Here is a 57,671-nt window from a genome sequence, read left to right as displayed (position 1 = left end):
CAAAACAATAAACAACTGGCGCAGTTCCCATCCCCCAGTGTATGAACAAGATGGGAACTGCCCTTTTCCATTTGGAATTTTTTACTATAAGAGGAGTGGTAAACTTGAACGCCCGCAACAAAGAATTGTCTAGTGTCTCTTCCATTATCATTGTAGTTTCAGGTATTTTACTTGTCGTCTCCATCTTTTTGCCGTGGTGGAAAATGATTTTTTTTGCACCACAATATCCGGAAGGTCTGAATATCATTGTTTATCCTTATAAACTCGAAGGAGAAATCGATATCGTTAACGGCCTGAACCATTACATCGGAATGGCCAATTTTAGTGAAGAAACCTTTCCCGAATTAACCTATTTGCCTTATATTGTCGGCGGATACGCCTTCCTAACAATAATAACCGCCATTCTCAGGAAAAAATTCTTTCTTTACGGATTAATCTGCTTATATGTTTTAGGTGGTGCATTAGGGGTCTGGGATCTCCGAAAAGCCCTTCGCCAGTTCGGTACGAATCTAAGCCCCACAGCACCCATTAAGATTGATCCGTTTATTCCGCCTATTATTGGGGAAAACACCGTTGCCAATTTTGTAACAAATAGTGTACTTGGACTAGGGGCCTATCTTCTCATTGTCGCTTTTATTCTATTACTCATTCCGTTATGGAAGGATCGAAAGACAAAATGAAAAAAATCTCGCTCCTATTAATCTTTTTCTCTCTTATCTTGATGAGCAATCCAGAGGAATATGTAGCCTCTAATCACCTACAGTCACTTATCGACTCCATGAAAGAAGGAGCAGTATTGAAGTTGGGAAACAAGACGTATGAGGGCAATATCGTCATTAATAAAAGACTTACTATTATTGGTTCAAAACATACGGTCATTAAAGGGGACGGGACCGGCAATGTCATTTCCATCAAAGCACCGGGAGTAAGACTTCGTCATCTTACTGTCATTCATGGTGGCAAGAATCGTAATACAGCTGAAGAGTATGCGGCCATCAAAATTTATACAGATCATAATGTCATTGAACATGTGAAAATCCGTGACTCCTATCATGGTATTTACTTGAGCCAGGCCCATAATAATACGATTCAATACAATGACATTAAAGGGATGGGCAAGGGGGAAATTGCTGCTCAAGGTAACGGACTGCACATTTATTATGCTAACAACAATCTACTTGCCCACAACAAGATCGAGGGCACACGCGATGGCATGTTCTTTGACTATGCGAACCGAAACAAAAGCTATGATAACCATATCAGACATACAAGATATGGCTTGCACTATATGTATTCTGATGAAAATATTTTTAAACGCAATATATTTACTATGAATCAAGGCGGGGCAGCCATCATGAACTCGAATCGCCTAAAACTGAAGGACAACCAATTTCTCATCAATTATGGCAATCAATCTTTTGGGCTTCTACTATTGCAGGCAAATGAAAATAACATTGAAAACAATATGTTTTATATGAACCAGAGAGGCATGTATATTGATCAGTCCACCAAAAATATCATCAAAAACAACAAGATTATTGAAAATGAGATTGGCATTGAGCTTTGGTCCAGTTCCAATGAACAAATTTTTACATCGAATAGAATCTATGAAAATACAATTCCTGCAGCCGTTATCGGCGGTAAAGGAGAAAGCAATTCTTGGAGCAAAGACGGCAAAGGCAATGATTGGGGCACTTTCTTCCCTCTCACTGACCTTGACCAAAACGGTATCGGAGATTTTCCAATAACATACTATTCTTCACTCCATCATCTGTTAGAGAAGCAGGAATTAACCAATCTATTTTTAAAAAGCCCTGCCATTACCATCTATGAAAAAATTAATGCTGCTTTAAATGACAATGAGGTTATGTTCAAAGATCCACATCCACTTGTACAGACAAAAAGGAACCACTCATTCATCCTGGTTGCTGTCCTTAATTTGTTGGCTGTGATTCTCATAAAGGAGAGATATCCATATGCATTACATTTGGAAAGAATGGAAGGAAAACATAAGAGGTAAAGGACTGTGGCTGTCAGTAAGCATTATTATACTGATCTCTCTCATTATCCTGATCCGCTTCGCCACCCATCCCCTTGATCATGGGTTCTATATTCTACTAATCAATTTGTTTGATACAATTGTTTATTTTATTCCGATTTTGTGCTTGTTTATTGGCGCATTCTCAATTTTTCAAGAAAAAGAACAGAAAACCTTAATAATGTTGCTAACAAAAAAAGAACATTACGCCAGTTTTTTAGCAAAAAAAAGTCTTGGGCTTAGTGTGGTCGTTCTTTTGCCGCTTTTAACCTGGTTTTTCTTGTATCTCCTTTTATTGAAATTTCAGTTCCAGCTTGACATTAAAAGTTATCTGATTTTTATTTTAAGCATTCTTTTGATGTCAGTGTTGTTTTTGCAAGTGGGTGCAGCAATCGGCAGCTTTAGTCGCTCAAGGATGCAAATTATCGGCCATACAATTTTTATTTGGTTTTACTTTTTCTTTTTACACGATTTTATACTACTATCTTTATTACCAGATATTACTCATGAAAATGTAAAAGTTTTTTCCACTTTCTACTTTTTAAATCCATTGCAGGCAATACGGATATTTTTAGAAACGGGCATGGAAGTTTATTCGTTTAGCCATATGTCAAGGCTCCTACAGGAATTTATGTGGACAGAACCCTCAGCCTTCCTAGTTGGTAATTTTGTATTCTGGATGGTCGGATCGTTTGCCGGTGCAGTATTCTTTAACAGGAAGGATGTTTATGAGTGATGATTAAAGTGGAAAAGTTAAGTCAATCTTTCGGAAGAAAGCAAGTGTTGAACGCTGTTGACCTTCACATCGACCATCGTGAAATCTGTGCCCTCGTTGGCCGCAATGGAGCCGGAAAATCTACGTTTATCCAAAGCTTGGTTGGACTTTTGCCGGTAAAACAAGGCTCAATTACCATCAATGGGGCGTTCGTTTCTAATAAGACCCATCACTGGAAAAAAGTCATTTCGTATTTGCCAGAAAAATTTATGCTATATCCCAATTTGACTGGATTAGAAAATGTAACTTTTTTTGCTGAGACTATTTCAAAAATAGCTGATACCGAAAGAATGAAGCAGGTGCTCATGACCGTACGTTTATGGGATGACCGTAACATGCAGGTCAAACATTATTCCAAAGGCATGCTTCAACGGCTCGGACTTGCAATCACTCTTTACCAAAATTCAGATATTCTCATTCTCGATGAACCAACGAGCGGGATTGACCCGATGGGCAGAAAAGAAATTTTAGAAGTGTTAAAATCTCTACAAAATAAAACCATTTTACTTTCCTCCCATCACATAGACGAAATAAAACAAATTTGCACTCATGTTGCTTATCTAAATGATGGTAAAATAAAGAAATATAAAGTAGGAGAATTTTTAGATAAGTACTGCCTAGGAGGTATGGAAGTATGAAAAAACGGACGGTGTTGGCTTTACTGCTTGTCATGGCACTCATGACGGCCTGTAGTTCAGGTTCTGAATATCACATTAAAGTGACGAAAGATGTCTATTTCGAAGCTGGAAAAACCTCTACTATTGAGATTAAAGTAACAGAAGATAGGAAAGCGGTAGAAGGGTTAACAATTAAAGCCTTATTATCAATGAAAAATATGGCCCATGGAACAAGTGAGGTCAAATTCACAGATAAAGGAAATGGAATTTACTCCGGTGAGGCGGACTTATCCATGAGCGGAAAATACGAAGCAGTATTTATAGTAGAAAAGAATGGTAAAAAAACTGAAAAAATAATTGAAATAGAAGTGAAGAAGGCGGAAGGTGTAGCCAAAATTAACGGAGAATGGATTACCAAAGAAGAGATCAATTTTTATAAGTTGATTAATCAGCTACAATTGGAAATGAACCGTGAGACAGCCCGAAAAAATTACTCAGGAGAGAAATTGAAAGAAGAATTGGCCTACTTAGATTCCCAAAAAACTAATATTGAAGATCAAAACCAATTGTTAACCCAAATCATCCGCCTTCGTTCCATGGCGGTACTTGCCGAAGAGAAAGGACACACGGCAACAAACGAAGAAGTAGAAGAAGCGATTAAGAAAGTGCGCGGCCAATATTCCCAGTTCGAGTCCGCCTCGAACATGATTAAAGAATATGGAGAAGAAAAATTTTGGGCAACAGAACGTGAACACTATAAAATGATCGTCCTATCTCAAAAAATCCAAAAAGACCTAATCGACAAAATTAAAAAAGAAAACCCTTCCTATGGGGAACAAGAAATCTACTATCAGGCCCAAAAACAATACGAAGAACTCCTCATCTCCCAAGTCAACACCTTAGAAATCGAGATCTTATGATCTTACAAATAAAAGGAAAATGGTACCTAACACCTTTTTCCTTTTTATTGCAAGATGTGTAAATTTATTTTTTGACTTTGGGAATAAACTAGCACACGCCCTTGGCAGTGAGATGACTTTTCTATCCACTTTAGAATCTCCGACTCTACGTGATTTCCTTTCATTCATTTGGAGCGTTTCCGTCCATAAAGCCGCCTGAAAGTAACAAAATCAATAAGAAAAAATGAAACCTCTCAAACGTTAATAATCTAGGCTAATACCTCGCCAATCTTATAAAACTTCTAAAATAGCCTTGCCCACTCCACTTTCGTCATTTGTATCCGTAACCCAATCACAAAGTGACTTAATTCCAGGACTTGCATTCCCCATTGCTACCGCCCGACCGGCTTTTTCGAACATAGATACATCATTGAAATTATCGCCTATTGCCATCGTTTCAGACAGGGAAATATCTCTTGCATTCACAAACGCCTCTAAGGCAATTCCTTTTTGGGCATTTCGATGAGTGATTTCAATATTTTCAACGCCTGATTTCGTCACATTCAGATCTTCTAATTTTTTTAGTGATTCGCTTGCAGCTTTCAATTTGTCCATGTCAAAGGAAAATGCCAGAAACTTATAGATTCGAAATTCATCATTTTTAAAAAGAGTTTCATAATCATCTATAGGATGAACTAAACCATCCCTCCGTCTGGCTTCTGCTTTTTGTCTAACAAATTCAGGATCGGCCTCAGGATTGGCGGTAACAACAATGTCCACAAGTATCGAAACGGCCTTTTCAAGATCGACCGAGTAGGTCCCTTTATCCGTATAGACTTCAAAGTAAATATCCATTTCCTCCAGTTTTGCCGCTACCTCACGAGCCACCTGCTTGCTAATTGGGGTTGCAGAAATTACCTCACCCTCTTTAGAACGCACTTCTGCACCATTGACACAAATAATCGGACAAGTTATTCCCTTTTTGTTAAGGACATAAGTTGCCTCCTGATAAGACCTGCCAGTAGCTACGACAACCTCAACCCCAGCTTTCTGTGCCTTTAAAATAGCCGCTTTATTCTCCTCACTAATTTGCTGCATTGAATTTAATAATGTTCCATCCATATCGGTTGCTATACATTTAATCATGTTGTCACCTTCCGTTCTTTTTTCTATAGTTGCCATTGTATCACGAGTAATTGGAGATTTTCACCAAATCCGTTTCAAACAGATAGATACTTACTACCCTCTCTGACACTAAGCGGAGCCAATTTCTGATGATCTATAAATCGTTGAACCGAGTCTGGATTTGTTTTTGAGTATTCTCTCAATGCCCATCCAATTGCTTTTTGAATAAAAAATTCCTTGCTGTCCGCATTTTGCCGTATGTATTGATAAAGCAGTTCTTCATTCGTATTTTCTTTATATTTTAATTGAAATAAAATAGCGGCACGCCTTAGCCACATATGGTTACTAATTGCCCATCCACTAATGGTTTCTTCAATGACCTCAGGATACTTGCTGGCGATGGCACCGACAGCTTTTGGCCCCAGCACATCCACCGTATCCCACCAGGATTTGCTCATAATAAGCCGTTCGATAAATGGCAAATCCTCCTTAATTAATTTTTTCAGTGATTTTTCAATATAATCTAATGCAGCATATTGAAATTCCCGTTCATCCAGTTTCCACACCTCCATAACAAATTCCTGGTTAAACGGTTCTTTCAATATTCCTGTTTCACGAAAAAAACTGCTTTTCTATTTCCCGTCTTTTTTGAGACTTTATCCCAAAGAACTTAAAATGATTCTTCATATATTTTTCCATATGAAAGGCATTTTGCTCATTGCGATTTTCTTCAAACATTTTTCTTAACGTGAGAATATAAGATTCCACATTAATCTCCTCCAATTTTTGGATACATAAAACTATCGTACCATGTCAAACTAACATTATTCCAATGTAAAGGAGAAGAAAAATGACAAAAAAATATAATAGAGGCAGTCATAATCAAAATTCACCTCGTGCTAGTCAAGCGGAAGCAGAATTTGCCACTGAATTCGTCAGCGGTGACAACAGTAAAGGGAATAAGCATAATAAAGATCAACAAAGTAAAACAAATCCACAAAAATAAAAGTGCCGGGAAATCTATTTTCCCCGGCACTTTTAAGTTAGTGGTCTGCTTTTTCTAGCATTTGGATTTCTTTTGTAATTTCCTCTTGAATCTTTTCGACTACTGAGAAATCCATAGCTGAAACATAGATGGCTTCAAGCTCATCATGAAGTTCTTTAGCTCTGGCTAGATAGCTAGTAGCTTCTAACATTTTATTTTTATATTTATCGGAAATCTTACCTATTATATCGGCAAAAATCTCATCCGTACCAGGCTCAATTAATAATTCATACATATCAATAATTTCATCACCATCACGGCTCGGGAAGTATTCATGTGGGGCAGTACTATCAAAAATGGCAATGCCTAGCTCTCTAAAAATACACATATCCAAGCTGTTAGGATCAAACCCACAATGGTATATTTCCACGTCAATTCCACGCTCTTCAGCAGCGGCAGCCAATTTTTTAAGCATGGTCGACTTTCCAGAGCCTGGGCGTCCCTTTATAAAATAGCGCTTTGGAATCTCTTCTGTTAAGTTTGGGACAAAATCAACCGCACCTTTCGGAGTGGCTGCCCCTAGGAACCGATGACGGACATCTGCTTTCTTATTAAGCTTCATTTTCCCAAAAAATGATTCGATTAACTTATTCGTCAATTGATCCGCTTTTTGAAAATCCATGCTGTTAATATAAATTTTTTCCCAATCATCATGTATATCTAATGCTTCTTTAAAGGTTGCATAAGCATTAGTAAATGCCTCGCTAATTTGGTTAGTCAACTTTTCAATTTCATTTTTGTGAGCAGCGAGAACTTTCGCATCCCATGCTTCTCCCAAATTAATGTATTCTTCTACCGCTCCAGGCATTTTCGGTTCGATAACATGAGGGGCCGTTCCATCTACCACACCCACTTTTAAAGCACGAATAATTACACCATCAATGGATTGATTATCGGAAGAACAATGAAGGAATTCCACATCATAACCTTTTTCAAGCCATTCATAACCAATCTTCTTCATAAGAGAAGATTTTCCCGTCCCTGGTCCACCTTTTAAAATAAATAAGCGCTCTAGTCCTTGAAGGTTGGAGTCGTATAGGCTGTGGAATCCCCTTGCTGTATTACCGCCGGCAAAATAATTTTTCACTTTCCCTGCCATTTTCAACACTCCTTTTAAACAACTGACCTTATAAATCGTATTTCTGAAGGCTAGCTTCACTGGTGATAAATGTAAAGAGGATTAACACTACATCTTATGCTTCTATGAAATATAGGTGAATGCCCAGGGAAAAAAAGGGTTGAATAATAGAAAAGTGGAAGCTCCCTGGTTAGCGGCGTATGACCTGGAGGCTCTCCAACTGAGATATAGGAAACACGATGAGACGGAGCGAATCGATGTTGACTTATCATAGGGCGGAGACCGAAGGGCACTAGACGCTAGGGAGCTGGAACTAGACAGTTCTCAAACTCGAATATACGCTTTCTTATCTTACTCGAAAAGTGGAAGCTCCCTGTTCAGCGGCGTATGACCTCCTCCCAAAAGCTATTGCTTTCGGTCGTACGTTCCAAACATGAAGAAACGGAGGCTATCAATGGGCTATTGAGAAGAATATTTACTTCTATCACAATAAAAATATAAAGAAACGTAAAACGGCCTTAGTCCCATTGTATAAAAGACTAAAGCCGCTAAAATCATTTTTTAATTCTACTGTCTACTTAACACAGGCAGTTCAGCCTCTTGATTAATGACCGCCAAGGTAAGCTTTTCTAATTTGATCGCTTTGCCCCAGCTCCGAAGCTCTTCCAGAAGCAACGATTTTGCCCGTTTCAATTACATACGCACGATCTGCAATGGATAAAGCCATATTAGCGTTTTGCTCCACTAATAAAATCGTCGTGCCAGTTTTATTGATCTCCTCAATAATTTGGAAGATAGTTTTTACTAACAGTGGGGCAAGCCCCATAGAAGGCTCGTCTAGAAGGAGAAGCCTTGGTCGTGCCATTAGCGCTCTACCCATCGCTAGCATCTGTTGCTCACCGCCTGAGAGCGTTCCAGATAATTGCTTTCGGCGTTCGTGAAGACGCGGAAATAGCTGAAACACCTTTTCGAAATCTTCACGAATGCCTTGTTTATCTTTACGTAAATAGGCACCCAATTCGAGATTCTCTTCCACAGACATATTGGCGAAAACACGACGACCTTCAGGCACATGGGAAATTCCTTTTTTTACAATTAATTGCGGAACTTTTCCAGCAAGGTGTTCGTTTTCAAATAAAATCTCGCCGCTTTTCGGCTTTAATAAACCGGAAAGTGTTTTTAATAGTGTGCTTTTTCCGGCACCATTTGCTCCGATCAATGTGACAATTTCCCCTTGATGGATCTCTAGCGAAACTCCCTTCAATGCATGAATATTTCCATAATAAACATTAATATCATTCACCTTTAACATGTTAAGAGACCTCCTCGCCGAGATATGCTTCGATGACTTTTGGATTATTTCTGATTTGCTCGGGGGTTCCCTCTGCTATTAATTGTCCATGGTCAAGCACATAAATGCGTTCACACACACCCATGACGAGATTCATATCATGCTCGATTAATAGAATGGTTAACTCGAACTTTTCCCGAATTAATGCAATCAAATTCATTAAGTCCTCTGTTTCCTGCGGATTCATCCCTGCTGCTGGCTCATCAAGGAGTAATAATTTTGGTTTTGCCGCCAGCGCCCGGGCAATCTCCAGACGTCGCTGCTGCCCATACGGTAAATTTTTCGCCTTTTCATGGCGGACATGATCTAGTTTAAAAATTTTTAAAAACTCAATGGCCTTTTCTTCCATTTCCATTTCTCCTTTAAAGTGAGAAGGGAAACGAAAAATGGAGCTGAGGATAGAATGCTTTGCCAATGAGTGATAGGCTACCTTTACATTATCCAAAACAGTCATATCACTAAATAGTCGGATGTTTTGGAATGTGCGGCTGATCCCTTTCTTCGTAATTTTATAGGGGGCTAGCCCGTTTAATTTTTCGCCAACTAATGAAATGCTACCCTCTGTTGGGACATATACACCGGTTAACAAGTTAAAAAAAGTCGTTTTTCCGGCACCATTCGGACCGATTAAGCCTGCTAATTCTCCTTGCCGGAGCTCAAGGGTGACCCCAGAAACAGCTTTTAGCCCTCCAAATCTGATTCCAGCATTTTCTACTTTAAGCAACGGTTTGCCTGCTGCCATCTTGAGACCCCCCTTTAGCGGCTTTGCTCATTTTTAAGAATGTAGTAATTTCTTTTGTTCCCATCAAGCCTTGTGGACGGAATAACATCATCACAATCAGTACAAGGCTATAAATAACCATTCGCAATTCTGGGTAATTGGCGAGGAATGCCGAGATAATTGTTAATAAAACGGCAGCAATTACCGAGCCAGACATGCTTCCCAATCCACCAAGCACTACCAAAATTAAAATATCAAATGACTTCAAAAAGCCGAAGTTTGTCGGTTGAATAATATAGAAGTTATGAGCGTGAAGTCCACCGGCTACTCCAGCAAAAAAAGCACCAATGACAAACGCCATTACTTTATAATAAGTGGTGTTAATACCCATCGCATCTGCGGCAATTTCATTCTCCCTAATCGAGAGGCACGCCCGTCCATGGGTAGAGTTTGTAAAGTTGACGATGACGATAATCGTGGCAAGAACACAACCAAACAACCACGGCCATGTAATCAAGTGAGACACGGTCATCCCACTGGCGCCGCCCACATATTCAATATTTAAAAATAAAATTCTCATAATTTCTCCAAACCCTAAGGTGGCAATCGCGAGGTAATCACCTCTCAGCCTTAGAGTTGGAATTCCAATAATGATTCCAGCAATCGCGGCAACGACCCCGCCAGCCAATAAAGCCACAGGGAATGGTAAACCTAATTTCATGGTAATAATCGCCGATACATAGGCTCCGACAGCAAGAAACCCAGCATGTCCAATGGAAAACTGTCCGGTAATACCAATCACTAAATGTAGGCTAACGGCAAGAATGATATTAATACCAATTGTGTACAACGTGTTCACATAAAAGGGATTTAGGATTCCCCCATTAATAAGAAATTGCATGACCACAAAAAATATTGCGGCTAAAACGATAGTGAACCAAAAACCTTTTGCCTGTTTAAATACATTCATCGTTCAAGCCACCCCCTAGACTTTTTCCTTAACATTTTTGCCGAATAATCCGGATGGGCGGAAAATTAATATTAAAATCAACACGACGAAGGCGACCCCATCACGCCAGAGTGAGAAGCCTGCAGCACTTACAAGTGATTCAATAACCCCAAGTACTAATCCGCCGACCATCGCACCAGGGATAATGCCAATTCCACCCAAAACGGCCGCAACGAAAGCTTTAAGCCCTGGGATAATCCCCATCAATGGATCAATTTTTGTGTAATACATTCCAAAAACAACACCTGCAGCTCCAGCCAATGCTGATCCGATGGCAAAAGTTGCTGAAATAGTGTTATTTACATTAATCCCCATCAACTTAGCCGCATCCATATCATGAGACACTGCTCGCATCGCCTTACCAATTTTCGTCTTATGAACAATAAATTGTAACAGAATCATAAGAACAATAGATACAGCGAGAATCAACAAAGATTGTCCACTGATTTTAATGCCAAACACTTCAAAACTTTTTATGGAAACTACGTTATTAGGGTAGGCTTCCGGCTGTGCGCCGCGAACATATATCATGCCATATTCAATAAATAACGAAACTCCAATCGCTGTTATCAATGCTGCAATTCTTGTTGCATTCCTTAACGGCTTGTACGCAATCCGTTCAATTAATACGCCAAAAATTGCACATGTAGTCATGGCCAAAAGCAATGATGGGAGAAAACCCAAATCAAGAACAGTAATGGAATAAAAACCAATAAACGCACCGACCATGAACACATCTCCATGGGCAAAGTTTATTAATTTAACAATCCCGTAAACCATTGTGTACCCAAGGGCAATTAACGCATAAATACTGCCTAAGGAAACTCCATTTACTAGCTGTTGTATCAGTTGTTCCATGTCTGCCACTCCCTCCAATGGAGATAGGAAATTTTTCCTAATCCTTAAAAATTGGAATAGGGAACATTATATGCTCCCTATTCATTTTGATCGTTATAAAATTTGTTTGGTATATGTTGATTCCACTTAGCAATTTGCTTTTCGCAGACGGTACGGGAAACCTGCACCAATTCACCTCATACAACATAACCATCAAAATTCATAGCTTTCAATTAAGGGTTAATCTTTGTCTTAAATGTTTGTTCGCCATTCTTGTATTCTAAGATAACAGCAGCTTTAATTGGATTGTGGTCCTTATCAAGCTTCATTTTTCCAGTTACAAGTTCAAGACCATCTGTTTCTGCAAGGGCTTTTTGAATTTTCTTTGGATCACTGCTGCCTGCACGCTTAATAGCATCAGCAAGGAAATAAGCAGAATCATAGCCTAAAGCATTAAATGCATCTGGAGATTTATCCTTGTATTTCGCTTTAAATGCTTTCACAAATTCTTGAACTTTTGGATCTGAGTCTCCGGATGAATAGTGGTTTGTAATGAACGTGTTGTTCAGAGCATCAGCACCAGCCAATTCTACTAGTTTTGGAGAATCCCAACCATCAGCACCCATCATTGGTACAGAAATACCTAGTTCACGTGCCTGTTTTATAATTAGACCCACTTCTTCATAGTAGCCTGGAATAAAGATGAATTCAGGACTTTTCGCTTTTATATTTGTTAATTGGGCACGGAAATCTGTATCCTTCGCTACATATGCTTCTTCAGAGACAATTTGTCCGCCCTCTTTTGTAAATAGCTCTTTGAAGGATTCAGCAAGACCCTTAGAGTAGTCACTTGAGCTGTCAATAAAGATAGCTGCAGTTTTTACTTTTAAATCATTAATCGCAAAATTCGCCGCTACTGTCCCTTGGAATGGATCGATGAAGCAAGTCCGGAAGATGAAATCATTTAATTTTCCATCTTTCACTGTAATATCTGCGGCTGTGCCAGTCGGAGTTACTAATGGAATATTGTTGCTTTGTGCAATTTCAATCTGTGCTTTTGTATTACCACTTGTTGCTGCACCAATTATAGCGACAACCTTGTCCTGGCTGACCAGCTTGGTTGCACCGCTAATCGCTTCTGGTGCTTCTGATTTATTGTCGACAGCTACAAGCTCCAATTTTTTACCATCTATGCCTTCTTTATTGATTTCCTCAAGAGCTAAATCAATTCCTTCCTTAATGGATTGTCCATAAGAAGCAACCCCTCCGGAAAGTTCAAGGTTAGCACCAATTTTTATGGTATCCCCTTTTTCTCCACCACCGCTTGTCCCGGCTGCACCTCCGCAGCCTGTCAATACACCTGCCGCCATCATAAATGACGCAAAAATACTGGCTAATTTTTTCTTTCTACTCATAGCATGACCCCCTGTTTTTAAATTTTCCCAACAATTGTGTTACTCTTCCTAATAAAGATAATATTCTGAAAATATTGTACAAAATAACCTCTCATTCGTCTAGTACCATTTTCTATTATTTTAAAATAATTTAGAAAATATTTTTTTTATAATAAATTAACGGAATAAATGAAAAAGAGATCCCTGAAAATCGGAATCTCCTTGTCCAAAATGTTTTATGCTAATTCTTGTCTTTTCGTTTCTTTTCCCAATAGGAAAACGGCTAATGCCCCGATTAAAATCGAAACACAAAAAATAGTGAAAATAACCGGTACAGAAACTTTCTCCGCTACAAGATAACCAACCAACAATGGGCCAAGCACACCACCTAGTCTTCCGAATGAAGCCGCCATCCCTGAACCAGTTCCTCGAATTATGGTTGGATATTGCTCAGGAGTGTATGCGTAAAGTCCACCCCATGCACCTAAATTAAAGAAGGATAAAAGAATCCCTGATGTCATTAAAAGTGTGGTTGACTCGGCAGTACCAAAGAAATAGGCACTTACAGCCGTACCAATTAAATAGACAACCAACACAAATTTCCTACCCATTTTTTCAATAAACCATGCAGCTGTAAAATAACCCGGCAATTGGGCAAGTGTCATCACTAAAACATACTCAAAGCTCTTAATTAAGCTAAATCCCTTCATAACCATTACACTAGGCAGCCAGAGAAACATCCCATAATAGGAAAAAACGACACAAAACCAAACAATCCATAACATGGCCGTTTGCCGCCCATATTCTTTCGACCAAAGCTTTGTAAGATTTTGAAATATGGTTAACTTTTCTTTGTCTTTAACGGCAGCAAAACGCGGTGAATCTGGTAGTCCTATTCTTAAATACAATGCATACAAAGCAGGGAGAGCGCTAATCAGCAAAGCAGTTTGCCAGCCCCACTCTGGAATCACGAAATAAGAAATAATGGCTGCTATTAGCCATCCTGCTGCCCAAAAGCTTTCTAATAAAACAACTATTTGTCCTCGCTTTTCTACTGGGACACTTTCAGAAACAAGTGTTGAAGCGACTGGCAACTCTCCTCCCAATCCCATTCCTATCAAGAATCTTAGCACTAAAAAGGCTGTTAAAGTTGTTGTGAATGCAGATGCACCACTTCCCAAGGAAAACAATAATAAGGTAATAATAAATACATTTTTTCGACCAATTCTATCCGCAGCAAAACCAAAAACAAGAGCACCGACAGCCATCCCAATTGAATTAATGCTACCAATCCAGCCCATCTGTCCTGGTGTTAAACCCCATTCCACACTTAATGCAGCAATAATAAAAGACAGCATTCCTACATCCATTGCATCAAACATCCAGCCCATACCTGCAATACCAAGTAATTTACGACTGGACACCTCTTTTCCTCCTGAACGGCCTTGCCATTTCCCATTCAAAATACCTTTGACGTTTTCCATATTGACTCCCTTCTATTACAGAGATATTTACATTATTCCCCAAACTATTTATATTAGAATTACTTTAATCAAATTGTATTTTAACACGTGTCTTTACATATGTCATTAACAGAAAAGCGAAAGCGCCCTGGTCAGCGTCGTATGACCTCCTCCCAAAAGCTATCGCTTTCGGTCGTGCGATGTGGATGCTGCCGAAGCCTTCCTTGTGGAACTCTCCAACTGAGATATAGGAAACACGAGGAGCCGTAAGGCGAAGCGATGTTGACTTATCGTAGGGGCGGAGAGTGAAAGGCACTAGACGCTAGGGCGCTGAAGCTAGACAATTATCGAAGTCATATATCCTTTCACTTATCAGAAAAGCGAAAGCGCCCTGCTTAACGGCGTATGACCTCCTCCCAAAAGCTATCGCTTTCGGTCGTGCGATGTGGATGCTGCCGAAGCGTTCCCTGTGGTGGCCTCCAATTGAGATAAAGGAAACACAAGGAACCGTGAGGCGATTTGATGTTGACTTATCGTAGGGCAGAGAGTGAAAGACAATAGGGATTGTGGGAGTAGGGAGAAGAGCGTAGGCGTTACAACGCTAGGATGATGACACTAGACTATTCTTTTAATCTAAAAAGGGGCTGTCCGGAAAGTGGTATTTCAGCCGAAATCTTTATAAAAGCAAAACCCAAGAATGCTGTTAAATCAACATTCTTGGGTTTTTAATTTGGGTTCATTTTTCTCTTAATTGGACTTTTTAGACAGCCCCTTCATTTATTTTGCTTCATTGTTTTTTCATATTTTTTAACTTTTACCAACAGCTATTTGAACTTGACTAGAGTACATTTGATAATATTTTCCCTTTTTCTCCATCAGTTGCTTATGGGATCCTGCCTCAATAATTTCCCCTTTATCAATTACTATAATTAGATCAGCATGTCGAATGGTATTCAGCCTATGAGCAATAATAAAACTCGTTCGATCTTTCATTAAAGACGAAAATGCCTTTTGAATATGAAGTTCTGTTCTTGTATCTATGTTGCTTGTTGCTTCATCTAAAATTAACAGTGACGGCTTAGCTAAAATCACTCTGGCAATAGCCAGCAGCTGACGTTCACCTTGACTCAAATTCCCTCCATTTTCAGAAAGAAGTGTGTCATACTTTCGTGGTAATCGTCTGATAAAAGCATCTGCTCCTGCCAACTGTGCCGCCTTCACCACCTCATCATCCGTCGCATCGGCCTTGCCGTACCTAATGTTTTCCTTGATCGTACCTGAAAACAAATACGTATCTTGTAGTACAAAACCAAAGCTGCGCCTTAAACTGTCCCTCGTATACTCACGGATATTCCGTCCATCTAAGAGGATTTTTCCGTCAGTTACATCATAAAATCGGGTCAAGAGATTAACGATCGTTGTTTTTCCTGCACCCGTGGGCCCGACTAAGGCAATGCTGCTACCAACCTTGGCTTCAAAGTTAATATTTTTTAAAATTGGAACATCAGGACGGTAACCAAAGCTGACATTTTCGAACACGACGTGGCCCTTAGGGTCAGTTAACGGCACCGCATGTGGTAAATCAGCCGGCTCCTCCTGTTCATCCATAATTTCAAACACGCGTTCTGCACCGGCTACACCAGACTGGAGTATATTGAAGATATTAGCAAGGTCATTTAGCGGCCGGACAAATTGTCTAGAATAGGTGATAAAACTGGCAATAGCTCCAACAGTTACATGACCCTTTATAGCCAAGGTACCTCCGACGATCGCGACAACCGCAAAGCCAAAGTTATTAATTACGTTCATGATTGGCATCAAAAAACCAGACCAAATCTGTGCCTTAAGGCTAACCTCACGAAGATTATTATTCACTTCATTAAATTCCTGGATAACTTTTTCCTCATGATTAAAGGCTTTCACTACCTCAATACCTGCAATCGTCTCTTCAATATGTCCGTTTAGTTTCCCAAGTTGTATTAGCTGATTTTTAAATAATATTTTCGTGCGTTTGGCAATTGTCCTTGTTAGTAAAAACACTAACGGAACTGTGATCAGACTTGCCAGTGTCAATAGGGGACTAAGAATCACCATCATGATCAGAGAACCACCGATAACGATGACCCCAGACATGAATTGGGTAGTAGATTGAGAAATCGTACTACTAATATTATCCACATCATTGGAAAGACGGCTCATCATTTCCCCGTGTGTGCGTGAATCAAAAAAGGAAACCGGCAGCTTCTGTAGTTTTTTAAATAGTGCTTCCCTCAAGTTTTTTACAATTCGCTGAGCAACACCTGCCATCAACCAGCCTTGGAAAAAGTTGAGAGAGGCATTAGCAATATAAGCGCTTGTCAAGATAATCAGCATGATTTCAAGGAAGTCAAAATCAACACTTTCATTGTTTGCCGTCATCGCATCAATCGCTTTTCCCATAAGAAACGGATTCATCAACATCAAGATGGAATCTACTAAGATAAATACAAAAATAAGCGTGAGAATTTTTTTCTCTTTACCAATATAACCCCAGAGTCGCTTCAACGTTCCTTGAAAGTTTTTCGGTTTGATAACTTGCCCTCGGAAGTGGGCACCTCCGCCCGGTCTTAGAGATAGTGGTCCTGGAGGGTTATTCTTCCCCTGCAATTGTTTCTCGTTAGCCATTTACACCACCTCCGTGCCCATTTGCGAGCGGTAAATTTCTTGGTATACAACACAATTCTTAATTAATTCCTGGTGGGTTCCAATTCCCACCACTTCACCTTGGTCAAGGACAATGATTTTATGTGCATCCATAATAGAGGAAATCTTTTGGGCAACCAAGATGGTGGTTAACCCTTCGGTATATTTTTTTAAAGCTGCCTTCATTTTTGCTTCTGTTGCCGCATCAAGTGCACTTGTACTATCATCCAAAATCAAAATTTCTGGTTTTTTTACCAATGCTCTGGCAATGGAAAGCCTCTGCTTTTGACCGCCGGAAAAATTAACCCCGCCTTGGCCGATTCTAGTGTCATATCCTTCCGGGGATGCGGTAATAAAATCGTGAGCACATGCAATTTGTGCGGCGGTTTCGATTTCTTCCTGAGTGGCATCCTCTTTTCCCCAACGAATGTTTTCAGCTATCGTCCCTGTAAACAATACATTTCGCTGTGGAACAAAAGCGATTTTTTTCCTTAGTTCTTTTGGATCCATCTCATAAATGTTTTCCCCGTTAACTCTAATTGACCCGCTCGTGACATCATAAAATCGGGGAATTAGACTAACCAACGTGCTTTTCCCGGAACCAGTGGAGCCAATGAGGCCAACGGTTTCCCCGGGAAGAATGGTCAGATTAATATTTTTTAAGACAGGTTCACTATTTTCAGGATTATAGGAAAACGAAACATTTTCAAAGTCAATTCTTCCTTTTTCGGCCTGTGATAAAACTTGATTTTGCCACGTCAGATCATTCTCCTCGGTAAACACTTCACCAATTCTGGCAGCTGAAGCTTTTGCTCTGACAAACATAGAAAATACCATTGATATCATCATCAAAGAAAATAAGATTTGTGTCATATAGTTAATAAAAGCTATGATATGACCTACTTGTATTTCTCCTGTATTCACTCCTAGGCCGCCTAGCCATAGAACAACAACAATCCCAAGATTGACAGTCAGCATAATTGCAGGGCTAAAAACAGACATAAGACGGTTTGCAGCAATAGATTGTTTTTTAAAATGTTCATTTTCGCTTGCAAATTTAGCTTCTTCAAACTCAAATCGGTTAAAGGCCTTTACTACACGCACCCCAGACAAATACTCCCGCAACACGCTGTTGACTCGATCCAAGGCATTCTGAACCTTAGAAAAAAGAGGGAATCCAAGTTTCATATTAAAGAAGATTAATAAGGCAACGATAGGGACAACAACCGCGAGGACAATAGAAAGGTGGAGATTTAAACGTGTTGCCATAATCAAACCGCCGATGGCTAAAAGCGGAGCCTTCACAAAAATCCTCATTAGGCCGTTGACAAAGATTTGCACCTGGGTTACATCGTTTGTCAACCTAGTTATTAAAGACGCACGGTCAAACTTATTAATATTTTTAAAGCTAAGAGTTTGAATTTTTTTGAAAAGATCATACCTTAACTCTGCACCAAAATTTTGTGAGACAATACTAGCTAATATACTTCGAGTAGAAGCGGCAAGAGCACCAAAGGCGGTAATCAAAAGCATTAGTCCGCCCATTTTCATGACATATCCTATATCTCTTTTTGCAACACCTTCGTCAATAATGATCGCCATAATCGTTGGTTGCAATAAATCGCATATTGTTTCTATGGTAAGAAACAAAACCGCAATGCTAAATGCCTTACCGTACTTTTTTGTGTATGTTGATAAAAATTTCATATGCCTCCACTCCAGACCGCCATTCATTCTATAATGCTATTATAATTTCGATTTCCTAAATAAAACAATGAATTAGTTTTGGGTGAGAGATATCTCAAGATAGGCAATATTCTTAGGTACGCATACTATTTTTGCAGATGGAGGCGTGTTACTTGAGGGTAGACTCGTTTTACTCTAAGACAGGGCATACAATAAAAACCGGTCCGTCTTTAAATAGGACCGGTTTTACAATTATTTTTCCTCTAGCGGACGAAACTCATGAACCCAAACCCGCATTTGCGGTAGCCATGGCATTCCGGGATGTAAGGATAGAATCGATTGTTTATATTCTTCTAATGATTGGTAGCCTTCACTGCGGGCATCTTCATCGGTCAATTCGCCCAAGCTTTGAGGGTAAACCTTTTCAACCACGAATTTACGACCTTCAAGTGTCATGATTTCACCAAGGTCAGCATACCTTCCATTGCGGCGTGTTGCTGTTTTTTTACCAGATAATACCTTTTTAATATCCTCTTCCAACGTTATCAAACGATCAATCGTACATGTTTTTGGGGGTAAAGAATGATTTTCATGTGTCATTAGTTTTTCCTCCTTCCAATATCAGTTATTTATATTATCATTAATAAACATAAAATAAAAATAACCTGAAATAGACCGTACATTTCACCAGTTAATAGTTTTTAACCCCACGTAACATACAGTAAACCCTTTCACCAATCTTGTAGAAAACCCTTTCACTATCCTAAAAAGTGTAACCGCTCTCCTAAAGTGATATGATATTTATGTAATTATTAACAATAAGGGGAGTGCAGTGATTAATGAAAAACGAACTGATTGAACGATTTACTTCCTATGTCAAGATTGACACGCAGTCGGATGAGAGCAGTGATACTTGTCCTTCTACAGAGGGACAGTGGGAACTCTTACGCATGTTGGTCGAAGAGTTAAAAGAAATAGGCATGGAAGAGGTAACCATTGACGAAAATGGTTATGTCATGGCAACCTTGCCTTCTAACACCGATAAAGAGGTACCGACGATTGGATTCTTGGCCCATGTAGACACGGCCACCGATTTTACTGGCAAAAATGTCAACCCACAAATCATCGAAAACTATGATGGCGGCGATATTACTTTAAACGAAGCGCTCAATGTGGTTATGTCTACTAAAGACTTTCCAAATCTTGCCAACTATAAAGGCCATACATTAATTACCACAGACGGCACTACCCTTCTTGGGGCAGATAATAAAGCAGGCATAACCGAAATTATGACCGCTATGGCTTATCTCATCCAACATCCAGAAATTAAACATGGTAAGGTGCGCGTTGCGTTTACACCTGATGAAGAAATCGGACGAGGCCCTCATAAGTTTGACGTTACGGCGTTTAACGCCAAATATGCCTACACAGTTGACGGTGGTCCGCTTGGAGAGTTGGAATATGAAAGCTTCAATGCAGCAGCGGCAAAGATCACAATCAAAGGGAACAACATTCACCCTGGATCAGCAAAAGATAAAATGGTCAACTCTATGAAAATTGCTATGGAATTACATAACCAACTTCCTGCACAAGAGGCTCCTGAACACACCGAAGGATATGAGGGATTTTATCATCTGATTTCTTTTAACGGTGAGGTCGAACAAACGCAGCTTTATTACATTATTCGCGACCACGACCGAGAAAAATTTAATCAGCGAAAAGCAACGATAGAATCCATCGTCCAATCCTTAAATGAAAAATATGGAAACGAAACCATCCAACTCGAACTGAAAGACCAATATTACAATATGCGTGAAAAAATTGAGCCAGTGTTTGAGATTGTTGAAATTGCCAAACAGGCGATGGAGAGCTTGGACATCAAGCCGGTTATTAAACCTATTCGTGGAGGTACTGACGGTTCGCAGTTGTCCTTTATGGGTCTTCCGACACCGAACATCTTTACAGGCGGAGAAAATTTCCACGGTAAATACGAATTTATTTCCGTTGATAATATGATCAAAGCTACCAAAACCATCATTGAAATTACAAAACTTTTTGAGCAAAAAGCCTAAACATACTAAAAAAAGAGCTCGACGAAGCAAAAGTGTTCGACTCACAATACATTGATCCAATTAAGAATCAAGAAGATCAGACTCTATTAGGCTAATAAAGGTCCTTGGCACACTTCCTTGATACCATCTTATCGGACTGGTATATCAAGCTGTACCTTGGACCTTTTTTATCTTCAGCCTATAAAACCGAACCAATCAACAAAATCATCCAGACCAAAAAAATAGCAGGGGATATGGGTGGTTCTGACAGAAAGAACCTTTCAACCCTGTATTAAGGATTTCAATATGAGTATATTTCTTGTTTCCCCAGATCCGTTTTTATCGCAGTACCATCATTCTACAACTTAATCTTCTTGTATGTTCTCTTTAGAAAAGGGGAGCGGAAAGATTTCGGACAACCTTTTCACCTGTCCATCATTCCCCTTATAAACAATATGATCACGAGTAAATTTTCGAGGTGAATCTAGGCCGCAAGCAGCAGCTAAAGCAAATAGCCCTTGACGGACGGTGACAATATAATTCATGACACGCCATTTCTTTTCATCCGGAACAAGCGCCTCCTGCTGCTTCGGATCCGTTGTTGTCACCCCGGCTGGACATTTACCAGTATGACACTGCATGGCCATAATACAACCATTGGCAATCATAAAGCCCCGTGCGGAATTAACCGCATCCGCGCCTATCGCCAAGGCTATCGCAATTTTATCAGCCGAAATCAGCTTGCCAGATGCAAAAATTTTTATTCGATCCCGAACATCATATTGGTGGACTTTATCTACAACCGCAACAAGAGCTGAATACAAGGGCAAACCCATCGTATCAGCCATCGCCTTATACGTGGCCCCCGATCCGCCTTCACTCCCATCCACCGTAATGAAATCAGGATAAATTTTCAGCTGTTTCATTGTTTCGAAAAGCACATCTAAATTTAATGAGTGGCCAACGACTATTTTGATTCCGACCGGTTTTCCACCTACCTCCTGCAATTGCTTAATAAATTTTAAGGCCTCATTCGAATTACGTAAAAACGAGAATCGGTTTGGAGAGATAATCGTTTCTCCCTCTTTTACCTTGCGAATCTTTGCCACCTTTGCTGTTACTTTTTCCCCTTCAAGATGTCCCCCTCGGATTTTGGCCCCTTGGCCAAATTTCAGCTCAAATGCTTTGATTAATGGGTGCTCCGCAGCTTTTTTAAATTCATTGATTGAAAAATTCCCTTTCTGATCACGAAAACCAAATAAACCAGGGCCGATTTGAGCTATGACATCAGCTCCTCCTGCCAAATGTTCCGGCGCAATTCCACCTTCACCCGTATTAATCCAAGAACCACCAGCCATTTGGCATCCATATCCAGTAGAAAGAATATAATTTTCACCAACAGAGCCGTAAGAGGTCGCCGATACGCCAAATGGTCCGTAAAGTTTCCATGGTTTTTGGCGTTCCGGACCAACAACAATCGCATCATCTTCCGAATAAAGCCAGCGCGAAGTTTTGTCTTTAACAAGATGTTCACGGCGGAAAAATAACCCCTCATGATCTATTTTATATTTCATCCCTTGAACTTCTTCTTGATGGCCCACCTGAAGTTCCTCTTTTAGCCGTGGAAACAAATCATTTGCGATATAATAACCAGGACCTTCAAAATCCCGCTTGGAACCAAAACTAATTAGATCACTTCTATATTTTGCTGAAAAGACAATCCCTAAATAGTCCGAACGTGAAAAGGGCCGGGATCCGTTATCATCGTCAAACCAGTACTGCCGGAGCTTTGGACCCAAATTCTCTAGTGCATAACGAATCCATCCGAAATACGGGTAGGAGCGAATAATGGAATGCTGAGGTTTTTTTGCCAAATTACGCAGCCAAAGGATAAGGTAAAGCGGTCCTCCAATAAAGACAATCAAAAGAATAGCAAGAATTGTCCATAACATCTAAAGCCCTCCTGCTCTCTTATTTGGCCATATGAAAGGATCTACCCTACCTTAAAACATATGTATGTGCTTCATGTTTCATTTCCAAAAACGATCGAGTTTTTCAATCCCTATTAATTCTGAAAGTGATCAAGCAAGCTAAAAAATTCACTCAAAAACTCATAAAATAGCATTTCAGTCGGTAGTAGTTTACGATCAGTCGGGATAATGACCCCAACAGTACGGGTTACACTTGGTTCAATTAGTGGGATTTTTACCGTTGAAGGAGGGACACTATCAATTAATGTAATTTCCGGAATCAGCGTAACACCTAGTCCTGCTGAAACTAACCCTTTGATCGCATCAATATCCTGTCCTTCAAAAGCCACATTCGGCTCAAAGCCAAGCTGGGAACAGGCCTTTACAATAATTTCCCGTAAAATAAAGTCTTGAGGGAACAAAATAAATGGATCATCCCTTAATTGGCTTAATTTCAAATGAGGGCTATTGGCCAAACGATGGTTATAAGGCAGTAGGGCCACAATTTTTTCTGTGAAAAGCGTTTTTCCTATTATTTTCTTTTCTTTTTTCGGTACAGGTCCAATCAGTGCGAGATTAAATTCTCCCTTCACGACACCATCAATAAGATAGGAATAGGAGCCCTGATTTAATTGGAATTTCGCTTCCGGATAGTGTTTGCGAAAGGCGGAGATGGTAGCTGGCAAAGTGTGAGCAGCTAGGCTGCTGGGAAATCCAATACGGACGACCCCTTTTTCAGGATCTAAGTATTCTTCAATCTCCCGCTTAGCATTTTCAATTATCTTTACCGCCTGCATCATATGTTCTAGAAACCTCTCTCCAATAGGAGTCAACTTAACATTTCTTCCTTCACGGAAAAACAGTCTTACACCCAGTTCTTCCTCTAGGTTAAAAATCTGCCTACTAACCGCTGATTGTGCTACATGCAATTCATGAGCTGCCTCTGTCACATGTTCTCTTTTTGCGACTTCAATAAAATATTTAATCTGTCTCAATTCCATAATAACCACTACTCCGCCTCTATTTTTCTATTAATCTAATTTTAGCATTAATCTTATCTATTATTTATATTGCTGAGATTAATTAATCATTATAAAATGTATAAATCGTAATAAAAGGAATATTCAGATATTTATTTGAAGGATCATTTATTTTTTCAAAAGGGGTGAATATCATGCCAACCATTGAGCATGTGGAACAATCAGAAACAAAAACAGCTGGAGAATATATAAATGAGGTGTTTGAAACGGTTCAAAACCGCAACCCAAATGAATACGAATTCCACCAGGCGGTTAAGGAAATTTTTGATTCTCTCATTCCAGTAATTGAAAAACATCCAATATATAGAAAACAAGGAATTCTAGAGAGAATCGTAGAACCGGAAAGATTAATTACGTTTCGTGTTCCATGGGTTGATGATACCGGAAAAGTTCAAGTAAACCGAGGCTTCCGAGTTCAGTACAACAGCGCCATTGGCCCTTACAAAGGCGGCCTTCGCTTCCATCCATCTGTTAATGCTAGCATTATTAAATTCCTTGGATTTGAGCAAATCTTCAAAAACTCCTTAACAGGCCTGCCAATTGGTGGAGGAAAAGGCGGATCTGATTTTGACCCTAAAGGGAAATCCGACGGCGAAATTATGCGCTTCTGTCAAAGTTTTATGAGTGAGCTTTACCACCATATTGGCCCTGATACTGATGTTCCAGCTGGAGATATTGGGGTTGGAGCGCGTGAAATTAGCTATATGTTCGGGATGTATAAAAAACTGCGCGGTCATTTTGAAGCTGGTGTATTAACTGGTAAAGGGGTTAATTATGGCGGAAGCTTAGCACGTAAAGAGGCTACTGGATATGGAACAGTTTATTTTGTTCAGGAAATGCTAAAGGATCAAGGACTTAATATCACAGGAAGCACAGTTATAGTTTCCGGATCCGGCAATGTTTCCATTTATGCTATGGAAAAAGCCCAACAACTCGGAGCTAAAGTTGTTGCCTGCAGTGATTCCAATGGATATGTATATGATGAACTTGGTATTAACCTTGAAACCGTCAAACAAATTAAAGAGGTTGAACGAAAGCGGATCAGCGAATACGTCAAGTACCATCCACATGCCCAATATTTCGAAGGATGCTCTGGTATCTGGTCAATACCATGTGATATTGCGTTTCCATGTGCAACGCAAAATGAGATTAATGAAACGGCTGCAAAAATGTTAGTTGCAAATGGTGTTAAGGCTGTAGCAGAAGGAGCAAACATGCCATCTTCACATGAAGCCATTAATGTATTTTTAAGCAATGGTGTACTGTTTGGCCCTGGTAAAGCAGCTAATGCCGGAGGAGTAGCCGTATCTGCCTTAGAAATGGCACAGAACAGCCAGAGATTATCTTGGAGTTTTGAAGAAGTAGATGCGAAGCTTCATCAAATCATGGTGAACATTTACCAAAACTGTGTCAAAGCTGCTAATGAATATGGTTTCCCAGGTAATTTAGTTGTTGGTGCTAATATCGCTGGCTTCACAAAAGTGGCTGATGCCATGATTGCTCAGGGAGTTATTTAAAAAGATAAGGGGCTGTCTAAAAAGTCCAATTAAGAGAAAAATGAACCCAAATTAAAAACCCAAGAATGTTGATTTAACAGCATTCTTGGGTTTTGCTTTTATAAAGATTTCGGCTGAAATACCACTTTCCGGACAGCCCCTTTGTTTGCATGTTTTTCAATTCTTTTGGATACATTAACCATTGTTCAAGCAATAAGGAGGGATAACATGGATCATAATCTTCAAAGCGGTAACACCCATGAATTTGTGGAAAAATTACAGGAAAGACAGAAAAAAGATCAGAAAAACAGGGAAAATCAAGGTAGTGATACACCAAGTAAAAAACTACCGAATAAAACCCATTAAAACGATGCTTTTCCCCACCCGAATTTCATAATTAGTCATTCAGGTGGGGAAAAAGGCCGCCACTATTGATTCATTTTTGCTAAGAAGCCACCCAACAAATCATCAATGTCCAGTTCTTTCTCTTCAATTTGATTTTCAATGGAGGAGTCTATCTGTGTCAAATTCTCCAAAGTCAACTCTTCTAAATCGTCTTCCATTTCCATTCCGCCAGTAAAATCTTGTTGAATATCAGTTTCCATATCGGCAGAAACAACCTGTTGACTTGCCATTGCCTCTTCCTGAAGGTATAGAGCCTCATCAATATCTACCGCATTGCTATTTAATGAGGCCAGCAGTGCTGTTGACCTTACAGGGTCAGAAATTAAATGATATAGGATACTTCCTAATAGTGCTTCTGAATGCTCATGCTTTAGCCAATCACGCTGTGCTTTCGTTAATCCTTTCGGAAGGGGAATGGTGATTGTCTCTTTTTCCCGCGAAAAAGATTGACTGACCCCTTGCAGGACAAACTCAGCAATCTTACTAGAAAAGTTCCTACGTTCGGTTTCTTTTATTTTTTGTAGCTGTTTTAATAGATAATCTGGTGTATCAGAGGGAAGGCGAAAAGAAATGGCCTGTCCACGTTTAATCTCCTTAGTGGCTGTCTTTTTCATAGACTCACACCTTTAATTAGCTTTTAACTGGAGCTTTATCTTTAACAGCATTTTGTTTTTCTGTTTTACGGATAAAATCCTTAATAAGCTTGTAATAGGCGTTAGCCATCATCCAAATGCTTTCCTTTTCATCCTCAAAGAAATCAATATTATAGCCATCTAGACTGTTGTTTATATTTTTAATATATTCCTTTAAAATGATTGAACCGCCGCCAACAAAATAGCAGATTTCCGTTTGCGAATTTTTAGCCCAAACATTTCTTAGAAGTCTGTATTGTTTCTTTGCCAAATCAAGTAGGATGCGGTCAGTGATATCATGGACACTTGTCCGGCTTCCTTTCACCATAATATGGTTGCGGTCATTTTTCTTTGTAATAATTTCGACGACATCACGACGACTATCAAGCTCCACGCCGTGTTTTTTCCGGATTTCTTCTCGTATTTGCTCAAGTGATTCTGAAACCCCAAGATTAAACCCTTGAGCTTTGTCATCATCAACATTGCGGTTTTTAATGACCGCGATATCCGTAGATAATCCTCCAATATCTTGAATTAAGATACGCTTGTCAATAAGGTCTTTATTAATAATTTTTAAGCTATTATCCATCACCAAGTTGATAAAAGCAGCAAATCCTTCTGGATAAACCTTCACTTCGTCGAATTTAATATTGACCTTCATTCCCTGATATTTTGGTGTGACGAGAAACTCAACCTGATGAACGGAACCAAGCAATTTTGAGCGATATCCTGCATCTTTTCCTTCTTTTACTTCACGAAGCGGTAGACCGGTTCCAAGTATGTAGCTAGCATCAATAACATTCTTATTCCGTGGAAAATCACTATTCACTGCATCTAGTGCCAGGGTGGCAAACAGCATAATTAATGTTTGGTCTTCCTCCGATTTACTACTGCCGGGATCTAATTCAGTTGCATTAATGCTTTTCGTTGCCAAATTCCCTACACGGTAAATCACATTGTTTTCTTTTAAGGAAGGGGAGTGGACTCTAATATGGATTCCATCCAACGGATCTTTACTGTCCAAATCTTCGATGCCGATTACAGGCCGATCTTCTGTGTCTCTTGCAATAATGTTTGGAATATTTAATTCACGTTCTAATTCACCGAAAATGGCCTTAACAGAGTCATTGCCTACGTCTACAGCAGCAATTCTAGACTTCGTCATCAACATCATTCCTTTTCACTTAATAGATTGAAAACTTTCTTTACTATTAAGCGTATAGAAGATGCATTGATACTTCAATGTCACAAGCTAAAAAGAAATATAAGTGTAATAAAGTATACCAATTTGTAAACATTGGAAAATAAGTAAACATTTACGTAAACATTAATTACAAATATGTATACATCGCTCTATTAAAGAATGTGTACGTATTTGTATATGTGTAAACATCTTTGTAAACAAATTGTCTACAATTGGTATACATGTTTACAAAGATGTTTACATACGGGTAATGTAACAAATTTTACAAAAAAGGATTTTATTAAAGGTATCTATAAAAAAAGAAGGCACCCAAGAAGGGCACCTTCTATTTCATTTTCTAAGTGGTGTCAGACACCATCTACTTCATTACTTTCCAAAATTCATCAGCAATGACTTGATATCCGGATTTACTTAGATGAATATTGTCTGGATTTGGAATATATTTCTTAAAGTCACTAGCAATGACAGTATCAGTTGCTACAAATGTATCGCCATTTTCAATAGCTTGTTTTTTAATTTCATCGTTTAATGCCTTTATCAACGGTAATAACTGTTTCTGAAGTTCTTCAGGATAATATGGGAACGCATTGTAGTATCCCATTACATACACATTTACATTTGGATTTAGCTTATCAATTGTGCCAAGAATTGAATCAATGTTCTTAGAGACATCACCAATTGCCTGCATTACTTCAGTAGGATTTAAAGCTTCATCTGGATTATCTGGCAGTAATGGGAGTAAATCATTCGCACCGATATCAATTGTAATATGTGTCGCTTCAGCTATTAATTTTTGAATTTCCTTATTATTTTGCACATCCGCTTTTAATTGAATAGATGTATATCCAGGAACACCTAAATTTTTATATCCAATTGAGTCTTTGCCAAAATTATCAGCAATATAATCTGGATATCCTAAATCATCTTTATTTTCTGGAGTAATTCCTGCAGCTAATGAGTCACCTAACGCTACGTATTGGATCCTAGCTCCATCCTTACCTACTTTATAGCCGTCAACTATTGTATTAACAGCCAAAGCACCACTGTTCTGGAAGTAATACCATTTATTTTCGATATTCAACCATCCCGTTACCATTGCTCCACTATTGTCTAAGTAGTATTTCTGGCCTGATTCATTGAGCCAGCCAATTCTCATGGCTCCATTTTTATCAAGATAATACCACTTCTTCTTATCCAAGAGCCATCCGGTTTTCATGACACCATTATTATTATAGTAATACCATTTATTCTCGTATTTTAACCAGCCAGTTACCATTGCTCCATTATTGTCCAAGTAGTACTTCTTACCTGATTCATTCAGCCAGCCAATTTTCATAGCTCCACTTTTATCAAGATAATACCACTTCTTCTTATCTAAGAGCCATCCGGTTTTCATGGCGCCGTTATTTTTGAGGTAATACCATGTTCCTTTATCCTTTAACCAACCAGTTTTCATGGCACCGTTATTATTAAGGTAATACCAAGCTCCACCATTGTATAACCAGCCAGTCTTCATGGCACCGGATTGATCAAGGTAATACCAAGTACCCCGGTCTAATAACCATCCAGTCCTCATTGCCCCAGATTGTTGTAAATAATACCATTTGTTATTGACTAAGACCCATCCAGTCTTCATCACACCATTTTTATCTAAGTAATACCATTGGCCCCCATGTTTTAGCCATCCGGTTTTAGGCACACCTTTTTCATAATAATACCAATTGCCGTTAACTTTTACCCAACCATTTGATTCAACCAAATACCCTTTTTCCTTTGCTATCACATCAAAACTATTGCTGGAATAAGTAATAATGACTGGGGTATATAATTTTACCCGATCAAAAAGCCAACGGACTTCATCATTATGCATGCGTACACAGCCAGAGCTAACATACTTGCCGATAGAGCTTTCATTATTATTCCCATGTATGGCGTAGGTTGTACCATATGTCCCTCTAGCCTCTAATCCAAGCCAACGGTTTCCTAACGGATTACGCGGATCTCCCCCTGGAATACCACCCGTATAATACGGACGATTCACAATCTTATTAACAATCCTAAAGGTCCCTTCAGGTGTTAAATCCCTTGTACGTCCTGTTGCTACACTAAATGTGCGAACTAGCTTTCCAGAATCATAGAATGCAAGAGTGTTTGTCTTTTTATTAATAATAATTAATTGTGAACTCGCTGCATCTACTTTTGGTATATAACTCAAAAACATACACAGTAATAAAACAAAAATGACCGTAAATTTTCTCATATTTCCTCCCCCGGTTATATATTTCTATTAAAATACCATGAATAAATTAAATAGTTTGTCATAATTTGGTGAAGAATTTGTAATATGTATAATATTTTTATGGTTAAATATTACTATAAAATTTTAGAGACTAAAAGATTATTTGTCCAAAATTTTCCCGATTTTATTAAATAATGTTAAATCCAAGCCAAAAACCCCTTGGTCATAGACCAAGGGGTTAAAAAAATTATTGACCTAAAGTATTTTTGCTTCATGTTTCCTAGCAATCCCTACCAGGAAATAGACAATAGGAGTCGTACAAATAGCTGCTAAAAATTTAAAAATATATTGAGTAATGATTAAAGTGCCTAGTACTTCTAGCGGTATTGTTCCATAAAAAGCAATCACAATAAAAACGGTTGTATCAATTAATTGGCTTAGCATGGTGGAGGCATTATTTCGTAACCATAGTTTCTTTTGCCCATGTCTGCTTTTTAATAGATTAAAGACAAATACATCCAAGTGTTGACTGACAGTGTAAGAAATTAAGCTGGCAAGTACCACCCGAAAACTTCCATTTAAAATCGTCTCAAAAGACTCCTGATCTTTAAATACTGGAGCTTCAGGCAAATGGATCGTAATTGTTATAAAGACTAAAGCAAGGATTTGTGTCACTAATCCTGAATGAACCGTCCTTTGGGCATCTTTTTTTCCATAAACCTCCGTAATGACGTCAATAATAGGGTAGGTAAAAATATAGATAATCACCGCTGCGGGCAATATTACCCAAGTTCCAATATGGAAAAGCTTTACTGCCGTGATATTGGCCAAAATCAATAATCCTGTAAATATACCATTTAAATAAAATAGCATATCTTTAACTCTTTCCTATCGATTATCCACTTTTTCAGGATAAAGATCATGGTTCATTAAACGATATTGGGCCATCTCTTCGTACTTTGTACCCGGTTTACCATAGTTACACCATGGATCAATTGAAATCCCACCACGAGGGGTAAATTTGCCCCAAACCTCAATATATTTTGGATCAAGGAGCTTAATTAAATCATTCATGATAATATTGACACAATCCTCATGAAAATCCCCATGGTTTCTAAAACTGAACAGATATAATTTCAAAGATTTGCTTTCCACCAGTTTTTTATCAGGGATATAAGAAATATAAATAGTGGCAAAATCCGGCTGACGTGTCAGCGGGCAAAGGCTGGTGAATTCAGGACAGTTAAATTTCACGAAAAAATCCCGATTTGGATGAAGATTCTCAACTGCTTCCAGCACATCTGGGGAGTATTCAAATAAGTATTTTGTCCCTTGATTCCCAAGCAATGTTAAATCCTTTAATCCTTCTTCATAAGTTCTTCCAGACATAAAAAAACCTCCTGTAAAATGTGTAATCCACTTTCACAGGAGAGGTTCGTTTCCGCTTCTCATTCAAACTAAACGGACAAAAACATAAAAAGCCACATCCATTATGGACATGGCCAGTTGTCATGAATCCATAGTTTTTTATAGAGGGTATCAGCTATGAACCTCTCCCGTTTCAGTTACGGGTATTCTTTTTTTCCTAATTATACTATAGTGATCCCCTTTATCTGTGTCAATGTAAAAAAATGTTAACCACCAATAGACCTGCATATAATGGAACTAACGCATACCAAGATGAAATTTGGGGACATACTATCCTTTTTTTCGTGCAAATATCCATACCTCCTTATCTCCTGCTGCATATTGTATCGTATTACGGATTGGAACATGTTCGAAAGGAGAAGAAGTAAAATAATGACCATTTTAGTGACAGGGGCGGCTGGCTTTATTGGATTTCATCTTTCCAAACGATTGTTGACACTTGGCCATCATGTGATTGGCATTGATAATTTAAATGAATATTATGATCCTCGTTTAAAAATGGACAGGCTAGAACTATTGAAGGTTTATCCTCAATTTGAATTTTATAAAATGGATCTTACCGACAGAAAAGCATTAAACTCCATTTTTGAAAATAATTCTATAAGAATTGTCATTCATTTAGCTGCTCAGGCTGGCGTTCGCTATAGTCTCGAAAATCCTCATGCCTACGCCCAATCCAACCTAGTAGGGTTTATCAATATTATAGAAGCTTGCAGACATCATCCTGTTGACCACTTCATTTATGCTTCCTCAAGTTCTGTCTATGGGGCAACTAACCATATCCCTTTTTCGACAAAAGACCCCGTCAACCAACCAGTAAGTCTTTATGCAGCTACGAAAAAAGCAAATGAATTAATTGCTCATACCTACAGCCATTTATATCAAATTCCTACTACAGGCCTTCGATTTTTTACCGTTTATGGACCGTGGGGAAGACCCGACATGGCCTACTACTCTTTTACAAAAAATATATTTGAAGGAAAAATAATAAAGGTATTTAATTATGGTGACATGAGAAGAGATTTCACCTACATCGACGATATTGTCGAAGGAATTATCCGTTTATTAAATAAGCCACCTAAAACAAGGCCATGTGGGGATAAAGAAAATTCTGGAATCAGTTCAAGTAAAGCCCCCTATAAAATTTATAATATCGGCAACAACCGCCCAGAAAACTTATTGGCTTTTATTCAAGTATTAGAGAAACTGATTGGCAAAAAAGCAAAAATAGAATTATTGCCTATGCAGCCGGGGGATGTAAAAGAAACCTATGCGGATATTACTGATCTGCATAAAGATGTGGGATTCTATCCTTCCACCACATTAGAAACAGGTTTAGGCCATTTTGTCGAATGGTATAAAATGTATCACTTAAACGAGAAAAGCAAATCCCTTCATGATTGAAGGGATTTTTTTAAGGGTGTTAAAAAGAACATAAATCTTTTTCCACAGTTATTAAAGGAGAAGATATAAGTAGTGTAAACTACCTACAATTCTAAAATCCTATTATTTTATTTAAACATAACAATTGAATAAAAGCGTTTGCATTATTAAAAATCTTAGTTATAATACTTGTATACAAGTATACTCGAATTAAAGAAGGTGGATGAATGTCCGAATCAATAGATTTTCTTTATCCAACAAAATGGCTTTCTAAAGCCTCAACCGGAGAGCGTGTGGCCTGTGAGCTAAGAATGCGGATTATTTCTGGTATCATTGAAAGCGGTGCCATTCTATCAGAAAACAAATTGGCAGCAGATTTTTCCGTAAGCCGGTCTCCCGTTCGTGAAGCATTAAAAACACTGGCTTCTGAAAATCTCATTCGGTTAGAAAGAATGGGGGCCGTTGTTATAGGTTTAACCGAAAAAGAAATAAATGAAATTTATGATGTTCGGCTGCTCATCGAAACGTTTGTCTTTGAACGATTAGTAAAAATGGATGTTCAAGAATTAGTAAACGAACTTAGCAAAATATTAGAAATGATGAAAGTCGCAATCAAATATAAAGATGCGGATGAGTTTTCCTATCAAGATATCATGTTCCATGAAACGATTATTCGGTCGATTCATCATTCCTATGTCCTGATGATTTGGGATAATTTAAAGCCGGTAATGGAAAGTCTTATTCTCTTATCGATGCGTGCTCGTATCAAAGAAAAATATGATGATTTTACTAGAATTATAAATAACCATGATCTTTATATTGAGGCCATCAGAACAAAAGATAGAGCATTAATGATTGAATCATTGCACAAAAACTTTGATGATGTTCAAGAGAAAGTTGAAGACCTCTGGATGTCACAACAAATGTTAACTAAAGGAGTCGAGCAACAAGATGACTAGCTATATGTTAGGAGTAGATATTGGTACGACGAGTACGAAAGCGGTCCTATTTTCTGAGAAAGGAGAAGTCATTCAAACAGAAAATATTGGCTATCCGCTTTATACACCAGATATATCAACAGCTGAACAAAACCCAGATGAAATTTTTCAAACTGTATTAAAAGCCATTTCAAACATTATGAAACAGAATCCACAAAAACAACCGGAGTTTATTTCCTTCAGTAGTGCCATGCATAGTGTCATAGTAATGGATGAAAAGGATCAGCCACTAACTCCTTGTATTACTTGGGCAGATAACCGTAGTGAAGCATGGGCCCATAAAATTAAAAATGAATGGAATGGACATGAGGTCTATAAACGAACAGGAACACCCATCCATCCTATGTCGCCATTAAGTAAAATTACATGGATTGTCAATGAGCGACCTGAAATCGCTACCAAGGCAAAAAAATATATTGGAATCAAGGAATATATTTTTAAAAAATTCTTTGATCAATATGTGGTCGATTTTTCAATTGCTTCCGCGATGGGTTTGATGAATCTCAAAAACTTGGATTGGGATGAAGAGGCATTAAAAATAGCCGGGATTACTAGAGATCAATTGCCTGATCTTGTACCAACTACAAAGGTATTTACAAATTGCAATCCTGATCTAGCAAAACAGATCGGAATCGAACCAGACACACCATTTGTCATTGGCGCAAGTGATGGCGTACTTTCCAATTTGGGTGTAAATGCCATTAGAAAGGGCGAGGTTGCGGTTACCATTGGGACAAGTGGAGCCATACGGACCATCATAAATGAGCCAAAAACAGATGAAAAGGGAAGAATCTTTTGTTATGCCTTAACGGAAAAACATTGGGTTATTGGTGGACCAGTTAATAATGGTGGAATCGTTCTACGATGGATTCGCGATGAATTTGCCTCATCTGAAATGGAAACAGCCAAAAGACTTGGAATAGATCCATATGAAGTCTTAACCAAAATTGCTGAACGTGTAAAACCAGGTGCAGACGGATTATTATTCCATCCCTATCTCGCTGGTGAACGCGCACCATTATGGAATCCTGACGTGCGAGGCTCCTTTTTCGGCTTAACCCTTTCACATAAAAAAGAACATATGATTCGGGCTGCATTAGAAGGGGTTATCTATAATTTATACACTGTATTTCTCGCATTAACCGAGTGCATGGATGGTCCTGTCACCCGAATTCAGGCAACAGGAGGCTTCGCTAGATCAGAGGTTTGGCGGCAAATGATGTCCGACATCTTTGAATCAGAAGTGGTCGTTCCAGAAAGCTATGAAAGCTCATGTCTGGGCGCCTGTATTTTAGGCCTTTATGCCTTAGGCAAAATTGAATCGTTTGAAGTCGTGTCTGACATGATTGGTAGCACCTATAAACATACACCAAATGAAAATGCAGCAAAAGAATACAGACAATTACTGCCAATATTTATTCATCTTTCAAGAGTGTTAGAAGAGGAGTATAAAAGGATTGCGGATTATCAAAGAAGCTTACTTAAATACAACTAATAAGAACAGGAGGAGCAATCGATGCCTTTATTTATTGTCGCAATTGGAATTATAGCTTTGCTCATTCTTATCATGGGTTTCAAATTAAACACTTTTATTTCATTAATCATTGTATCATTCGGGGTAGCATTGGCACTCGGAATGCCTCTTGAAGAAATTGTTAAAACCATTGAAGCAGGATTAGGTGGAACACTTGGCCACCTCGCATTAATATTTGGGCTTGGAGCCATGCTTGGTAAATTAATTGCCGACGCGGGAGGCGCACAACGGATTGCCATGACCCTCGTGAACAAGTTCGGTGAAAAAAACATTCAATGGGCCGTTGTTGTTGCTTCATTCATTATCGGGGTCGCCTTATTCTTTGAAGTAGGACTAGTATTATTAATTCCAATTGTCTTTGCTATTTCAAGAGAATTAAAGGTTTCCATCCTCTATCTTGGTATTCCGATGACAGCTGCCTTATCTGTCACACATGGTTTCCTTCCACCACACCCGGGACCAACGGTTATTGCGGGCGAATATGGTGCAAACATTGGGGAAGTTTTACTGTATGGTTTTATTATCGCCATTCCTACGGTATTATTAGCCGGACCTATCTTTACAAAATTAGCTAAAAAACTAGTACCAGATTCCTTCCATAAAACAGGAAACATTGCCTCTTTAGGCGAACAAAAGGTATTCAAACTTGAAGACACACCTAGTTTTGGGATCAGTGTATTTACTGCCATCCTTCCAGTTATTTTAATGTCGATTGCAACCATTATTACACTGATTCAAAAAACGATGGGGTTTGATGATAATGGTTTTCTGGCAGCTATCCGTTTTATTGGTGATGCTGGTACTTCCATGTTGATCTCTTTACTTGTTGCTATCTATACGATGGGATTGGCAAGAAAAATTCCAATGAAGGATATTATGGATTCCTGTACCACTGCCATCTTACATATTGGGATGATGCTTTTAATCATTGGGGGCGGCGGTGCCTTCAAACAAGTATTAATTAACGGCGGTGTCGGTGACTATGTTGCTGAGTTATTCAAAGATACAAATATGTCACCAATCCTGCTTGCGTGGTTAATTGCCGCCATTTTACGTATATCTTTAGGATCTGCCACCGTTGCAGCCTTGACCACTGCTGGTCTGGTAATCCCAATGTTAGGACAAACGGACGTGAATCTTGCATTAGTTGTACTTGCAACAGGGGCAGGAAGCTTAATTGCCTCCCATGTCAATGATGCCGGTTTCTGGATGTTTAAAGAGTATTTCGGCCTAAACATGAAAGAAACTTTTGCTACATGGACACTATTAGAAACGATTATCTCCGTTGCCGGTCTAGTCTTTATCCTTTTACTAAGCTTATTTGTTTAAAAAGTATAACGTTCAACAGTTCAAAAGCCCAAATGAAGAGTATAAATCTCCTCATTTGGGCTTTCTGTATTCTACAGTTAAAAAAATTAAATCCCACATAGTTCTTACTATTATATCTAGTAAATTAGTAGTAATATGTAAGAGGAAACCTTATGTTCCAAACAATTTTCTTATATTGGAAGGAAAAAGCATAAAGGTATTCAGGGGGTTATTACATGGCAAATACCTTACAAGAATCAAAGGAAAAAATAAAGAAACAACGAGTTAAGTCCCTTAAATGGTATAAAAACTGGAAGTGGATGGGACTCATTTCCCTTGTACTTCTATTTGCTGCAATTAGTTATTACCAGGGCACACATTTTAATGCAAATACTAAGATTAATGGTATAAATGTTGGTGGACTAACGGCTGAACAAGCATTACAAAAATTGCAAAAATCAGTATTAAAAAATGTCGTTTTCATTGGCGAACAAAAAATACTAGATGGAAAAGACACAAAAATGAATATCACCGACAAGGATCTACCAGCAGTAAAAAAAATATTACAAAAGCAACGGACTTTCTTTCCTTCAACAAAAGCAAAAAACTATTCGTTAATGTCAAGCGAAACAGATTACTATCGCAGTCAGACGCTAAAAAAAGAGTTGGAAGAAAAGCTTGTTGCCATAAATAAAACTTTAAAAGCACCACAAGATGCACAAGCTCATTGGCAACAAGGGAAAATTGTCGTAACGAAAAGTAGTAATGGGAAGCAATATGACATTGCTCGTCTATTAAAAGACTATGATAAGCAAAAATATACAAGTGAAATTCATCTGAATCCTGTTTACATTCAACCAGTTAAAGAAGATAGTGAGATTGTCAAAAATCAAAAGAAAAAGCTGAAAGAACTACTTGGGCGTACCTTGGAATATAAAGTACAGGATAAAGTTTATACATTTAAGGCAAACAAATTTATCAAGAGTGCTACGGTTTCCAAAGATATGAAGATCATAATCAAAGAAAGTAATATAAAAAATAAAATTGAAGAAATCAATGATGTACAATCCACTCTAGATAAAAATTTCACCTTTAAAACTCATTCAGGAAAAGTCATATCTGTAAAGGGACAAGGATACGGCTGGGCACTCGATGTAGAAAAAGAGACTGCATTGATTCATGAAGCCTTTGAAAAAGGGAAAAAGTCACTTTCTGCAACGAATATTGTTGGCCACGGTTGGAAAGGTGAAGGTTATGGATATGAAACATTAACAAACAATGGTATTGGTGATACATATGCGGAAGTATCCATTTCCGAACAACGGATTTGGCTCTATAAAAACGGGAAAATGGTCCTCACAACGAATGTGGTGACGGGTCGGCATGACACAGGGGAGGATACATCAAAAGGTGTGTGGTATATCCTTTATAAACGGTCTCCATACGTCCTTAAAGGGAGCAGAGCGGGCAGTTCGGCATATGAGATCGAAGTCAATTACTGGGCTCCGTTTACTAACAGTGGACAAGGATTCCACGACGCCAGCTGGCGGACAAACTGGTCAAGTAATGCCTATCTGACAGCTGGATCGGGCGGCTGTGTGAACGTCCAGCCTAATATTATGAAACAAGTATATGACAATTTAAGTGTTTACCAACCAGTAATTGTTTATTAATAAGGAACAAGGAAAGAAGCAGCGACCTGCTTCTTTTTTATAAGATTTTCACCTACGAGAATGGTCTAGCTCAAACATCGCACGACCGAAAGCGATAGCTTTTGGGAGGAGGCCATACGCCGCTGACCAGGGTGCTTCCGCTTTTCTAATAAACTTGACCTAAGTCAAGGAACTCAATTTCTCTTTTCCCTAAAATGACTGTAGAAAACAGATTTCTGTTTTGCCAGTTATAAAATTCACTTATATAAAGGAGACTGTATGCCATGAAAAAGCTTGGATTCCTTTTATTATCAGGTGCTTTAACATTTGGTTTAGCAGCGTGTGGGGGAACAGAGGAAGCAGCAAATACAAAAAAATCCAGTGAAAAAACAGTGGAAACTGCTTCTACCTCAGGAGTAGAGGAGTTTACAATTACAGCAAAGAATTGGGAGTTTTCTTCAGATAAAGAGTTGACAATAAAAAAAGGTTCAAAGGTTAAATTAAACTTAATTAACGAAGAAGGTATTCATACCATAAGTAATGAAGAATTAGGGATTGATCTGAAAGCAGATGCACCTGTTGAATTTACTGCTGAAAAAACAGGGGAATACGAATTAATTTGTTCGACTGTTTGTGGGGCTGAAGATGATCATAAGGCAATGAAACTTACACTAAAAATTGTAGAATAAAAGAATTTATCCTATTGCAAGAACTCTTTTAGTAAATTGTTATTTGTGAAAATCTAAGACAATCAGCTGGACATATTTTTGAAATATCTTGTCCAGCTGATTAATTTTTTATAAAAGATAAATCTTATCCATCAAAAATATTAACTATAGACTAGTTCTTTTTCAACTAATCCAAGCGTCTGGGCTGTTGAGTTATGAATTTCTTCAAAAAGCTTCTGGTTTTCTGATAATGAAATACCATAAGAAGGGATCATTTCTTTTATTTTTGACTCCCACTCTATCATATGTTGTGGGAAGCATTTTTCTAATACCTCTAACATTACGTGTACAGCAGTAGAGGCACCTGGAGAAGCGCCAAGCAATGCGGCAATCGAGCCATCAGCGGCACTCACCACTTCCGTACCAAATTGTAGTGTTCCTTTACCACCACTCTCGGTATCTTTAATTACTTGTACCCGTTGTCCTGCTACCACAATATCCCAATCCTCTGCTTTTGCTGTCGGAATAAATTCACGTAATTCTTCCATGCGTTTTTCATCCGATAGCATAACCTGTTGAATCAAGTATTTGGTCAGGGCTAATTCTTTTACACCTGCAGCCAACATGGTTAATACATTATTTGGCTTGACAGAAGCTAACAAATCCCAATTTGATCCATTTTTTAAGAATTTTGGTGAAAAGCCAGCAAAAGGTCCAAACAACAATGTTTTTCTGTTATCAATATATCTTGTATCAAGATGTGGCACTGACATCGGAGGGGCACCAACCTTTGCTTTACCGTATACTTTTGCATGATGCTGTTCTGCCACTTTCGGATTGTTGCATACCATAAATAAACCGCTAACCGGGAATCCACCAATATGTTTAGACTCAGGTATGCCAGTTTTTTGGAGTAAAGGAAGACTTCCGCCACCCCCGCCAATAAATACAAATTTAGCTGCGTGGCGTTCAATGGCACCGCTTTCGATATTCCATACTTTCAATTCCCATAAGCCATCTTCAGTGCGTTTAATATCCTCTACTTGATGTTTAAATCGAATATCAACATTTTTACTCTTTAAGTGGTCAAACAACATGCGTGTTAATGCGCCGAAGTTAACATCCGTTCCTGAGTCCATTTTTGTTGCTGCTATCGGTTCATTCAGTTTACGACCTTCCATGATTAAAGGAACCCATTCTGTCAGTTTTTCATGGTCGTCGGTAAATTCCATTTCTTGAAACTGTGGATGTTTTGATAGCGCTTCAAATCTTTTTTTCAAAAATCTTACATTTTCTTCTCCTTGTACAAGACTCATATGTGGAATAGGCCTAATGAAGTCTTGGGGATTACGTATCACCTTACTATTTACAAGATAAGCCCAAAACTGTCTTGAAAGCTGAAATTGTTCATTAATTTTTATCGCTTTCGTAATATCTATAGATCCGTCCGCTTTTTCGGATGTATAGTTAAGCTCGCACAATGCAGCATGGCCCGTCCCTGCATTATTCCACTCATTCGAGCTTTCTTCTCCTGCATTTTCTAGTTTCTCGAATACTGTAATTTCCCATTCCGGTGCTAACTCTTTCAGTAAAGATCCTAAAGTTGCGCTCATGATTCCGGCACCAATTAAGATAACATCCGTCTTTGTCCGTATGCTGCTCATGATAACCATCCTTATCCCTATATTTGCAAAAAAGAGTAGGCGCCCTTGCTTAGGTATTACCTATAGCCAGGCGGTATTCAGGAACACTTTCTGTTTCAATTATAATAATACCATAATCTATTATATTTTTTTATAGTTTTAAATTTCTTCTATAATCTGACAATTATAAACTACTAAATTATTTTTTATTTAGCACTTTTTTTGACTATAAAAACAGTTATTAGTCATCCTAACGCTTAGTATTTGAGGATTCCTTTGTTAGGAAAAAAAGGAGACTGTTTTAAAAAACAGTCTCCTTCACTTATCACACTATTATTGATTCGGGTTCTGATTTTGATTTTGGTTTTGATGTTGGTTTTGATGTTGGTTTTCGTTTTGGTTTTGATTTACATTTCCTTTCCCTGGTTTTGTTTCTCCAGCATTCCCATTATTATTGTTGTTGTTAGGATTCTCTATTCCATCTACTGTAACAGCAGTTGAAGTTGGTTCACTCGTTCCTGCATTATTGGATGCCACGACCGTAATGACATATTTTTGCCCTGGTTGCGGATTACTTAACGTTGCATTTGTATCTGTCGTCGTCGTTAAGGTTTGAGTATTTCCATTTATCGTATAAGTGACGATATAGCTTACATTTTGTGCATTGGCATTAGGATGTTTCCAACTGATAAAAATTTGATTCGAATTTTTATCATATTTAGCATGCAACCCAACAGGACTTTTTAATTTTTCATCCGGCCCTTGAACGGTTATGGAAGCAGATGCTGCATCACTTTTAACGCCTTCCCTAATAGCAGCTACATTGAATATATAGGTTTTTCCTTTCTCTGGGTTTTGCAGTACTGCTTTTCTATCACCCGTTGATGACAGGCTCATTGTTTTTCCATCCACAGTATAAGAAATTTCAAAGGTTGTTTCATTTTCAGAATTGTAATTCCAAGTTAATAGTATGCTGTTCGAAGCTTCATCATAAACTGCTTGCAAACCAGTTGGTTTATCAGGTTTTGGTGGCTTCGGTTTTTCTCCACCTTTTACATAATATTCATTTCCAGATTTGGCAACACTGTTAGGTTGTTTAAACGTTTCCTTGCTAGTACTTATCCTAGACATAATGGCCTTAAATACCAACTTAGAAAAGTCTGCACTTTGTTTTCCTAAATAATCATCTGACGATTTTGTTGTGGTGTACCCTGTCCAAACCGCACCGGTGTATTGCGGCGTATAACCAACAAACCAGGCATCACGTGTTGCATTATTCGGCAAACCATATTTCGCAATAGCCGATTTATCGAAGCTGGTAGTTCCCGTTTTACCAGCTAAATCAATACCAGAAATATTAGCCAATTTCCCTGTACCAGAATCAACAACCGTACGCAACATATCTGTTATGAGGAAAGCTGTATAATCCTCCATTACTTTCTTTTTACTTGAAGCCAAATCCTTTTCAGTTCCATCAGGATAAATAACTTTTGTAACCGTATATGGCTCTATATAATAACCACCATTTCCAAATGCGGCATATGCACCCGCCATAATTAGTGGAGAGGCTGCATCTATTGCACCAATGGCATTTGATTCATTTGCTTTTTGTTCATCTGTAATTGGGAATCCAAGATTATTGGCAAAATTTGTCGCATAATCGGCTCCTACTTCTTGATAGGCTTTTAAAGCCGGTATATTGCGAGACCATGCCAAATGATCCCTTATGGTTCTATTTCCAACATAAGAACGGCTAGCATTACGAATTGGAGTTCCATTTGAATACTGGTACGGTTCATCTTTTAAGATATGTCCTGTCGACCACTTAAATTTTTCAATGGCTGGGCCATAATCAAGAATAGGTTTTATTGTCGAACCAGGATGACGTTTAATCTTGGTGGCATAATTATAACCACCAGTTTGATAATGTCTTCCACCACCAATTGCTTTGATAGCGCCTGTCTGAGTATCCAAAATGACAACTGCTGACTGCAGTCTCTCATTATCCGGATAATTAATATACTCATTAGTGGATAGGGCTTTCTCCGTTATTTGCTGGATTTCCGGATCGATTGTTGTATAGATTTTTAATCCGTCTTCAAATATGTTTGAACCTGTTTTGTTTTGAACTTCCTCAATGACTGTGTCAACAAATGCTTGATATTTATTTCCTTGTTTTTGTTGAATATTTAACGTATCTTCAATCGGTGTACTTTGTGCTTTTTCCATTACCTCTTTGGAAATATAGCCGTGTCGGTTCATATATTGGAGAACCATATTTCTTCGTTTTTCTGCCCTTTCAAGATTACTTTCCACAGTCGGAATATAGTTATTCGGACTTTGCGGAATTCCTGCTAGGAGGGCAGCCTGTTCAAGTGTCAATTTATCTAGCTCATCCGCCTTTAAACCGAAGAATCGTTCGGCGGCTTTTGCTACACCATAAACGTCACTTCCATACAAATTCTTATTAAAATACATTTCCAGAATTTGATCTTTTGAAAAACGTCGTTCTAATTGAATGGACAAATACCATTCTTGCACTTTTCGAGTTAGCGTCTTTTCTGGCGATAGGAAGGAATTTTTCACAATTTGCTGTGTGATCGTACTTCCACCTTGAGAAGTGCCAGCTGTGATATTCGTGAAAACGGCAACAAGTGTCCGTTTCACATCAATTCCGTGATGTTCGTAAAAACGAGCATCTTCTGTAGCCAACACTGCATTTTTGAGAACATCCGGTATTTGATCAATGGTAATATCATCACGCTTTTCTTTACCCACTTCGGCAATTAAAGTTTTCTCATCGGCTGCATATATTTCCGATGATAATGGGTCTTTTAATAACGTTTCATCAAACTTTGGTGCATCTTTAATAATCCATGCAAATGCACCAATCCCAGCTAAAATCATAACAAGGCCTAGAGTCAAACAAATAAAGAAGATTTTTTTCCATACGCTCTTTCCCTGCTTCTTGCCCTTTTGACCCTTTGAAGCATTTTTCTGCTGTTCTTGTATTCTTCTTCGCTCTATACGAGAGCGATATTCTTCTGACATGTATCTCATCCTCCCTTTTAAAAACGGATTCCAAATAAACCCATTTAATTTCTATGAATTCATGACGAATAAATTATACTTGATTTTATAAAAAAAAATAACGCAATGCTCAATGATTAAACATCTGTTCCATGGAAAAGGATACACTCTTTTTTTTGTAGTGAAAAGAATTTAGCATTAAAAAATGGCGTGTATTCTGGTTTAGCTTCTCACGCCTTTTTCATTATTTTGGTCTTATTTATACTTTTTCATTTGTCTTTCACGTTTTGAAGTACCTTCTATCCTACTTCTAAAGACTTATTCAACAATAGTTTGCTAAATTAAAGTCTAGTACATTTCATCAATCCATAACGGCCTGTACACGTTCTTGTAAGATCAACCTTATCAGTTAATATAAAAAATGCCATCTGTCCTAGTAAGCTCCCAATTGCTAGGAAATAACATAGAAAAACACATGGGCAGACCTGTTATTTCAATAAAAACGAAACAAAAGACCTGCCCTTATGGTTATTATTGTAAATTACTAAGTCTATCCCTTAGTTTTACCTTTAATCCTAACAAGATGACCTCTAGTCCAAACTCAAATTCTTCTAGAATATTTAATAAAATTTGTTCCTTATCTGTCCAATGCTTTTTTATAAATGTATTCATTTATAGAATAATGAAGGAAAAGATTTGTTAATCAAATTAAACATTCAAAATTTAAGATAGTAATACAATAACTTGGTAGATATAATTATCCAGACAATAAGGAAAATAAGCACACTATTACTTAGTTTTATAATTGTGTAACAAGAATAAAAGTTACACCAAACTTGTCCATTACAGTACCAAATGCAGGGCTAAATGGAACTTCTTACCTTACCCTCTTGCTGCAAGATTTCAAAGATTTTCTTTGTTCTTCTCACGTCATTTATTGAAATATTTATGGTTACAACTGCATTTTTATTATGTTGTATATTATGTACTTGCTCTGTATTACCGTCTGGAACAGATATATTTGGAGCATCAAATAACATGAGTTTACTTTCTCCAATTTGTAGCATCGCGTTTGCTACACGTTCCTTTAATGCCTCTGGGCAAGGTACTGACATCTCTCCGTAAGTTTGAATATTTAGGATTTTGGCATCCAAGACCTTTTCATAAAAATGAACAGCCTCTTTTGCGTTCCATTCATTACAATACAGGGGGTAAGTCTAAAAGTCATGAATAATCAACTCCTAAGAATAAATTTAAAAATAATCGATAACGAATTCAAATTTAATTGATCATCAATTTTAATATAGTTCCCCTCACCCACAATATTTATCATTTTTTTAAAATTTCCTTATTGAGAAGCTGCCTTGAAACCCACCTTCGTATCTTTAGTTAAAATCAATGATTACAAATTATGAATAAGTAGAAACAATTTTTTTAAAATCTGAATATACTGGAATGATTTTAGATTGTGGGGGAGGAACCATGAAAAGAACTTGGTTCAAAGGTTCTTGTATTAGTGAACAGGAAGTTCGTTTAAGTAATGCTATGCGTTTAACCTGGGAACAACACGTGTATTGGACAAGAATGACAATCAATAGCATAGCCTTTAATTTACCTGATTTCGACGCTGTTACCGCACGACTTCTCCGAAACGCTACAGATATGGGGAATTTACTAGCACCTTTCTATGGAAATAGAATTGCTGAAAGGTTCAGCAACTTAATCAGGAATCATCTGGTTATTGCTGCTGAATTAGTCCAAGCTGCAAAAGCAGGCAATCAAAATGCTGTAGCAGATGCAGAAAAACGTTGGTACGCAAATGGAGCAGAAATTTCCAAATTCCTAAGTACAATAAATCCTTTTATATCAGAAATAAAATTCAGAGAAATGTTTTTCGAACACCTGGAACTTACTATACAAGAGGTATTATTCATTCTCCAAAGTAATTTTAACGCTAGTATCAACGTATTTGATAAAATTGAAGCGAACGCCTTAGAAATGGCAGACACTCTCACGATTGCCATTGTGAAACAATTCCCTAGAAGGTTTTAAATTTAAAAATATGAAGTCAGTGCCTGCTCCCAATGATGTAATTCTATAACGCATTGAGAACAGACACTGTTTTTTTAAACCTTTCACGGTTGTAACTGATTACTGTTTTCTAAAAACTTCTTTATTGTTCACGGAGAGTATTGTAAAAACTGCACCTATAAATGTTAAGGTTCCTGCAGCATTTTTATATAAATATAAAAATTATTATCTACTAACTTTTTTAAGCAAAATTGCGAACATCGTTATTCCGTCCAAATTTATAAATGGAAAATAAGAAAAATACTGCTGTAAATTCTGGTAGAATCATTAAATTAATGTAAATGCTACCAAAAGAATGTCCAAGCTGTAATTGGCTTATTGTATTAAGCACCCAGTGTTGCGGCATAAATTGAGCAATTCGTTGAACAACTTTAGGCATAAGGTCAAAGGGCCAAAAACACCCTGCCAACAGACACGACGGGATTAAAATCAAGGTATGCAGTGCACCAGCAGCCCTAGAGCTGGATGCGAAGGACACGATGATTAGCCTATAGCTTTTTTAAGCTTGATACCATAAATTTTAAATTATCTTTTAATTTCCCATTAAACTCACTTCTACCTTCAAAACCATCCAGAATTCCTCTTAAACTCCATTTCTATAAGAACTTTTCCCATCCCTATTTATGAAATGACATTTAGTGTTCAATGAATCATGATCAATTTTTCAGATGTCCATATAAGATGATTCCTTACATTTGTACATTTAATAAGGGAAAATTATGCTTTAATATAGGAAAGACTATTCTTATCGATAAGACTGCTAATTTTAGCCTAGTATAAGAGGTGATTTGATGATAGATCTTGAATGGTATAGGAGTTTCATTTATATATATAAGTACAATTCAGTATCCGAAGCGGCCAAAGCCCGAATTATGACACAACCTGCATTGAGTCAACACTTAGCCTCATTAGAATCAGAAGTTGGCGAACCTTTATTTACTAGAACTTCTAGAAAAATGGTGCCCACGGAAAGAGGAAAGGAGTTATATTCACAAGTAGCCCCGCTTATTGAGTCATTAGAAGTGACTAGTTTAAGTTTTCACTCTACCTCTTCTCCTGCTCTATCCATTATAAGAATCGGCTCTGCAATTGAATACTATTATGAAAATATCCTTTCAAAACTTAACAAATTTAATACATGTACTGTTTCACATTTTGGAACTGCCGACCAATTACTTGAACTATTAAAGGAAGATAAAGTAGATATCATTATTACTTCACAAAAGTATCAATCACCCGAAATTGAATACTTGTTTTTATGTGAAGAGGAGTTCGTAATTGTTGCACCTTATCACTTACAAATACCAGAGAATATAGATTTAAAGTCTAAGGAAGAATGGCTTTTATCTCAAAAATGGATTAGTTACGGATTAGATTTACCAATTATTAGAAGGCTATGGAGAGAACACTTTAAAAAACGGCCAATTATTAAACCAGTTCATATTATTCCTAATTTACACCTTATTTTAAAAGCTATAGAAAGTGGAATGGGAATCAGTCTAATTCCGACTTTTATTCTAGTAAATTCAATGCAAGAAGCAAAATCAAAAGTATTATTTAAGGAGTTAAAAGTAAGCAACAAATTATATATTGCATATAAAACAAAAAATAAACATTTGCCAGAAATCAATAAAATAGTAGATACACTTTCAATGAAAAAATAACTAATTATTCAATATATAGTCATTCAGTATATACTGGATGACTTCTTTTATTTTCTTAACATGCATTCATTTATCAAAATGATGCAAAGTGTAACCTTCCCGTTTGATATAAATATATTTATATATAACCCATAAAAATATAATTTGTTTTATAGTTAATCTGGACTTAAAATAACCAATGTAACAAAAATCATTTTCATGGAGGTAAAACCTTATGACAAAAAAGATTTTAATGGTTGTTACTAATCATAAAGAACTTAGTAATGGTAAACAAACAGGTGTTTGGTTATCAGAATTTGCAGAGGCGTATATAGAATTTTCGAAAGAAGGGTACCAAATTACAGTTGCAAGTCCCCAAGGAGGAAAAAGTACAGTTGATCCAGCTAGTGCAAATGAAAATACTCCTCAAGAGATTTTAGATACTGAAAAGTATTTACAGAACACTATCAAGTTAGATGCACTATCTTCTCAAGAATTTGATGCAATTTTTCTACCAGGGGGGCATGGTACAATGTTTGACCTTCCTAATAATAAAAAACTTCAGGAATTATTACGGGACTTTTTTGAGGAAGGTAAGATTGTTGCTGCTGTTTGCCATGGTCCTGCTGGTTTAGTAGGAGCTACATTATCTAACGGTCGACCTCTTGTTGCCGGTAAACGCGTTAATGCTTTTACAGATAGAGAAGAGGCTGATACGGGACTTAGGGATCAACTTCCATTCCTTTTGGAAAGCAAAATTCGCGAATTAGGGGCTATTTTTGTGGCTGCTCCAAACTGGTCTACTCACTTCGAAGTGGATGGCAATTTAATTACAGGGCAAAACCCTCAATCTACATTGGCTGTTACAAAAGCAGTAATAGAAAAATTAGGTTAACTTTTGGGAGACTGATAATAACCATAATCAGTCTCCTACTTACATGTTAGATTTTTATTAGATAAGGAATGTCTCAAATTAAAGATATGAATGGAGGGATTATGCTTGAAAAATATTCTATTTTATATAATCGCATTATTAGCCGGTGTCACATTAAGTATAGAAGGAACGATATATGCGGAATTGGGGGAATCCATTGGAAAATTAGAAAGCAGTTTATATAACTTTGCGGTCGGATCGATTATTCTAGGAATTGCTCTTCTTTTTTTGGGGAAAGGTTCTCTGTCTTATACGTTTAAAGCACCAAAGTGGCAATTATCAGGGGGACTGCTAGGCGTTATTTATCTAACTATTCTCGTTATTGGTATTCCAATTGTAGGAGTTGGATTAGCAATGAGTAGTGTTGTAGTTGGACAAATGGTGATGAGTATGATTATTGAACATAAAGGCTGGTTAGGTAGTCCAAAAATTAAAGTGAAAAAGGAAAAAATCATTGCTGTTGCATTAATGATTGTTTCCTTAGTTTTAATCTATTAAGGAGGGATTATTATGTCAATTATTATATTACTTTCTTCCCTCATTGGTGGGATTGTGTTAAGTGCTCAATCTTCTATTAACGGTTCATTCAGTAGCAAAGCCGGTACGTTAGAAAGTGCATTTTTAACTTTTATTACAGGAGCAATGATACTTTTTATCGTCGTTTTATTTTTTGGAAGTGGTAACCTATTAACTATTTTTGAGGCACCAAAGTGGCAATTAAGTGCGGTTTGGTTTGGAGTAGGATACTTATTTCTAACCATACTTGCAGTACCTAAAATCGGAGTCATTGCAACGAATCTCTCAGCCATTATTGGCCAACTTTCTATGGGATTGTTGACTGACCACTTTGGCTGGTTTGGTAGCATTCAAATTTCATTGGACTACCATCGAATAATTGCAATTGTATTAATGTTTATATCCCTACGTTTGATTTATAACGCTAATAAGAAAGATCGTAATGAAAAAGGGTATTTATCTAAATAACCTAAATAAGTATATAACAAAAAAGACAGGACAGTACCTGTCTTATCTGTTTCGATCATAATATTTAATAGTTTGTGTGAAATACTGTTGGATTCTGATTCACCACACCTATATCATCGACAATTTTTTTATTATTGAATGCTTAATTATAAAAAAGTCATTCCTATAACAACAGATACTAAAGAAAGTAAATAAGCCCAGTCTCTTGATGCAATTTTAGTGGTTCGGTAATAGGTTCTATCCTTATTCCCATTAAAACCACGTGCTTCCATCGCAATTGCTATTCTTTCAGATTTCCTGATTCCATGTGTAAATAACGGCAACGCATACCTTTTAAAAGCTTTCCACCCATTTTTTTCCTTGTATCCTCTAACTTTATGAGCAGTCTTCATTTGGTTAAGTTCAGATTGGAATAAGGGGATAAAGCGCAGCCCGGCTAATAGTCCATATGCCCATTTAGGTGAAAGTTTACATTGATGGATTAAACTCATAATGAACAATGTTAAGTCGGTTGTAGAAGTAAATAATAATCCATATGTAACAAACGCTAACATCCGTAAAGCAATCGTCAGGCCGTGATTCAAGCTTTCTTTCGTAATATGGAACCATGCCCATTGCCAAATAGTTTCCTGGCCTTCCCCAAAAGCAGCCATCATCCAAAAAATTAGAACAAAAAATCCAAAATAAGGTAATAACCTTTTTAAAAAATACGTGATTCTCCATCCGCCTAAAAAAATGCCAATAAGTACAGCTAAAATCCATATGAAGAAAGTCACTTTCGTATTCGTAATACTCATTAAAAGAAACATAACGAATAAATGGGCAAACAACTTACAGGAGGGATTTAGAGTAGCTAAGAATGAAGTATTTGCTTTCATACTAATACTCGCTCCCTTCGTGCATGCATTAGCTGATAATGAAGGGGTGGTATGATCTTAGTTTCCCGTAAAATAGCCTCGTCAGAAAATAAACCATATGGCGTTCCCTGATAAACTACTTTTCCTTTATTTAAAAGCAAGACTTGATCTGAATAATTATCTACCAAATCCATATCGTGAGTGACCATCATGATCGTTGTTCCGTGTTCCTGTCTTTCTTTTAGTTTTTTAATTAATTCACTTGCTGTTTTTTCATCTTGACCAAATGTTGGTTCATCAAGCATTAATAACACTTGATCAAACAATAACATGGTTGCCACACTCAACCGCCGTTTTTGTCCCAAACTAAGAGTTAAAGGATGTTCGTTCTGATAGGCTTCCAAACCAAACTCCTGTAACAGTTTTTTTGTTTTGGCATGAATGGACTCTTTCGGCCAATTTCTCTGCCGTCCGCCAAAAGCAATTTCCTCAAATACTGTGTCTGCTAAAAATTGAAGTTCTGGATTTTGAAAGACAAAACCTGCTCTTTCAAACAATTCACGATCGGACCATTTCTTTAATTCTTTACCTTGAATGTATATTTTCCCTTTATTTATTGGCTCCAAGCCAATTAAGCTTTTCAGCAAAGTGCTTTTTCCACTTCCGTTTTCTCCAACAATCGAAATCCATTCCCCTTTACCTATCACTAGGTTAATATCTTTTACAATTGACTTCTTTCCATAGCCTATTTCCAAATCTTCTGTATAAATGATCGGATTCTCATTTCCGTATTCTCTTGTTTTAACTTGACACTTTGTTTCTAGCTCTTTTGATAATTTAATAGATAATGGATGAGAGGGGTTTTCAATAACTTCGCTCCACTTGTTCGGAAAAAGCTTCGGCCGCCAAATTCCTGCATCTTTCATTTCGTTATTAAAATGACGGAGAATTTCCTCTGGATTCCCATTTCCAATTACTCTTCCGCCCTCATTGATCATAATGACCCGGTCCATCCATTCAATACAGCCGTCTAAAACATGTTCGACAAATACCATCGTTTGATTGGTCTTTTGAGATAGGTTATGTAATAACTCAAATATTTCTTTTCTTCCAGCAGGGTCTAACTGAGCTGTTGGTTCATCAAAAAACAACACTTCTGGTTCCAAAGCTAGTAAACAAGCCAAAGCCAGTCTTTGTTTCATACCACCTGATAATGTTTCAATGGAGGTTTTCTTATCTATTTTTAAACCTACATGATTCATCAAATCTGAAATGATTTCATCCATTTCATTTCGAGGAATGGAGCGGTTCTCAAGGCTAAAAGCTATCTCTTCATCCACATGAAGCATACAAAATTGAGAATCAGGATCTTGAAACATAACACCCACATTTTCTCGTAGAAATACTTGTCCTGTAACTTCTGCCTCCATATGCTCCGGAATGATCCCAGCAAGAGTGGAGATCAAAGTTGATTTCCCACTCCCGCTAGGCCCAAGTATTAATACCTTTTCCCCTTTATGGATGGATAGCGTTATATTTTTAAGTATTTTTTCAGAACGGTTATAAAAGCGGACAGAAAGATCTTTACAGCCCAGAAACATGTCCATTGATGTCTCCCTTTTTTCTTCTTTCTTTCATAATTGCATATTGTTCTAATACACCTGTTTTGGTCAGTGCGTCCACCACTACCTTTGCTAACCAACCGCCAAGAATGATGCCGCTTATAACATGAATCCCTAATGTCGTTAAAAATACCCCTGTAGAGTAGTATCCAAAACCATTTGCCAACAAGTTATAAATCATTGCAAAAACGGCCGCCAAGGCACCAGATAGCATTAAGGTTAGAAGGTTGTACCGCTTGTATCTGAATATGGCAAAAGCAATTTCAGAACCAATCCCTTGAAAAACCCCTATTAACAAGGCAGATAAGCCAAAATGGCTTCCCGTTAATAATTCCACTGCTGCTGCCGCAACTTCTGCTACAAATGCAGCACCTGGTTTACGGATAATGTAGGCAACAATAGGGCTGGCAATTACCCAAATGCCAAACATGAAACCAGCACCGACAGGACCTACCAGAGAAGAAATAGGAACCCACAGTGTAGACCATCCTAAATAAATCACACCGCAAATTACTGATAAAATAACGGCTAGAACCACTTCTTTCATTTTCCAAGTCATGAAGGTACTACCTCCATTTTTACAGGCCATTCTTCAAGTTTATAAGCCATATCCCAAAACATATATTCTAGCTGACAGCTAAGTAAGAAATGTTCCTTCATTTTTTCTTTTTCTTTGCTTGTCGCATCCTTTGCCCATTCATCGAGGCGCTCACAAAATTTGGTTGTAATGGAATCCGTACGATTGCCATAGAAATTGATCCATTCATAAAATGGATGAGAGCGGTCTGGATTTACTTCTTTTAATAGTCGTTTTCCAATTTCCCAATAGGTCCACGGGCATGGTAATAATACAGCGATAATTTCTCCCAATGTTCCTTCATGAGCAACCGTTAGCATATGACGAATGTATTGATGGGCAGAGGGAGCCAAAGGAAATCCCTGTAACTCCTCGTAGGAAACACCTGCAACTTGACAAAAGTTATTATGAGGATGTGTTTCACTGTTTAAGATAAAGGAAATTTGCTTATTAAACATTTCCATATCTTCTCGATTTTCACACTTTGAAATAGCAATTCCATAGATTCGTATAAAGGAACTTAAATACTCAAAATCTTGTTTTACATAATGAATTAATTGCTCCTTCTTCAAATCTCCATTTGCAATACCTTGAACAAAAGGATGCTCAAAAATAGCATTAAAAATAGGATTTGCTTCTTTTCTTAGTTCTGCAGAAAAACTCATACCGATTTCCTCCTTAGTTAGTTGTAATCGGAAGACGCTAGTTTGGAAGCAGCTTTAAAGTGAAACAAAAAAACCGCTCCAAAAATGGAGCGGCAGAATAAATATAAATATACAATGTATAAATATACCCATGTATACATATACTCATGCACGGACTCCACTTTCCTACGCTAGTATGAACTAGATCAGGTTCAAAGGGTCCGGGATATTCCCGTCTCAGCCAAAAAAGGCTCCCCTAGTGTCTTCCTTTTAATTCCTATTTAATTCAATTACCACTTTACACACACTTTTCATTAAAGTCAACAAAATTTATTCATAGGCCACACGATAATATTTGAAAAAAATAAAAAAACCCTGTTTAGTAATGGTTTGTTTCAAGTAAATGAATATAAAAAACTTCTCTATTTATGGTACGGTTCTCCGTAACATATCAAAATAAGATTCACCTTATTTAACAAAACTATATAGCTTTTAATTTCCCCATTATCAAAAAAATCGTGCGATCCCATATGATTGCACGATTTGTCAGTTGTTTTTTATGTTCATCGGGGATTTCATCTAGTTACTATCAACCATCCTTTTATGACTACTCTTTTCCTGCATTTTCCTTCTACTCTAATTTTATTATCCAATTGTTTTATATTCAAAGTTATTTGATCTCCCAAATATACTGGTGAGGTAAATGTAAATTCATACTTATACACCCACTCTTGTGGAGCGAGAATTTCGTTTGAAACTATCCCTAACACTTTAGCCACTGTTAACATCCCATGGGCAATTTTATTTGAAAACCCTTGTTGTTTTGCCACTTCTATATCTAAATGAACGGGATTGTTATCACCTGAAATTATGGCATATTGTTCAACCTCTTCTTCGGTAATATTAAAGGTAAAATTTTTCATGTTAAACCTTCCAAAATCAAATCTGATTCTCCTTCAAAACAAAGTTGTCCTTCATCATTATATAAATAAAGAGTTTGTTTAATAAAAGTAAAATTTTGACGTTGAAATGGTTCTGTCACTTCCACTATTGCCCTATAGATCTCATCTATATACATTCTTTGATGTTGAGTGCATTTCTGTTTTCGATGAATAATAGGCTGTTGAAGTTCCCATGGGATTTCAAGCCATTTATAAGCTATCATTGGCATGGTTGGAGGAAGAGGGGTTTTTTCGAAATGATAACCTTGGACCCTTTCAGGACACTGATAGATAGCATTTTGATCACCAATCAATTGGACAAATCGTCTCACATCTTCTTGGGTAAAGCTCACTTTAAATTCCTTCAATTTCATGTTGCCACCTCGAATAGGACTGCTTCTCCGATTCCTCCAGCACTGCCCAGTGCCGCTAGTACATATTTAGCATTCTTTCGTCTTTGGACTTCATAGAAAAGCCTGGTGATCAAAATACTTCCTGAAGCCCCATAAGGATGTCCTAACGTTAAAGCTCCTCCGTGAACATTTATTTTGTCACAAGGAATAGAAAGTTCTTTCATACAGGCGACTATCTTCGAAGAAAATGCTTCATTAATTTCAATTAAATCTATATCAGCAACGGTTAACAAGTTTCTTTTTAATAAGGTTTGGATAGCTGGAATAGGGGCTTCCCCGGGATAATTAGGATGTACAGCTGAGACTTCACTGTCCAAAAATCTCAGGATAGGCTGGTAACCAAGTTTTAAAGCTACTTTTTCTTCCATGACAAGAACAGCTGAAGCACCGTCATGAATACCGCAACTGTTCGCTGCAGTAACTGTACCGTTTTTTTTAAATATTGGTTTCGCCCTTTTTAGTAGAGTTTCCAGCTTTCTTTTTCTAAGTAATTCTTCATCCTGGTGGTTTTCCTTAATCGGAATGATTTCTTGAGTAAAATACCCCTTTTCGTACGCCTCCCAAGTGCGCTCGTAACTTAAAAGTGCGTATCTATCCTGTAATTCTTTTGATATAGAATATTTTTCTGCTACATTTTCCGCGGCAACACCCATATCAGGGTCGCCAATTTGTTCAGGTGAGAATCTTGCTCTGGATGGAAATGGAGAAGTACTCGCACTTTCTACACCACCAGCAATATAACAACAGCCGGCTCCGCCTTGGATATAGTAACAGGCCATTCGAATGGCTTCTAATCCCGCACTGCATTGACGATCAATGGTAAGTCCTGTTACAGAAAGAGGTAATCCTGCTTCCAATGCAGCGACCCTAGCTATATTTCCACCTGGTCCAACAACATTCCCCAAAATAATGTCATTTATCTTATCTTCCAATCTATTCGCTAAATACTGGAGGAGTGGAGCGACAAGTTCATGCGGCTGAATATCTCGTAATATTCCTTTTACTTTTCCAATTGGTGTACGTTTCGCTAGGACAATGACTGCTCTTTTAATTACTGGTCACCTTTCTTTCCAATTGTTTTTTTAGCTCAGCACGAGCAATCTTTCCACTCGTTGTATATGGCATTTCAGATAGAAAAAACCATTTGCGGGGAATTTTATAAGAAGATAAATACTTATTACATAGTCTTTTTAACTCTAATGAACTTCCTTTCCCTTTTACTACAGCAGTCACAACCTGACCCCAATACGAATCTGGTAAACCTATTACGGCAACCTCCTCAACGTCCGGATGCATAGAAATCACTTTTTCTATTTCTTCAGGAAAAATATTAATTCCGCCATATAAAATCATATTTTGTTCACGGCCTGTAATATATAAATAGCCATCTTCGTCAAAATATCCCATATCATGGACAGTAGCCCATCCTTCTTCATCCCGAATCGAATGAACAGTCCTTCCATCAGAATCCATATATCCGGTTATTATCAGTCCACTCCTTACATAGACCTTTCCAATCTCATTGGGCCTTGCTAATCTTTGATCTTTTAGTCGAATTTGTACCTCTACGCCAGAACAAGACTTCCCAACAGATGCAGCCTTCTTGATTCCATCTCTTTCAGAAAGTACAGTAATAAAACTCAATTCACTAGCCCCATAAAACTCATACATGGTCATATTGGGGAAATGATTACGAATCTCCAATTTCAACCTTTCATACCACTTTGCACCCGATGAAAGAACTTTTATCGGTTCATTGATTAGAATTCCTTGTTTCTGAAAGGCTTCTAGCATGGTTGGAACGACATACATCGTTGTAATGGGGTAAGATTGTATCCATAAATGTCCCTTAATCGGTGAAAATTTGTCTAATAGATAGACAGTCCCCCCTAAATATAAAGTGCTAATGGCTCCATAAAGAAAATGGGAGTGAATTAAAGCTCCAGGAATGAAAACATGATCCAATTCATTTAATTCGAAATCAATACGGTTACACTCAAAGCTCGCCAGCCATGAATTCTGGGAGCGAACAAATGCCTTTGGTTTTCCAGTTGTACCAGATGTAAATCCTATGTAAAAAGGTAAATCTTCTTGAGTATCCCTAATTATATTGACTTCAAACTGGGAGATTTCCTGTAAAATGTCATCCAAACTCTTTAAATTTGGAATAATATGTTTATTCCGATAGAAAATTTCTTTTGTTGTGACAATGATTGACGGATTGCAAATTTTTACTCTCTCTTCTAACTCAATGGTTTTCCATTTCAAATCTAATGGAACTGCAATCCATCCTGCCTTAGCAGCCCCTGCAAAGAGTTGTAGGAAAGGAATTCCATTAGGCAAATGGATTCCTATTATTTTATTTTCTGAATGCAGTGAGTTGAGCCAATTTGCCGTTTGATTGACCAATTCACTCCAATTTTTATAATTAATTTGTTGATGATCAGTATGGATGGCTATTTTATTCGGGAAAATTTTAGCGAAATATTCGTAAGATTCAGTTATATTATCCATCAATATCCCCTCTATAAAAAAGACACATCAATTTGTCTCTTTTAAATTTAATATTTTCTAGTTACATTTATTGGGATAAATCGTTGCTAGTGAACTTGAGAATACTGGGTGCTTTCTTAGTCTGTAAACTAAAATGGAAGCTAGTACTGCTTTTAAAACATCCCCAGGAATGTAAACTAAACTTATTTTTACAGCATCTAATAGTGAAATGTGCATAATCAATGCCTGAACGGGTATACCAATTAAATAGATAAGTAGGATTCCAACTGTTAGATTAATTAATAAAACATGATGTAGTTTTACATTTGCTATAAACGATAATAGATATCCAATAACAAATGCTGTAATGGGCCAAGAAATTAAGTAACCAACACTCGGTCCAACAAACACACTTAATCCGCCTCTGCCTCCCGATAAAAGAGGTACACCAGCAGCAACTAACAGTAAAAAGACAATTTGGCTCATCGCTCCTAATCTTGCTCCTAATACTCCCCCTGCAAGGAGAACACCTAGTGTTTGCAATGTAATAGGTACAGGTGTAAACGAAAGAGTAATAGGTGGAACAATACCTAGAGCCCCCATAAAAGCAGCAAACAATGCTATAAAGGTAATTTCTTTAAGTTTCATTTTTTTCATTCCCTCATCATAAATATTGATTAAATCAATTAAAATAATATTCTATACTCATATTAAAAGTCAACCAAATAATAAATATGGTTAACATATTGTGTTTTAAAAAAGCATATAATTCAAAGAATCGAGTAGGAGGGGGTGACTAACCCCCGACCTCTCACACCACCGTACGTACCGTTCGGTATACGGCGGTTCAATTAAGTTTGACGTAGCTCTTGATATCTTTCGAATAGACTTCTTAACCCTCGACGCTTCCAATAGGAGTTGTCGAGGTTTTTGTGTAGAATGGGACTGCGGACAATCCGCCAATATTTCTTGCGTGTATTGCCCCATTCGAGTGCCTTATGGCTTGGAACCCCTAATCCTCTGAGTTTCCGAATTCTTGTTTTCGGGGTTTTCCATTCTTTCCACAAACAC

The 57,671-nt window shown here is 37.7% G+C and carries 54 protein-coding genes, 1 pseudogene and 2 riboswitches (1 of these 57 running past the window's edge); of the genes and pseudogenes, 21 read left to right on the top strand and 34 right to left on the bottom strand.

From position 1 onward, the window contains the following. The 6 genes from nosZ to GZA11_RS05040 form a co-directional block, all read left to right on the top strand. A protein-coding gene (gene nosZ / locus GZA11_RS05065; protein ID WP_038537957.1) for a Sec-dependent nitrous-oxide reductase crosses the window boundary here: on the top strand, positions 1–11 show its 3' end. Its footprint begins 1,858 nt before the window's first position; only the last 11 of its 1,869 coding nucleotides appear in the window; the start codon falls outside the window, past its left edge; its stop codon occupies positions 9–11. 93 nt (positions 12–104) lie between these two features. Then, entirely contained in the window at positions 105–680 is a 576-nt protein-coding gene (locus tag GZA11_RS05060) for a hypothetical protein (protein ID WP_163183136.1), read from the top strand. Continuing rightward, on the top strand, positions 677–2,020 hold the full coding sequence (gene nosD / locus GZA11_RS05055; RefSeq protein WP_163183135.1) for a nitrous oxide reductase family maturation protein NosD: 1,344 nt from the start codon (positions 677–679) through the stop codon (positions 2,018–2,020). Before GZA11_RS05060 ends, nosD begins: the two co-directional genes overlap by 4 nt. Continuing rightward, a complete protein-coding gene (locus tag GZA11_RS05050; RefSeq protein ID WP_163183134.1) occupies positions 1,977–2,774 on the top strand; it encodes an ABC transporter permease subunit in 798 nt (265 codons plus the stop codon). The genes nosD and GZA11_RS05050 overlap by 44 nt, the downstream gene beginning before the upstream one ends. Further along, the gene (locus GZA11_RS05045; RefSeq protein ID WP_038537964.1) at positions 2,774–3,451 is read left to right on the top strand and encodes an ABC transporter ATP-binding protein; all 678 of its coding nucleotides are present in this window, start codon (positions 2,774–2,776) and stop codon (positions 3,449–3,451) included. The genes GZA11_RS05050 and GZA11_RS05045 overlap by 1 nt, the downstream gene beginning before the upstream one ends. Then, the gene (locus GZA11_RS05040) at positions 3,448–4,350 is read left to right on the top strand and encodes a FixH family protein (protein ID WP_163183133.1); all 903 of its coding nucleotides are present in this window, start codon (positions 3,448–3,450) and stop codon (positions 4,348–4,350) included. Before GZA11_RS05045 ends, GZA11_RS05040 begins: the two co-directional genes overlap by 4 nt. Before the next feature lie 270 nt (positions 4,351–4,620). Here GZA11_RS05040 and GZA11_RS05035 read toward each other — a convergent pair whose 3' ends face one another. The 3 genes from GZA11_RS05035 to GZA11_RS16975 all read right to left on the bottom strand — a co-directional run bounded on the left by GZA11_RS05035 (position 4,621) and on the right by GZA11_RS16975 (position 6,141). Further along, on the bottom strand, positions 4,621–5,475 hold the full coding sequence (locus GZA11_RS05035) for a Cof-type HAD-IIB family hydrolase (protein WP_163183132.1): 855 nt from the start codon (positions 5,473–5,475) through the stop codon (positions 4,621–4,623). Between the two features lie 74 nt (positions 5,476–5,549). Further along, the gene (locus tag GZA11_RS05030; protein ID WP_328822030.1) at positions 5,550–6,026 is read right to left on the bottom strand and encodes a DNA alkylation repair protein; all 477 of its coding nucleotides are present in this window, start codon (positions 6,024–6,026) and stop codon (positions 5,550–5,552) included. Between the two features lie 40 nt (positions 6,027–6,066). Beyond that, positions 6,067–6,141, bottom strand: a complete 75-nt coding sequence (locus GZA11_RS16975) for a hypothetical protein (protein ID WP_328822031.1) — start codon at positions 6,139–6,141, stop codon at positions 6,067–6,069. A gap of 163 nt (positions 6,142–6,304) precedes the next feature. Here GZA11_RS16975 and GZA11_RS16450 point away from each other — a divergent pair, with 163 nt between their 5' ends. Next, complete coding sequence (locus GZA11_RS16450; RefSeq protein WP_200878189.1) at positions 6,305–6,460, top strand: hypothetical protein; 156 nt, start codon at positions 6,305–6,307, stop codon at positions 6,458–6,460. A gap of 37 nt (positions 6,461–6,497) precedes the next feature. Here the strand turns inward: GZA11_RS16450 and GZA11_RS05025 are convergent, their stop codons facing one another. The 10 genes from GZA11_RS05025 to GZA11_RS04980 form a co-directional block, all read right to left on the bottom strand. Continuing rightward, positions 6,498–7,598, bottom strand: a complete 1,101-nt coding sequence (locus GZA11_RS05025) for a PRK06851 family protein (RefSeq protein ID WP_038537971.1) — start codon at positions 7,596–7,598, stop codon at positions 6,498–6,500. A 583-nt stretch (positions 7,599–8,181) separates the two neighbouring features. Next, the gene (locus GZA11_RS05020) at positions 8,182–8,889 is read right to left on the bottom strand and encodes an ABC transporter ATP-binding protein (RefSeq protein ID WP_163183131.1); all 708 of its coding nucleotides are present in this window, start codon (positions 8,887–8,889) and stop codon (positions 8,182–8,184) included. 1 nt (position 8,890) lies between these two features. Continuing rightward, complete coding sequence (locus GZA11_RS05015) at positions 8,891–9,670, bottom strand: ABC transporter ATP-binding protein (protein ID WP_038537977.1); 780 nt, start codon at positions 9,668–9,670, stop codon at positions 8,891–8,893. Further along, on the bottom strand, positions 9,645–10,619 hold the full coding sequence (locus tag GZA11_RS05010) for a branched-chain amino acid ABC transporter permease (RefSeq protein ID WP_163183130.1): 975 nt from the start codon (positions 10,617–10,619) through the stop codon (positions 9,645–9,647). Before GZA11_RS05010 ends, GZA11_RS05015 begins: the two co-directional genes overlap by 26 nt. A 15-nt stretch (positions 10,620–10,634) precedes the next feature. Continuing rightward, the gene (locus tag GZA11_RS05005) at positions 10,635–11,516 is read right to left on the bottom strand and encodes a branched-chain amino acid ABC transporter permease (RefSeq protein WP_038537982.1); all 882 of its coding nucleotides are present in this window, start codon (positions 11,514–11,516) and stop codon (positions 10,635–10,637) included. A gap of 212 nt (positions 11,517–11,728) precedes the next feature. Further along, positions 11,729–12,910: an ABC transporter substrate-binding protein gene (locus tag GZA11_RS05000; protein ID WP_163183129.1), complete on the bottom strand. Its 1,182-nt coding sequence runs from the start codon at positions 12,908–12,910 to the stop codon at positions 11,729–11,731. Between the two features lie 215 nt (positions 12,911–13,125). Continuing rightward, positions 13,126–14,373 carry an MFS transporter gene (locus GZA11_RS04995; protein WP_051968230.1) on the bottom strand — a complete coding sequence of 416 codons (1,248 nt, stop codon included), beginning with the start codon at positions 14,371–14,373 and terminating at the stop codon, positions 13,126–13,128. 786 nt (positions 14,374–15,159) lie between these two features. Continuing rightward, a complete protein-coding gene (locus GZA11_RS04990) occupies positions 15,160–17,016 on the bottom strand; it encodes an ABC transporter ATP-binding protein (protein WP_038537987.1) in 1,857 nt (618 codons plus the stop codon). Then, positions 17,017–18,741 carry an ABC transporter ATP-binding protein gene (locus GZA11_RS04985; RefSeq protein WP_038537989.1) on the bottom strand — a complete coding sequence of 575 codons (1,725 nt, stop codon included), beginning with the start codon at positions 18,739–18,741 and terminating at the stop codon, positions 17,017–17,019. 231 nt (positions 18,742–18,972) lie between these two features. After that, complete coding sequence (locus tag GZA11_RS04980) at positions 18,973–19,320, bottom strand: ASCH domain-containing protein (protein ID WP_163183128.1); 348 nt, start codon at positions 19,318–19,320, stop codon at positions 18,973–18,975. Positions 19,321–19,559: 239 nt separating this feature from the next. Here GZA11_RS04980 and pepT point away from each other — a divergent pair, with 239 nt between their 5' ends. Beyond that, on the top strand, positions 19,560–20,792 hold the full coding sequence (gene pepT, locus GZA11_RS04975; protein WP_163183127.1) for a peptidase T: 1,233 nt from the start codon (positions 19,560–19,562) through the stop codon (positions 20,790–20,792). A 344-nt stretch (positions 20,793–21,136) separates the two neighbouring features. On the opposite strand, the gene GZA11_RS04970 is transcribed toward pepT, so the two are convergent. Then, positions 21,137–22,723 (bottom strand): FMN-binding glutamate synthase family protein, encoded by a 1,587-nt coding sequence (locus GZA11_RS04970; RefSeq protein ID WP_163183126.1) that lies wholly within the window; start codon positions 22,721–22,723, stop codon positions 21,137–21,139. Positions 22,724–22,836: 113 nt separating this feature from the next. After that, a complete protein-coding gene (locus tag GZA11_RS04965) occupies positions 22,837–23,742 on the bottom strand; it encodes a LysR family transcriptional regulator (protein ID WP_163183125.1) in 906 nt (301 codons plus the stop codon). A 173-nt stretch (positions 23,743–23,915) separates the two neighbouring features. Between GZA11_RS04965 and gdhA the strand changes: the two genes are divergently transcribed. Further along, positions 23,916–25,298, top strand: a complete 1,383-nt coding sequence (gene gdhA, locus GZA11_RS04960) for an NADP-specific glutamate dehydrogenase (protein ID WP_163183124.1) — start codon at positions 23,916–23,918, stop codon at positions 25,296–25,298. A gap of 207 nt (positions 25,299–25,505) precedes the next feature. Next, the gene (locus GZA11_RS04955; RefSeq protein WP_163183123.1) at positions 25,506–25,643 is read left to right on the top strand and encodes a DUF4023 domain-containing protein; all 138 of its coding nucleotides are present in this window, start codon (positions 25,506–25,508) and stop codon (positions 25,641–25,643) included. A gap of 62 nt (positions 25,644–25,705) precedes the next feature. On the opposite strand, the gene GZA11_RS04950 is transcribed toward GZA11_RS04955, so the two are convergent. The 5 genes from GZA11_RS04950 to queF all read right to left on the bottom strand — a co-directional run bounded on the left by GZA11_RS04950 (position 25,706) and on the right by queF (position 31,146). Beyond that, positions 25,706–26,296 (bottom strand): hypothetical protein, encoded by a 591-nt coding sequence (locus tag GZA11_RS04950; protein ID WP_163183122.1) that lies wholly within the window; start codon positions 26,294–26,296, stop codon positions 25,706–25,708. A 16-nt stretch (positions 26,297–26,312) separates the two neighbouring features. Beyond that, positions 26,313–27,479: a ParM/StbA family protein gene (locus GZA11_RS04945; protein ID WP_163183121.1), complete on the bottom strand. Its 1,167-nt coding sequence runs from the start codon at positions 27,477–27,479 to the stop codon at positions 26,313–26,315. Between the two features lie 397 nt (positions 27,480–27,876). Continuing rightward, entirely contained in the window at positions 27,877–29,778 is a 1,902-nt protein-coding gene (locus tag GZA11_RS04940; protein ID WP_163183120.1) for a L,D-transpeptidase family protein, read from the bottom strand. A gap of 234 nt (positions 29,779–30,012) precedes the next feature. Further along, positions 30,013–30,630 (bottom strand): queuosine precursor transporter, encoded by a 618-nt coding sequence (locus GZA11_RS04935; RefSeq protein ID WP_038538002.1) that lies wholly within the window; start codon positions 30,628–30,630, stop codon positions 30,013–30,015. Between the two features lie 15 nt (positions 30,631–30,645). Beyond that, positions 30,646–31,146 carry a preQ(1) synthase gene (queF, locus tag GZA11_RS04930; protein WP_038538004.1) on the bottom strand — a complete coding sequence of 167 codons (501 nt, stop codon included), beginning with the start codon at positions 31,144–31,146 and terminating at the stop codon, positions 30,646–30,648. Positions 31,147–31,270: 124 nt separating this feature from the next. Beyond that, positions 31,271–31,317, bottom strand: a riboswitch (PreQ1 riboswitch). 240 nt (positions 31,318–31,557) lie between these two features. Between queF and GZA11_RS04925 the strand changes: the two genes are divergently transcribed. From GZA11_RS04925 to GZA11_RS04900, 6 genes are all read left to right on the top strand, one after another. Further along, positions 31,558–32,589: an NAD-dependent epimerase gene (locus GZA11_RS04925; RefSeq protein ID WP_038538006.1), complete on the top strand. Its 1,032-nt coding sequence runs from the start codon at positions 31,558–31,560 to the stop codon at positions 32,587–32,589. A gap of 206 nt (positions 32,590–32,795) precedes the next feature. Continuing rightward, a complete protein-coding gene (locus GZA11_RS04920; protein WP_038538009.1) occupies positions 32,796–33,527 on the top strand; it encodes a GntR family transcriptional regulator in 732 nt (243 codons plus the stop codon). Continuing rightward, positions 33,520–35,061, top strand: a complete 1,542-nt coding sequence (gntK, locus tag GZA11_RS04915; RefSeq protein WP_163183119.1) for a gluconokinase — start codon at positions 33,520–33,522, stop codon at positions 35,059–35,061. The genes GZA11_RS04920 and gntK overlap by 8 nt, the downstream gene beginning before the upstream one ends. A 21-nt stretch (positions 35,062–35,082) precedes the next feature. Next, positions 35,083–36,429, top strand: coding sequence for a GntP family permease (locus GZA11_RS04910; protein ID WP_163183118.1), 1,347 nt, complete (start codon positions 35,083–35,085; stop codon positions 36,427–36,429). A gap of 215 nt (positions 36,430–36,644) precedes the next feature. Then, a complete protein-coding gene (locus GZA11_RS04905) occupies positions 36,645–38,081 on the top strand; it encodes a L,D-transpeptidase (protein WP_163183117.1) in 1,437 nt (478 codons plus the stop codon). Positions 38,082–38,344: 263 nt separating this feature from the next. Further along, positions 38,345–38,749 carry a cytochrome c oxidase subunit II gene (locus tag GZA11_RS04900; RefSeq protein WP_163183116.1) on the top strand — a complete coding sequence of 135 codons (405 nt, stop codon included), beginning with the start codon at positions 38,345–38,347 and terminating at the stop codon, positions 38,747–38,749. A gap of 140 nt (positions 38,750–38,889) precedes the next feature. Here GZA11_RS04900 and GZA11_RS04895 read toward each other — a convergent pair whose 3' ends face one another. The 3 genes from GZA11_RS04895 to GZA11_RS04885 all read right to left on the bottom strand — a co-directional run bounded on the left by GZA11_RS04895 (position 38,890) and on the right by GZA11_RS04885 (position 44,555). After that, positions 38,890–40,392 (bottom strand): malate:quinone oxidoreductase, encoded by a 1,503-nt coding sequence (locus GZA11_RS04895; protein WP_163183115.1) that lies wholly within the window; start codon positions 40,390–40,392, stop codon positions 38,890–38,892. A gap of 312 nt (positions 40,393–40,704) precedes the next feature. Next, positions 40,705–43,422, bottom strand: coding sequence for a PBP1A family penicillin-binding protein (locus GZA11_RS04890; RefSeq protein WP_163183114.1), 2,718 nt, complete (start codon positions 43,420–43,422; stop codon positions 40,705–40,707). An 842-nt stretch (positions 43,423–44,264) separates the two neighbouring features. Then, on the bottom strand, positions 44,265–44,555 hold the full coding sequence (locus GZA11_RS04885) for a VOC family protein (protein WP_051968235.1): 291 nt from the start codon (positions 44,553–44,555) through the stop codon (positions 44,265–44,267). A gap of 328 nt (positions 44,556–44,883) precedes the next feature. Here GZA11_RS04885 and GZA11_RS04880 point away from each other — a divergent pair, with 328 nt between their 5' ends. Then, positions 44,884–45,453 carry an acetylglutamate kinase gene (locus tag GZA11_RS04880; protein ID WP_235924876.1) on the top strand — a complete coding sequence of 190 codons (570 nt, stop codon included), beginning with the start codon at positions 44,884–44,886 and terminating at the stop codon, positions 45,451–45,453. Positions 45,454–45,673: 220 nt separating this feature from the next. Here GZA11_RS04880 and GZA11_RS17025 read toward each other — a convergent pair whose 3' ends face one another. Continuing rightward, the gene (locus tag GZA11_RS17025) at positions 45,674–45,970 is read right to left on the bottom strand and encodes an ABC transporter permease (protein WP_158332813.1); all 297 of its coding nucleotides are present in this window, start codon (positions 45,968–45,970) and stop codon (positions 45,674–45,676) included. Between the two features lie 313 nt (positions 45,971–46,283). Here GZA11_RS17025 and GZA11_RS04870 point away from each other — a divergent pair, with 313 nt between their 5' ends. The 4 genes from GZA11_RS04870 to GZA11_RS04855 all read left to right on the top strand — a co-directional run bounded on the left by GZA11_RS04870 (position 46,284) and on the right by GZA11_RS04855 (position 49,053). Continuing rightward, the gene (locus GZA11_RS04870; protein ID WP_163183113.1) at positions 46,284–47,156 is read left to right on the top strand and encodes a LysR family transcriptional regulator; all 873 of its coding nucleotides are present in this window, start codon (positions 46,284–46,286) and stop codon (positions 47,154–47,156) included. Between the two features lie 214 nt (positions 47,157–47,370). Continuing rightward, positions 47,371–48,030, top strand: a complete 660-nt coding sequence (locus tag GZA11_RS04865; protein WP_163183112.1) for a type 1 glutamine amidotransferase domain-containing protein — start codon at positions 47,371–47,373, stop codon at positions 48,028–48,030. Positions 48,031–48,135: 105 nt separating this feature from the next. Continuing rightward, positions 48,136–48,567 carry a DMT family transporter gene (locus GZA11_RS04860; RefSeq protein WP_235924874.1) on the top strand — a complete coding sequence of 144 codons (432 nt, stop codon included), beginning with the start codon at positions 48,136–48,138 and terminating at the stop codon, positions 48,565–48,567. Between the two features lie 12 nt (positions 48,568–48,579). Continuing rightward, positions 48,580–49,053, top strand: coding sequence for a DMT family transporter (locus GZA11_RS04855; protein WP_163183110.1), 474 nt, complete (start codon positions 48,580–48,582; stop codon positions 49,051–49,053). A 146-nt stretch (positions 49,054–49,199) separates the two neighbouring features. Here GZA11_RS04855 and GZA11_RS04850 read toward each other — a convergent pair whose 3' ends face one another. The 10 genes and pseudogenes from GZA11_RS04850 to GZA11_RS16445 all read right to left on the bottom strand — a co-directional run. Beyond that, the gene (locus tag GZA11_RS04850; RefSeq protein ID WP_163183109.1) at positions 49,200–49,931 is read right to left on the bottom strand and encodes an energy-coupling factor transporter transmembrane component T family protein; all 732 of its coding nucleotides are present in this window, start codon (positions 49,929–49,931) and stop codon (positions 49,200–49,202) included. Continuing rightward, positions 49,928–51,517, bottom strand: a complete 1,590-nt coding sequence (locus GZA11_RS04845) for an ABC transporter ATP-binding protein (protein ID WP_163183108.1) — start codon at positions 51,515–51,517, stop codon at positions 49,928–49,930. The genes GZA11_RS04850 and GZA11_RS04845 overlap by 4 nt, the downstream gene beginning before the upstream one ends. Further along, on the bottom strand, positions 51,495–52,091 hold the full coding sequence (locus tag GZA11_RS04840; protein WP_163183107.1) for an ECF transporter S component: 597 nt from the start codon (positions 52,089–52,091) through the stop codon (positions 51,495–51,497). The genes GZA11_RS04845 and GZA11_RS04840 overlap by 23 nt, the downstream gene beginning before the upstream one ends. Next, complete coding sequence (gene tenA, locus GZA11_RS04835; protein ID WP_038538041.1) at positions 52,088–52,774, bottom strand: thiaminase II; 687 nt, start codon at positions 52,772–52,774, stop codon at positions 52,088–52,090. Before tenA ends, GZA11_RS04840 begins: the two co-directional genes overlap by 4 nt. A 145-nt stretch (positions 52,775–52,919) precedes the next feature. Further along, positions 52,920–53,021: riboswitch (TPP riboswitch) on the bottom strand. Between the two features lie 307 nt (positions 53,022–53,328). After that, positions 53,329–53,676: a MaoC/PaaZ C-terminal domain-containing protein gene (locus GZA11_RS04830; protein ID WP_051968238.1), complete on the bottom strand. Its 348-nt coding sequence runs from the start codon at positions 53,674–53,676 to the stop codon at positions 53,329–53,331. After that, positions 53,673–54,068 (bottom strand): MaoC family dehydratase, encoded by a 396-nt coding sequence (locus tag GZA11_RS04825; RefSeq protein ID WP_038538044.1) that lies wholly within the window; start codon positions 54,066–54,068, stop codon positions 53,673–53,675. The genes GZA11_RS04830 and GZA11_RS04825 overlap by 4 nt, the downstream gene beginning before the upstream one ends. Continuing rightward, positions 54,065–55,159 carry an acetyl-CoA C-acyltransferase gene (locus GZA11_RS04820; RefSeq protein WP_163183152.1) on the bottom strand — a complete coding sequence of 365 codons (1,095 nt, stop codon included), beginning with the start codon at positions 55,157–55,159 and terminating at the stop codon, positions 54,065–54,067. The genes GZA11_RS04825 and GZA11_RS04820 overlap by 4 nt, the downstream gene beginning before the upstream one ends. Next, entirely contained in the window at positions 55,155–56,621 is a 1,467-nt protein-coding gene (locus GZA11_RS04815) for an AMP-binding protein (RefSeq protein ID WP_163183106.1), read from the bottom strand. Before GZA11_RS04815 ends, GZA11_RS04820 begins: the two co-directional genes overlap by 5 nt. Before the next feature lie 57 nt (positions 56,622–56,678). Further along, positions 56,679–57,248 (bottom strand): biotin transporter BioY, encoded by a 570-nt coding sequence (locus GZA11_RS04810; RefSeq protein WP_163183105.1) that lies wholly within the window; start codon positions 57,246–57,248, stop codon positions 56,679–56,681. Between the two features lie 203 nt (positions 57,249–57,451). Next, positions 57,452–57,671: pseudogene (locus GZA11_RS16445) on the bottom strand (group II intron reverse transcriptase/maturase); the annotation flags it as partial.

It is taken from the genome of Neobacillus sedimentimangrovi (assembly GCF_010614825.1).
In the GTDB taxonomy this organism is placed as follows: Bacteria; Bacillota; Bacilli; order Bacillales; family Cytobacillaceae; genus Neobacillus; species Neobacillus thermocopriae.
Note: the sequence above shows the minus strand (reverse complement) of the source record. Positions and strands in the feature narration are given on the sequence as shown.

Bases quoted from the DNA above. Each gene is read 5' to 3' on its own strand.
- GZA11_RS05000 (WP_163183129.1), bottom strand. From the start codon at position 12,910: ATGAGTAGAAAGAAAAAATTAGCCAGTATTTTTGCGTCATTTATGATG.
- GZA11_RS05030 (WP_328822030.1), bottom strand. From the start codon at position 6,026: ATGGAGGTGTGGAAACTGGATGAACGGGAATTTCAATATGCTGCATTA.
- GZA11_RS16450 (WP_200878189.1), top strand. From the start codon at position 6,305: ATGACAAAAAAATATAATAGAGGCAGTCATAATCAAAATTCACCTCGT.
- GZA11_RS04910 (WP_163183118.1), top strand. From the start codon at position 35,083: ATGCCTTTATTTATTGTCGCAATTGGAATTATAGCTTTGCTCATTCTT.
- GZA11_RS05035 (WP_163183132.1), bottom strand. From the start codon at position 5,475: ATGATTAAATGTATAGCAACCGATATGGATGGAACATTATTAAATTCA.
- GZA11_RS04995 (WP_051968230.1), bottom strand. From the start codon at position 14,373: ATGGAAAACGTCAAAGGTATTTTGAATGGGAAATGGCAAGGCCGTTCA.
- GZA11_RS04815 (WP_163183106.1), bottom strand. From the start codon at position 56,621: ATGGATAATATAACTGAATCTTACGAATATTTCGCTAAAATTTTCCCG.
- GZA11_RS04825 (WP_038538044.1), bottom strand. From the start codon at position 54,068: ATGAAATTGAAGGAATTTAAAGTGAGCTTTACCCAAGAAGATGTGAGA.
- GZA11_RS04830 (WP_051968238.1), bottom strand. From the start codon at position 53,676: ATGAAAAATTTTACCTTTAATATTACCGAAGAAGAGGTTGAACAATAT.
- GZA11_RS04985 (WP_038537989.1), bottom strand. From the start codon at position 18,741: ATGAAATTTTTATCAACATACACAAAAAAGTACGGTAAGGCATTTAGC.
- GZA11_RS04980 (WP_163183128.1), bottom strand. From the start codon at position 19,320: ATGACACATGAAAATCATTCTTTACCCCCAAAAACATGTACGATTGAT.
- GZA11_RS04810 (WP_163183105.1), bottom strand. From the start codon at position 57,248: ATGAAACTTAAAGAAATTACCTTTATAGCATTGTTTGCTGCTTTTATG.
- GZA11_RS04850 (WP_163183109.1), bottom strand. From the start codon at position 49,931: ATGAAAGCAAATACTTCATTCTTAGCTACTCTAAATCCCTCCTGTAAG.
- GZA11_RS04865 (WP_163183112.1), top strand. From the start codon at position 47,371: ATGACAAAAAAGATTTTAATGGTTGTTACTAATCATAAAGAACTTAGT.
- GZA11_RS04880 (WP_235924876.1), top strand. From the start codon at position 44,884: ATGAAAAGAACTTGGTTCAAAGGTTCTTGTATTAGTGAACAGGAAGTT.
- GZA11_RS04990 (WP_038537987.1), bottom strand. From the start codon at position 17,016: ATGGCTAACGAGAAACAATTGCAGGGGAAGAATAACCCTCCAGGACCA.
- GZA11_RS05050 (WP_163183134.1), top strand. From the start codon at position 1,977: ATGCATTACATTTGGAAAGAATGGAAGGAAAACATAAGAGGTAAAGGA.
- GZA11_RS04890 (WP_163183114.1), bottom strand. From the start codon at position 43,422: ATGTCAGAAGAATATCGCTCTCGTATAGAGCGAAGAAGAATACAAGAA.
- tenA (WP_038538041.1), bottom strand. From the start codon at position 52,774: ATGAGTTTTTCTGCAGAACTAAGAAAAGAAGCAAATCCTATTTTTAAT.
- GZA11_RS05005 (WP_038537982.1), bottom strand. From the start codon at position 11,516: ATGGAACAACTGATACAACAGCTAGTAAATGGAGTTTCCTTAGGCAGT.
- gntK (WP_163183119.1), top strand. From the start codon at position 33,520: ATGACTAGCTATATGTTAGGAGTAGATATTGGTACGACGAGTACGAAA.
- GZA11_RS05025 (WP_038537971.1), bottom strand. From the start codon at position 7,598: ATGGCAGGGAAAGTGAAAAATTATTTTGCCGGCGGTAATACAGCAAGG.
- GZA11_RS04895 (WP_163183115.1), bottom strand. From the start codon at position 40,392: ATGAGCAGCATACGGACAAAGACGGATGTTATCTTAATTGGTGCCGGA.
- GZA11_RS04965 (WP_163183125.1), bottom strand. From the start codon at position 23,742: ATGGAATTGAGACAGATTAAATATTTTATTGAAGTCGCAAAAAGAGAA.
- GZA11_RS04950 (WP_163183122.1), bottom strand. From the start codon at position 26,296: ATGAAAAAGACAGCCACTAAGGAGATTAAACGTGGACAGGCCATTTCT.
- GZA11_RS04855 (WP_163183110.1), top strand. From the start codon at position 48,580: ATGTCAATTATTATATTACTTTCTTCCCTCATTGGTGGGATTGTGTTA.
- GZA11_RS04845 (WP_163183108.1), bottom strand. From the start codon at position 51,517: ATGGACATGTTTCTGGGCTGTAAAGATCTTTCTGTCCGCTTTTATAAC.
- GZA11_RS04870 (WP_163183113.1), top strand. From the start codon at position 46,284: ATGATAGATCTTGAATGGTATAGGAGTTTCATTTATATATATAAGTAC.
- GZA11_RS05015 (WP_038537977.1), bottom strand. From the start codon at position 9,670: ATGGCAGCAGGCAAACCGTTGCTTAAAGTAGAAAATGCTGGAATCAGA.
- GZA11_RS04905 (WP_163183117.1), top strand. From the start codon at position 36,645: ATGGCAAATACCTTACAAGAATCAAAGGAAAAAATAAAGAAACAACGA.
- nosD (WP_163183135.1), top strand. From the start codon at position 677: ATGAAAAAAATCTCGCTCCTATTAATCTTTTTCTCTCTTATCTTGATG.
- GZA11_RS05040 (WP_163183133.1), top strand. From the start codon at position 3,448: ATGAAAAAACGGACGGTGTTGGCTTTACTGCTTGTCATGGCACTCATG.
- GZA11_RS04970 (WP_163183126.1), bottom strand. From the start codon at position 22,723: ATGTTATGGACAATTCTTGCTATTCTTTTGATTGTCTTTATTGGAGGA.
- GZA11_RS04925 (WP_038538006.1), top strand. From the start codon at position 31,558: ATGACCATTTTAGTGACAGGGGCGGCTGGCTTTATTGGATTTCATCTT.
- GZA11_RS05010 (WP_163183130.1), bottom strand. From the start codon at position 10,619: ATGAATGTATTTAAACAGGCAAAAGGTTTTTGGTTCACTATCGTTTTA.
- GZA11_RS04920 (WP_038538009.1), top strand. From the start codon at position 32,796: ATGTCCGAATCAATAGATTTTCTTTATCCAACAAAATGGCTTTCTAAA.
- GZA11_RS04940 (WP_163183120.1), bottom strand. From the start codon at position 29,778: ATGAGAAAATTTACGGTCATTTTTGTTTTATTACTGTGTATGTTTTTG.
- GZA11_RS04945 (WP_163183121.1), bottom strand. From the start codon at position 27,479: ATGACGAAGTCTAGAATTGCTGCTGTAGACGTAGGCAATGACTCTGTT.
- gdhA (WP_163183124.1), top strand. From the start codon at position 23,916: ATGCCAACCATTGAGCATGTGGAACAATCAGAAACAAAAACAGCTGGA.
- pepT (WP_163183127.1), top strand. From the start codon at position 19,560: ATGAAAAACGAACTGATTGAACGATTTACTTCCTATGTCAAGATTGAC.
- GZA11_RS04900 (WP_163183116.1), top strand. From the start codon at position 38,345: ATGAAAAAGCTTGGATTCCTTTTATTATCAGGTGCTTTAACATTTGGT.
- GZA11_RS04840 (WP_163183107.1), bottom strand. From the start codon at position 52,091: ATGACTTGGAAAATGAAAGAAGTGGTTCTAGCCGTTATTTTATCAGTA.
- GZA11_RS05045 (WP_038537964.1), top strand. From the start codon at position 2,774: ATGATTAAAGTGGAAAAGTTAAGTCAATCTTTCGGAAGAAAGCAAGTG.
- GZA11_RS04935 (WP_038538002.1), bottom strand. From the start codon at position 30,630: ATGCTATTTTATTTAAATGGTATATTTACAGGATTATTGATTTTGGCC.
- GZA11_RS04955 (WP_163183123.1), top strand. From the start codon at position 25,506: ATGGATCATAATCTTCAAAGCGGTAACACCCATGAATTTGTGGAAAAA.
- queF (WP_038538004.1), bottom strand. From the start codon at position 31,146: ATGTCTGGAAGAACTTATGAAGAAGGATTAAAGGATTTAACATTGCTT.
- GZA11_RS05020 (WP_163183131.1), bottom strand. From the start codon at position 8,889: ATGTTAAAGGTGAATGATATTAATGTTTATTATGGAAATATTCATGCA.